Raw genomic sequence first — 55,888 nt, 5'->3', positions numbered from 1 at the left:
CGCGCAGTATCGCAATGCGCCTGTGGCGAGCGGGTGCATGGGCGTGCGCGATAGCGCCGCTTTCTTGTCCTGGCGCGTGAGATCGTCGTCGCCGGTATCGGCGATGGGCAACTCGAAGCAACGCGCGCGGCACTTCGGCCAGACGCTGCGCCACGCGCCGCGCAGCGCGGCGAGGTGCGTGGCGTGACCGATACCGGCTATTCCTGCTCGTCGCGCGCCGGATCCTCGTCCGCCTCGGCATCGGCGATGGGCAACTCGAGATCGAGCAGCGGGGTGAACTGCGCATCGGCCAGCGTCTCCACCCCGCGCAGGCGGCGCTCGATGGTGCGGGTCTTGCGGCTGGCATCGCCCAGGCTCTTGCCGACGGTGCTGATCTGCTTCTCGGCCTTTTCCAGGATGCCGGCGAACTTGCCGAACTCGCTCTTGACCGCGGCCAGCACGCCCCACACTTCGCTGGAGCGCTTCTCGATGGCCAGCGTGCGGAAGCCCATCTGCAGGCTGTTGAGCAGCGCGGTGACGGTGGTGGGGCCGGCGATGACGATGCGGTGCTCGCGCTGCAGCAGGTCGGCCAGGCCGGGCCGGCGCAGGGTTTCGGCGTACAGGCCCTCGGTGGGCAGGAACATCACCGCGAAATCGGTGGTGTGCGGCGGCGCGATGTACTTGTCGCTGATCGACTTGGCCTGCACCCGGATCGCGCGCTCCAATTGCGCGCCCATCGCCAGCACCTGGTCCGCATCGCCCTGCTCCTGCGCGTCGAGCAGCCGCTCGTAGTCCTCGCGCGGGAACTTGGCATCGATCGGCAGCCACACCGGCGTGTCCTCGTGGCCGCGGCCGGGCAGGCGCACCGCGAAATCGACCGCCTCGTTGCGCTCTGGACGCACCCGCACGCCGCGCGCGTACTGTTCCTGGGTCAGGGTCTGCTCGAGGATGTTCTCCAGCTGCACTTCGCCCCAGCCGCCGCGGTTCTTGACGTTGCTCAGCACACGCTTGAGATCGCCGACGCCGGTGGCCAGCTGCTGCATCTCGCCCAGCCCGCGCTGGACTTGCTCGAGCCGTTCGGAGACCAGCTTGAACGAGGCGTCCAGGCGCGTGTTGAGGGTGGTCTGCAGCTTCTCGTCGACGGTGCCGCGCATCTGCTCGAGCTTGGCCGCGTTGTCGGCCTGCAGTTCCTTCAAACGCTCTTCCAGGGTGCTGCGCATCTCGCCGATGCGCTGCTCGTTGCGCTGGATCAGTTCGTTGAGCCGCTGGCCGAGCGTGTCGGCGAAGCGCTGCTGCGACTCGGCGCCTTCCAGGCGGCCCTTGCGCGCGTCCTCGACCAGGGTCTCGCGCAGCGCGGTCAGGTGCGCGTCGATGCGCGCGATCAGCTCGCTCTGCTGCTGGCCGAAGTGCAGCATGCGCGCGTCCTGCTGCTGGCCGAAGGCGTCGAGCTGGCTGCGCATTTCGACCAGGCGCTGGTTGAGCAGTTCGGCCACGCGTTGCTGCGCCTCGCCGGCCTCGACCCGGCCGCGCCGCGCGTCTTCGGTCAGCGCCTCGCGCAGCAGGTCCAGGCGCTGGTCGGTGCGGGTGGACAGGTCGGTGAGATGGCGGGCGAAGCCTTCGCTGCGCGCGTCCTGCTGCCGCGCCAGGCTGTCGAGCTGCTCGCGCAGTTCGCCGCGGCCGCCGCGCTGTTCCTCGCGCAGGGCCTGCTCCAGCGCCGTGTGGTTGGTCCGGCGCAGCAACAACGCCAGCAGCAGCACGAGCACGGCGCACAGCAGGCCGGCCAGGATCAGGAAATGGGGATCGGTTTGCATGCCGCCAGTGTAGCCGGCCGCGTCTCAGGCGCTGCGCCATGCGGCGACCTTCGCACTGCCGTGCCTGCGCGGAGGGCCTGCCGATGGTGCAAGCCAGGCGCGCCACGGTCCGCGCCATCTCGGCGACCGCGCTGCGGCTGCATTGCACAGGGCGACGTACTGATGCAGGCTCGATCGCTCCAACCTGGCCCGGATTTCCATGCTCACCCTCTACGGCAAATCGTCCTCGATCAACGTGCGCAAGGTGCTGTGGCTGTGCGCGGAACTGGATCTGCAGATCGAGCAGCTGCCCTACGGTACCGGCTTCGCCGCGGTGGACACGCCGGCGTTCCGCGCATTGAACCCGAACGCGCTGGTGCCGGTGCTGCGCGACGGCGACTTCGTGCTGTGGGAGTCCAACAGCATCTGCCGCTACCTGGCGGCGCGCCAGCAGCGTGCGGACCTGCTGCCGACCGCGCCGCAGGCGCGGGCAACGGTCGAGCAGTGGATGGACTGGCAGGCCACCGAACTCAACAACGCCTGGCGCTACGCGTTCATGGCGCTGGTCCGCGACAGCCCCGCGCATCGCGATGCGCAGGCGCTGGCGCAGGGCGTGGCTGGCTGGCACCGGCACATGGGCATTCTCGACGCGCAGCTGCAGCGCACCGGCGCCTATGCGGCGGGCGCGGACTTCACTCTGGCCGACATCGTGCTCGGCCTGTCCACCCAGCGCTGGATGGCCACGCCGATGCAGCGGCCGCCGCTGCCGGCGGTGGCGGCGTACTACGAACGCCTGTCGGCACGCCCGGGCTTTCTGGCGCACGGCCGCAACGGCATGCCGTAACCGTTCCTGCGCAGCGCGTGCCGCCGCGGCGCTGCCTTTGCCCATGGCGATACGTTGGTATAGGCGGGCGATGCGCATGGCCATGAAAAAGCGCCGCATGCGCGGTGGCCGTCGCCAGGCCACGTATGCCAAGCTTTGCCGCGTCGCGAAGCTGCAGCCCGGCCAGCGCGGCAAGACCTCGTGCGTCCCCACTTTCGCCCGCGTTGGCGGCGTGCGGACGCCGTGTCTTGTCGCAGCGCCAATGCCGCCGCCGCGTCCACGCCCGCAACGCCTGCGTCCGCCGCCGACGCCGCAACCGCGCACGTTCCGCCCTCATCAGGAGACCGCCATGGACCCCGACCCGCATCCGCGTGGCGCCATCGCCACGCTCCCGCCTGCGCTGTCCTTTTCCCGCTTGCCCGGTCCCGCCCCGGAGACGTCCGCCCATCCGCAAGGGTGAGGCGCCCCTTCCGGCAGCGCGCCGGAAGGAGGTTCTCATGGTGCTGTACACGTCCCGTTTCCAACGCACCCTGCAACGCGCGCTGCGCGCGGCGGTGGCCATGCACCGCGCCGATATCCTGTGCCAGCTGCTCGCCGCCCATGGCGTGCGCGCGTTTGCCAAGGCCCTGTCCGGCTTCCCCGGGCGCGTGCTCGCCGATGCGCTGTCGCTGCTGCCGGGCGAGGACCGCATCCGCGTGCTGGTGCGTCTGTCGCGGCCAGCGCGGCGGCGCCTGTGCCAGCCCGGTCCCGCCGTGGCGATGCTGCCGGGCTGGCGGCAGAGGATGCTGGGGTGGTGGTCGGATTCGGTGGCGGCGCTGCGACGCGCGATTGCCACGCATCTGCCGCATCATGCCCGGTCCCTGTCGTCCGACATCTCCGCAGGCATTGCGATGACCCCTCCGCTCCGCCACCGGTCGCCGCGCTGATGGAAGCGCTGCGCCTGTTCAATCTCGCCTCGCTGCTCGACACCCTGGTGAGCCTGTCCACCGCTTTCGCGCTGGGCGCGCTCATCGGCTTCGAGCGGCAGGTGCGGCAGCGCACCGCCGGCCTGCGCACCAACACCCTGGTCGCGGTCGGCGCGGCCATCTTCGTCTCGCTCGGCGACCGCCTGTTCGAAATCCATGGCGGTACCCAGGGCGCGGTGCAGGTGGTGGCCTACGTGGTCTCCGGCATCGGCTTCCTCGGTGCCGGCGCGATCATGAAGGAAGGCGCCAACGTCACCGGCCTGAACACCGCGGCCACGCTGTGGGGGTCCGGCGCGGTCGGCGCCTGCGCCGGCGCCGGGCTGGTCGCCGAGGCGGTGCTGGCGGCGCTGTTCGTGCTGCTCAGCAACACCCTGCTGCGCCCGGTGGTGAACCGGATCAACCGCCGGCCGCTGGAGGAATCCTCGATCGAGGCGACCTACGTGTTCTACGTGATCTGCGCCCGCGGCGTGCACGGCGAGGTGCGCGAGCGGCTGATCGAGCTGCTGGAGACCGCCCACTACCCGGCGCGCGAGGTGGACCAGCATCCGTTCGGCCAGCACGACGTGGAGATCGCCGCGACGCTGTATGCGACCGCGGTGCGCGCCGAAGAGCTGGATACGGTGATCCAGCACCTGGAAGGCGAACCCGGTGTACAACAGGCGTTCTGGAACGCCGGGGCCGAAGGCTGATCGCCCGGCCCCGCACCCGCATTCGCCCACCGCCATGACGCCGATGACCCGCTGCTTCACCTCGCCCTCGCCGCATCGCCGCCTGCTCGCGCTGGCGGCGCTGCTGCTGGCGCTGGGCGCGATCTTCGCCGCCGATACGCTGACCGACTACGGGGTGGCCGCCGCGTTGTTCTACACGGTGGTGATCCTGTTCGCGGTGCGGTTGCTCACCCGCATGGGCATGCTGCTGCTCGCCGGCGCGTGCATCGTGCTGATCGTGCTCAGCTTCCAGCTCAGCTCCGCCGGCGCGTACCGGGTGGGGGTGATCAACTCGGCCATCAGCATCGTGGTGGTGGCGGTGACCACGTCCATCGCGGTGCAGATGGAGCGCGCCAAGGCGGCCGCGCACGCCGCGCAGGCGCAGCTGCTGCGTCTGGCCCGCGCGCGCAGCCTGGGCAGCCTGACCGCCTCGATCGCGCACGAGGTCAACCAGCCGCTGGCCGCGATCGTCACCAGCGGCAATGCCTGCCAGCGCTGGCTCGGCCAGCAGCCGCCGAACCTGGAGCGGGCGCAGGCGGCGTTGCAGCGGATCCTCGACGACGCCAACCGCGCCAGCGAGGTGATCGCGCGGATCCGCAGCCTCAGCAAGGGCGAGGCGCCGCGCAAGAGCGCGTTCGACCTCAACGCCGCGGTGCTGGACGTGCTGGCGCTGTCGCGCGGCGAACTGGAGCGCAACGCCATCGCGGTGCGGGTGGAACTGGCGCCGGCGCTGCCGCCGGTACTGGCCGACCGGGTGCAGAGCCAGCAGGTGGTGGTGAATCTGTTGTTGAACGCGATGGAGGCGATGGCGGACACGCCGGCCGAGGCGCGGTCGATCCTGATCGGCACCGCGCAGGAGGATGCGGGTTCGGTGCGGCTGACCGTGGCCGATGCCGGCGTCGGCCTGTCGGCCGAGGCGCAGGCGCGCCTGTTCGACGCGTTCTGGACCACCAAGCCCGACGGCATCGGGATCGGTCTGAGCATCAGCCGCAGCATCGTCGAAGCCAGCGGCGGGCGCATCTGGGCCGCGCCGCGCAGCCCCTGCGGCGCGGTGTTCGGCGTGTGCCTGCCGATCGCAAAACCAGGAGCTCGCCCATGAACCTGCCGCTGTCAGAACAGCGCCCGGTGGTCTATCTGATCGACGACGACGCCTCGATCCGCGCCGCGCTGGAAGACCTGTTCGCCTCGGTGGACCTGCAGGTGCACGCGTTCGGCTCCAGCCGCGAATTCCTGCAGCACCCGCTGGCCGACGCGCCCAGCTGCATGGTGCTGGACATCCGCATGCCTGGGCAGAGCGGCATGGAATTCCACCGGCAACTGCTCGAGACCGGACTGAACCTGCCGACCATTTTCATCACCGGCCACGGCGACATCGCGATGAGCGTGGAAGCGATGAAGAACGGTGCGATCGAATTCCTGACCAAGCCGTTCCGCGACCAGGACCTGCTCGACGCGATCCAGCACGGCATCGCCCGCGACCGCGAGCGCCGCCAGCGCGAGGCCGCGCTGGCCGAACTGCGCGGCCGCTGGGCGACGCTGACCCCGGGCGAGCAGGAGGTGACCCGGCTGGTGGTGCAGGGGCTGCTGAACAAGCAGGTCGCCGCACGGCTGCAGCTCAGCGAGATCACGGTGAAGGTGCGGCGCGGCCAGGCGATGCGCAAGATGAAGGCCGGCTCGCTCGCCGAACTGGTGCGGCTGGCCGAGCGGATCGGGTTGTAGCGAGCGCGACGGCGACGGTGGCCGCGCATCGCGATGCCAGCGGCGTTCGCCACCATCCCGCCGGCGGGCAAGGCGGCCGGGCATAGCATTGCTGCACCGCATTCGGCGACACTCGCGGGCTTGTCCTGTCGCTCCCCGAGGCCCGCATGTCGTTCCTGTTCCGGCGCAAGTCGCTCGATCTGGTCACCGTCCACGAAGCCGGGCGCCGGCTGGTGCCCACGCTGAGCTGGCCGCACCTGGTGGCGCTGGGCATCGGCGCGATCGTCGGCACCGGCATCTACACCCTGATCGGGGTCGGCGCGCATCTGGCCGGGCCGGCGGTGCTGCTGTCGTTCGCCGTGGCCGGGGCGATCTGCGCCTGCGCCGCGCTGGCCTACGCGGAAATGGCGACGCTGATGCCGGCCGCCGGCAGCGCCTACACCTACAGCTACATCGCGCTGGGCGAGAGCATCGCCTGGGTGGTCGGCTGGAGCCTGATCCTGGAGTACTCGCTGGTGGTCAGCACGGTGGCGGTGGGCTGGTCGGGCTATGCGGTCGGCTTCCTCAAGGGCGTAGGCGTGGACCTGCCGCTGTGGCTGACCGCCGGGCCGCACGCCGGCGGCGTGGTCAACCTGCCAGCGGTGCTGATCACCTTCGTGGTCGCCGGCATGCTGATGCTCGGCACCCAGGCCAGCGCCACGGTCAACGCGGTGCTGGTGGCGGTGAAGATCGTCGCCCTGACCGTGTTCGTGGTGATCGCGCTGCCGCATTTCGACAGCGCGCGGATGGAGCCGTTCATGCCGTTCGGCTTCGCCAAATCGATGGGCGCCGACGGCGTCGAGCGCGGGGTGATGGCGGCCGCGGCGATCATCTTCTTCGCCTTCTACGGCTTCGACGCGATCTCCACCGCGGCCGAGGAAACCAAGAAGCCCGAGCGCGACCTGGCGATCGGCATCCTCGGCTCGATGGTCGGCTGCACCCTGATCTACGTGCTGGTGGCGCTGTCCGCGGTCGGCGCGATGAGCTACACGGTGTTCGGCCAGAGCGCCGAACCGCTGGCGCTGATCCTGCGCGAACTCGGCCAGGGCAAGGCGGCGACGCTGATCGCCGCGGCCGCGGTGATCGCATTGCCGACGGTGCTGCTGGCGTTCCTGTACGGGCAGAGCCGGATCTTCTTCGTGATGTCGCGCGACGGGCTGCTGCCGCGCGGCCTGTCCAAGGTCAGCGCGCGCACCGGCACGCCGGTGGCGACCACGCTGTTCACCGCGATCCTGGTGGCGGCGCTGGCCGGCGTGGCGCGGCTGGACGAGATCGCCGCGCTGGCCAACGCCGGCACCCTGGCCGCGTTCATCGCGGTGGCCGCGTGCCTGCTGGTGCTGCGCGTGCGCGAGCCCGACCGGGTGCGCAAGTTCCGCACGCCGCTGGCGTGGGTGGTGGCACCGCTGGCGATCGGCGGCTGCCTGTACCTGTTCTGGAGCCTGCCGCACACCACGCAGAAGTGGTTCGCGTTGTGGAACGGGATCGGCGTGGTCGCCTACCTGCTCTACGGGCGCCGTCACAGCCTGTTGCAGCGCGGGGAACCGCGACCGTGACGCCGGCCTTCCAGGCCCTGCTGGCGCGCCATATCGGCAGCGCCTTCGCCCGGCAGATGGCGCTGGCCGACCTGCTCGGCGAACGCGGCTGGCGCCTGGATCTGGCCGAGGGCATTGCGCACTTCGGCGACGACCTGCACTTCCCGGTGCAACTGCTGGGCAGCGCCGCCGAGGACAGCGCCAGTTGGCTGTGGGCCTGGGCCAACACCGCCAGCAACCTGCCGGAGAACCTGCTGGTCGCGGCGAACGCGCTGCGCGAGCGTGGCGAGCGCGACGGTCCGGCCGAACTGGCCACGGCGTCGCTGCCGCTGGACGACGAAGGCCATACGATTGCCCTGCTCGCCGCCGCGCTGAGCGCGCGCTGCTACTACCGTGGCCCGTACCGCGGCGGTGCGCTGTTCTTCCTGCTCGACGACGTCCCCGCCGCGGTGTTCGCGCCGTGCGACGATCCGCGCGTACTCAGCCTGCTCGGACAATTGGTCGCGCAGTTCCCGCTCGACCACCGCGCGATGACCGAAGGCTTCCTCGACGACCAGGGCTATGCGCTGCAGCGCGAACCCGGGCAGACCGTCGCCACGCGCGGCGGCAGCCGGATCACGCTTGGCTTCGATGCGCTGGATCGCCTGACCCAATTGCAAGGCAGCCTCGCCCCGCCATCAACCCCCACGGCGGCGAGCAAGCCGGCGCCGAAATGGCAGTTCTGGAAAAAATAACGACCGCCACGCATCGCCCCTCTCCCCTCGGGAGAGGGGTTGGGGTGAGGGTCCGGCGCGAAAGCGTCTCGCCGAGTGTGGATGCACGAGGCTGCGCCCGTACCCTCGTCCGCCCCTGCGGGGCCTGCTTCCAACGGGAGAAGGGACAAATCGTGCGGCGCCGGGTCCTGCCGGTTGCCATGAATGCATGCCTTGGAACGGATGCGAGCGTCACCCGATCCAGGCAGAAGCGCACTCAACGCGCCGGCACCACCGCGCGCCTGAATTCGCTGAAGTAGAACAGCAGCGCGGCCGTGCCGAAGCCGGCGCCGAGCAACGACAGCCCCGGCCAGCCGGCATAGGCGAAGACCGCCGCGGCCAGCAACGACCCGGCGGCGCCGCACACGAACACCGAAGTCATGAACAGGCCGTTGAGGCGGCCGCGCTGCTCCGGGGCCAGCATGTAGATGCTGCGCAGGCTCAGCACCTGGCACACCTGTACCGCCGCATCCAGCACCAGCGCGGCGATCACCAGCCACAACAGCGCGTGCGCGTGCGCGGCCCAGGCGCCGATGCCGAACGACAGCGCCGCGGCAGCCAGCGCCCAGCCGGTGGCCGGGCGGGTCCAGCCGCGGTCCGCCATGCGCCCGGCCAGCGGCGCGACCAGGGCGCCGGCGGCGCCGGCCAGGGCGAACAGCGCGATGTGCCGCTGGTCCATGCCGAAGGACTGCGCCAGCAACAGCGGCGAGCCGGTCCAGAACACGTTGAACGCAGCGAACATCATTCCCTGGTAGAACGCGCGCCGGCGCAGCAGCGGGGTGGCGGCATACAGGCGCGGCAGCGAGGCCAGCACCGCGGCGTAGGACGCGCGCTGCGCGGGCCGGCGCTGCGGCAGGCGCCAGCGCAGCACCGCCATCAACAGCAGCATCATGCCGGCGGACAGGAAGAACACCGCGCGCCAGCCCAGACTGGCGGCGACGAAGCTGGAAAACGGTCGCGCCAGCATGATTCCGGCCAGCAACCCACCCATCACCGTGCCGACCACGCGGCCGCGGCTGGCCTCCGGCGCCAGGTGCGAGGCGAACGGCACCAGGATCTGCGTGGCCACCGCGCACACGCCGACCACGAACGAGCCGATCAGGAACCCGGTCGCCGACTGCGACAGGCCGATGCCGAGCAGGCCCAGCACCACCCCGCCCAGCAGCAGGATCGCCAGGCGCCGGTTCTCGGCCACGTCGGCCAGCGGCACCAGCAACAGCAGGCCGGCGCCATAGCCGAGCTGGGTCAGCGCCACGATCAGCCCGGCCAGGCCCGCGTGCAGGCGCAGTTCCGGCGCGATGATGCCAATCAGCGGTTGCGAGAAATAGATGTTGGCCACCGCCAGGCCGCAGGCGGCGGCGAACAGCGCGATCAGGCCGGAGGACAGGCCGGCGGGTGCCGCATCGGCCTGGGAAGCGTGTGGGGACATGGGGGAGCCTGGCAGCGAAGGCGCCACGGTAGGCGCCGACGCCCGCAGACTCAAGCCGTCCCGCCACGACACAGCGTTGCGTCGTGGCCAGGGCGTGTGCCCAGCCCCCGCGAGATGTGCGCGGGGAAGCGGCGGCATGCCCTGGGCGCGCGCCGCGCGGACTCAGCCGGCGCGGCGCGAGCGGATTACCACCAGCGCATGCCTTCGAAGGGGTTCCAGCTGGTGCTGCCCTTCTTCACTTCCAGGTAGTAGGCGTAGTTGGCGATCATGCCGACCAGCACCGAATAGGCCACGCCCAGGCCGTTGACGACCATCTTCGGCAGGAAGAACGACAGCACGCCGATCAGCAGCGAGATGCCGATCAGCACGATCGCCTTGCGCCACAGGCCGAGGATGAAGAAGTAGATCCAGCCGAAGAAGAACGCGAAGAAGTTCATGTTGATCTTCAGGCGGTCGCCGAACGACGGCAGCGCCTTGAACGCCGGCTTGAAGCCGGGCGAGGCCGGCCCGCCGTGGCGGTCGAAGAAGTCGAAGCGGAACTGCCACTTGGGGCTGAGCGGCGCGCGTTCGGGGAGGTTCTGGGTACTCATGGAGAGGCAATTCCTTTTCTTGTAATCGTTTACATTGTAGCTGAATAGGCCCGGTGCGCACCAGATGCGGCCTGGATTGGCACCATTGTGGTGCGTATGGTTGCGTCGATGCAGTGGGCCATACGGGAGTCGGACCCCCATGGGTATCGGGCCGGTACGCGTCAGGAACCCGGGCCTGCGGACGCGGCAGACGTCGCATGCGTGCGACGCCACACTCTGGTCAGCGTCCCAGGCCGCGCCCGATCCTGATCGCCTCGGCCACGTTCCTGGCCGCCAGGCGCAGGTTCGCCGCGGCCTCGGCCAGCGCCTGCTCCAGCGTGCAGGCGCGCTGCACCGCGCCGAACATCGCGTCGATGCCGTGCGCGTGCAGAAGCTCGGCGCCGACGCCCAACCCGCCGGCGATCGCGACCACCGGCTTGCCGTGGCGTCTGGCGATGCGGGCCACGCCGAGCGGCGTCTTGCCGTGGACGCTCTGGCTGTCCAGGCGGCCTTCGCCGGTGATCACCAGGTCGGCGTCGGCCACCAGCGCGTCCAGCCCCAGCGCCTCGGCGACGATGTCCGCGCCCGGGCGCAGCTGCGCGCCCAGAAAGGCCACCAGCGCCGCGCCCAGGCCACCGCCGGCGCCGCCGCCGGGCAACCCGGCGAGCGCGATGCCGAGGTCGGCTTCGATCACCGTGGCGTAGTGCTGCAGGTTGGCGTCGAGCTGGGCGACCAGCGCCGGCGTGGCGCCCTTCTGCGGCCCGAACACCGCCGAGGCGCCCGCCGGCCCGGTCAGCGGATTGTCGACATCGCAGGCGACCTCGATCACGCACTGTCGCAAGCGCGGATCAAGGCCGCTGGCATCGATCCGCGCCAGCCTCGCCAGTGCACCACCGCCCACGCCGGGATCCAGCGCATGGCCTTGGGCGTCGAGCAGGCGCACGCCCAGCGCCTGCGCCATGCCGGCGCCGCCGTCGTTGCTGGCGCTACCGCCGACCCCGACGATGAGCTTGCGCGCGCCGGCATCCAGCGCCGCCAGGAGCAGCTCGCCGACGCCATAGCTGGTGGCGGCCAGCGGGTCGCGCCGCGCCGGCGGCAGCAGCGCCAGCCCGCTCGCCGCGGCCATTTCGACGACGGCGGTGCGGCCATCGCCGGCGATGCCGAAGAAGGCCTCGACCGGCTCCCCCAGCGGTCCGGTCACCGTGCGGCCGACGATGCGGCCGCCGCTGGCCGCGACCAGCGCCGCGACCGTGCCCTCGCCGCCGTCGGCGACCGGCACCTTGAGGTAGGTCCACGCCGGGAACACGGCGCGAAAGCCCGCCTCGATCTGCGTGGCCGCCTCCAGCGCCGACAGGCTTTCCTTGAACGAATCCGGGGCGATGACGATATTCATGGTTGCCCCGATGCTAGCCGATGCGACGGCGCCGGTTCGGCGCGTGCGGCGCTGCGCACTCCGGCGACCGGGCTACGCCCGCCTTCGGCCCTCGGCGGGCGCCAGGCCAAGCGCCACGGCCAGGCGCAATCGCGCGAGACGGCCGCGCCGGCACAGGTCTCAGGAAGACCCGGCGCGCGCCTGCGCCGCCGCCCACTCCTGCGCCTGCTGCATCACCCGCAGCACGTTGCCGCCCCAGATGGCGGCGATCTGCTGCTCGCTGTAGCCCTTGCGCAACAGCCAGGCGGTGATCTTGGGCAGGTCGGACACGTCCTCCATGCCGACCACCCCGCCGCCGCCGTCCCAGTCCATGCCGATGCCCACGTGCTCGGGGCCGATCAGCGCCAGCACGTGGTCCAGGTGCGCGAAGAAGTCGTCCAGCGTCGCCTGCCGCACCGGATATTTGGCATCCAGCGCCTTCATCTCTTCGCCGAGCTTGGGTCCGTCTGCCAGTTGCAGATGCTCCCAGCCGCCGTATTTGGCGATCAGTGCCTGCTCGGCCGCCTTGCGCTCGGGGCTGGCGCCGTTGTCGATCAGGTAACCGCCGTAGGAATTCATCTGGATCACCCCGCCGTGCGCGGCCAGCACCTTCAGCCGCGCATCGTCGATGTTGCGCGGATGCGCATGCACCGCGCGCGCGCCGCTGTGCGAGAGCAGGATCGGCACCGGCGACAGCGCGATCAGCTGGTCGAACACCGCATCGGAGGCATGCGACTGGTCGATGACGATGCCCAGCTTCTGCGCCTGCTGCACCAGCGCCCGCCCGGCAGGACTCAAGCCATGCCATTCCGGTCCCTTCGGATCGGTGGCCGAATCGGCGAACTCGTTGTTGAGGAAATGCGCCGTGCTCATCAGCCGCAGGCCTTGCGCGTAGTAGAAGCGCAGCAGCGTGGGATCGGCGACCAGCGGGCTGGCGTTCTCCATGCTCAGGTACACCACGCGCTTGCCGGCGGCCTTGATCCGCGCCGCATCGGCCGGCGTGGTGGCCATGCCGAACTGCCGCGGGTGCGCCGCGAGCAGCGCGTGGATCGCCATCAGGCGCTGCAGCCCGGCGTCGCGATCGTCCAGGTGCGCCTGCGCGCTGCGGTCGCCCTGGCCGGTGTAGATCGCCCAGAAGCCGCCGTCCAGCGCGCCGGCCACCATGCGCGGATAGTCCACCTGCGCCAGGCGATTGCCGGCGTGCGCGGCCATCATGTCGAAATCGCCGCGCTCGAAATTGGCCGGCGTATCCAGATGCGAATCCAGCGTCAGCAGGCGCTGCTGCAGCGCGGTGGCGCGCGCCAGTTCCGCCTTGGTGAAGTCGACGGCATGCGCCGGCAGCGCCGCGGCCAGCGCCAACGACACGGAAAGACACAGGGCGTGCAGGTTCATGCGCAGGAACTCTCGAACGGGGCGACGATTCGATGATAGCCATGCCATGCCTGCCGGGTTGCCCCGCGACGGGTAGGTGAGTGCATCCGGGTGGCACGCAAGGTCGCCCTGCACGATCGAACCCGCCGCGCGGCGCGGCGGCGCCGGCTCAGCCAGGCGTAGGCGACGCGCAGGCTTCGGCCCAGGCCGCGCCCGCCGCCAACAACGCATCGACCACCTCGCCCAGGGTCCACGTCGCCGTGCCTTCCCAGAAGGACGCCGGCAGTGCGACCCCGAGCTGCGTCTGGATCTCACCGATCGCATCCTCCACGTCGGCGCCGGTGTCGAGCATCTCGAAGCGCGGTCCGCCGCAGACGACGGCGAACACGTCGTCGGGCAGGAAACACGGACCGGGCCAGCGTAGCCGCCGCGCCAGGATCGCCCCGATTGCGCTTGCCGCCCGCTGCCGCGTGCCGCCACCCCACAGTTCCATGAGATCGACGCTGCGCGCCTTCTGCTGCGCCGACAATCGACCGAAGAACGACAGATCCGGGCCGAGCCATCTGACGCCGATGAAGAATCGTTCGCGCCTGCCGGTCGGCGGATAGCCGGGCGGGTAGCGCAGCGGCGACGCCGGGTCCGGGCAAGCGGTTGCTGCTGGTCTGTGCACGACGACCTCCCCTCGATCCGCGGCGAGGCCGCGCCGCACTATGCCACCGACCGGTCGTCCGCTGGCACGGCAAGCGGCACGCCGCGAGCGGCGGCACGCATCATCATGCCGACACCGGCGCCGCGGTTGCAGCGCGTCCCGCCCACACCTCCGGCCCGGCCTGGCAATAGCGCGCGATGAAGTCCTGCTGCGACGGCATCTGCGCCACCGCGCGGTCGATGGGCTGGCGGATCGTGTCGAGGAACTGCTGCAGCTGCTGGTCCGGCAACGCGCGCGCCAGCAGGTGGTGCTGCGCCGGCACGATGCCCTGGCCGAGCAGCACGTGGATCCACGAATCCACCCGAAACAGTTCGTCGCTGCCCTGCCAGGCGTGCGCGCGCTCGCGCCAGGCGCGCAGCCGCTGCTGCAGCGAGTCGGGCAATGTCATCTCGCGGCAGGCCCGCCACATCGGTTCGTCGCGCTGGTTGGCGTGGTAGTGCAGGATGATGAAATCACGCACGTGTTCCATCTCGGCGCGACTGACGTCGTTGTAGATGTCCGCCATCGACGGGGCGATGCCGTCGGTGGGGAACAGCGTGATCAGCCGCATCACCGCGGCGATGGTCAGGTGGATGCTGGTGGATTCCAGCGGTTCGATGAAGCCGCTGGCCAGGCCCAAGGAAACCACGTTCTTGTTCCAGGCCTTGAGCCGGCGGCCGGTGCGGAACGGCACCAGCCACGGTTCCTTGATCGGCGGCGCGGCGGCGTCGTGCAGCAGCTTGGCGCGCGCTTCGTCGTCGGACAGGTGCGCGCTGGAAAACACCAGCCCGCAACCGACGCGGTGCTGCAGCGGAATATGCCAGCGCCAGCCGGCGGCGTGGGCGATGGCGCGGGTGTACGGCACCGGCGCCGTCACCGCCTCGGTCTGCACCGCCACCGCGCGATCGCACGGCAGCCACTGCTTCCAGTCCTCGTAGCCGGTGTGCAGGGTTTGCTCGATCAGCAGGCCGCGGAAGCCGGTGCAGTCGATGAACAGGTCGCCTTCGATCAGCGTGCCGTCTTCCAGCAGCAGCGCCTCGACGAAGCCGCTCTCGGCGTGCTGCCGCACCTGCTGGATCTTGCCCTCCACGCGCTTGAGGCCGTGGCGCTCGGCGTGGCGACGCAGCAGGCGCGCGTACAGCCCGGCATCGAGGTGGTAGGCGTAGTTGACCGGCGGCGACTGTTGCAGCGCGAAGCGGTCCACGCGCGAGGCCACGGTTTCCAGGCAGTAGTCGCCCAGGTCGGAGACCATCCCGCGCCGCTGCGCCTCCAGCCAGAAATGGTGGAACGCGCAGACCAGGGTGCTTTGCCCGGTGAGGCCGAACGGGTGGATGTAGCGCTCGCCGTGCCGTGGCCAGTTCTCGAAGGAAATGGAGAGCTTGAAGGTGCCCGCCACGCTGCGCAGGAACTCCTGCTCGTCGATCTGCAGGAAACGGTGGAAGCTGCGGATCGGCGGCACCGTGGATTCGCCGACGCCGACCGTGCCGATCTGTTCGGACTCGATCAGGGTGATGTCCAGCAGCTCGCGGAACTGGTGCGCCAGCGCGCAGGCGGCGATCCAGCCCGCCGTGCCGCCGCCCGCGATCACCACCTTGCGTATCTGGGCCATTGCGTCGTCTCTCCTGCAGTGATGAATGGTGGCGCGCGCGGCGGCGCGCGGCCCTGGATGGGGTCCGTGGTCAGCGGTTGAGCTTGGCCAGCAGCATCGCGCGCAGCTGCCGCGCCTGGGTGTCGTCGATCGGGCCGAGCAGCTGCCGCGCCGGCGCCGGCAGGTGCGCGCCGGCGCGCTCGGCCGGGCCGAACACGTAGTAGTCGAAGATCTCCCGCCACGCCGCCTTCTCCGCCTCGGGCCGGTCGCGGATCGCCCACAGCGCGTGATACAGCGCCTGCATCGGCGCCGGCAGATGGGCCGGCGCGCTGCTCCACCAGTAGTTGACCAGCACGTTGAACGGCTCCAGCCCTTCCACGTGATGCCACCACAGGCTGGGCAGGAACAGCGCATCGCCCGGTTCCAGCACCGCGCTGCGGCCGTGCGCCAGCGCGTCGCGAAAGCGCGGGTAGCGCGCGACATCGGGCGCGGCGAAATCCACCACGCTGATCGCCTGCCCGCCCGGGGTCGGCTCCAGCGGGCCGGGATAGAGATTGCCGATCTGCTCCGGCGGGAACACGGTGAAGCGGCGCCGGCCGACCGCGCAGCAGGCCAGGTTGTTCGGCGCGTCGTAGTGGCAGGACGCGGTGATGCGGTTGCCGATCCAGATGCTCGGCCGCACCTGCATGCCATGCGCGGCGAAGTCCACATCGTTGCCAGCGCGGAATCCAGGCAGGCTGTCGTCCACCGGCAGCGAGGCCAGGTAGTAGGCCGGTGGCCGCGGATCGTCCAGGTGCGCGGCGATCGCCTCCAGCAGGCCGTGCAGGTCGCTGCGCCGCACTTCGAAGTTCAACGCGGTAAAGTCGTCGTTGTAGAACGGCCGGCCGGCGATCTCCGGCGCGCCGTAGGAGTACTGCAGCGCGCGGCCGTTGCTGTGCCCGCGCAACAGGTCCATGGCCTCGCGCGTGCCGCGCAGGCCGGCCTGGACCAGCGCCCAGTCGCGCGCCACGCCACGCAACACCACCGGTTCGCCGGCGGCGAGCAGGTCGGCCAGCGGCACTGCGCCGGCCCGGCAATCGCTGCGCTCGGCAATCGCCGCCAACGCGTCCACGCCGCTCAGGCGGCCTGCCCGGAGGCGACCGCGTCCACGCCGACGTACTGCAGGCGGCGCTGCTTCTCGGCCATCAGCCGGCGCATGTTGTGCAGCGACGCCAGCAGCAGATAGACCCCTTCCAGATACCCGGCGCGGTGCAGCCCATGCAGCGACGCCGCATCCAGCGCCGCCAGCCGTTCGCGGTCGATGCCGTACAGCCCGGCCAGATGCACGTTGTGTTCCTGCCCGAGCTGCACGTCGATGCGCAGCGGCTGGATCAGGCCCAGCGCATCGAAGGCGGCGAACATGGCGTCGCCGCCTTCCACGCCGTCGCGGATGCCGCGCAGCACGGTGATGATGTGCTCCAGATACGGGCTGTTGCCGCCTTGCGGCAGGAACACCCGTTCGCCTTCGTCGAAACTCACCCGGGGGTGGTCCAGATCGACATGGATCACCGGTTCGCGGCGCAGCACGCCGTCCTCGTGCTGTTCCTGGAATCCGATCAGGAACGGTCCCTTGGCGACGATGCCCGGCAGGTACGCCGCATTCCAGCGCGCGTCCTGCAGGAACAGGTTTTCCTGCTGCTCGAAGCCCAGCAGCGCCACCGACTGGAAACCGCCGCCGTCCGGGTCCTTGCGCAGCAGGATCGGATACTCGCGCTGCAACTCGGCGTATTCGGTCGGGAACGCCTGGACCACGCCGGTGGCGTCGCCGAACTCCGGGCCGAAGCGCAGGATCACGCGCAGGTCCTGGTGGGCCACGTTGTTGAGCAATTCGTATCGGGCCATCTGGACTCCGGCGGATCGGTGGCGGAACTGGGTGGGGCGCCACGCGACCATTGCAGCAAAGCGCCGCGCCCGCAAGACGCGCTGCGGCGTGGGCGCCGTTGCCGCACGCGGCCATCGCCGCGCGCGGCCTGCCGGGCTCAGAAGTTGTAGCGCACGCCCAGGGTATAGCGCGGGCTCTGGTCCAGCACCTTGATCACCTGCTTCTCCGAGCGGCCGTGCCAGCGCACGTCCTCGCTGGTGATGTTGATCGCCTCGAAGCCGATCGACAGGTTGTCGGTGATCGCGTAGCTGACGCTCAGGTCCAACTGCTGGTAAGGCTCGACGTAGTACGGGTTGCGGTTGGAGCCGTTCTGGTTGGCCGCGATCAGGTACTCGTCGCGCCAGTTCCAGGCCAGGCGCGCGCTCCAGCCGTACTTCTCGTACATCAGCATGACGTTGGCGGTGTCGCTGAGGCCGAGCAGCGCGAACTGGTCGCGGTCCAGCACCGTGTTGTCGAAGCCGACGTCGCCCTTGACCAGGGTGTAGTTGGCGTAGACGCCGAAGCCGGTGTCGCCGAGGAAGTACTGCCCGCCCAGTTCCCAGCCGTGGATCTTGGCCTTGTTCTGGTTGACCGGGCGCGACACGTCGAATTCGTACAGCGGATCGTCCGCCTCGCCGACCAGGTCGTAGGCGTTCTCCAGCGCCAGGGTCTGCGCCGAGCTGCCGTTGTAGGCGCCCAGTCCGCCAGTGGCCGCGGCGTTGCGCAGCAGCGCCATCGCCGAGAACAGCGAGGTGTCGTTGGCCGAGCAGGCCGCCGCCACGTCGTTGCCGGCGGCGCCGACCTGCGCGGCGCAGGCACCGCTCTGCAGGAAGGCCAGCGCCGCCTGCGCATCCGGCCCGGAGGTGGGGTCGCGCAGGCCGTACATGGTTTCGCGGGTGACGCTGGTGCCGATGAAGTTGGACACGCGCTTGTCCCAGAACGTCAGCGACACGTAGCTGGCGTCGGCGAAGTACCACTCCAGCGCCAGGTCCAGGTTGTTGGATTCCAGCGGGTCCAGGCTGGGGTTCTCGGTGCTGCCGGACGCGCGCGTGGAGGGGTTGATCAGGATCGAGCCGCCCGGCGTGCCCGGGGTCGAGCCGACCACCAGGTTGTTGTACGGCGCACGCGCGATGCTCTGCCCGAACGAAGCGCGGGCTTTCAGCGTGTCGGTGAGGTTGATGCTGAAGTCCAGGTTCGGCAGCACGTAGCTGTAGCTGTGCTTCTCGCTGAACAGCTGCACCTCGTCGGAGCGCAGCAGCTGGAAGTCGTTGTTGGCCTGCCATTCCAGCGCGACCGGGGTGGCCACCTCCGAGGAGGAGATCACGTCGGTCTTCTCGTAGCGCACGCCGATGCGGGTATTGGTGGTCATGCCACCGAGCTCGCCGTCGAACTCCAGCTGCATGTAGGCGGCGCGGGTCTTCTCCTCGACCTGGTTGTCGGAACTGAACTGCGGGTTGTAGCGCGTGGTCGCGCCATAGGCATTGCCCGCCCACAACGCCAGCTGGTCGGCGTTGCCGCGCCAGGCGCCCGGCGCGGCGCCGTTGGCGTTGAAGTCCTCGAACAGGCCGGTGATGCCGACCGGCTGCAGCAGCGCCAGCATGCCCGGCTCGTTGCCGGCATTGGCCACGCCCCAGTCGCCCAGCGTTGAATAGGTGTCGCTGATGCGCCGGTTCATCGTGGTCTTGGCGCTGTTGACGCCGAACTGGAAGCGGCCGTTGTCGAAGTCGAACTGGCCGTCGACGCGCCCTTCCTTCACCTCCGTCACCTGGCTCTGGTAGTAGATGCGCAGCACCTGCGAACCGAGTTCGGCCGGGGAGAAATCCTGGTTGACCAGGCCGTTGGTGCCGGCGATGGAATCGGCCGCGGTCGGGTACCAGGTGCGCGCGCCGATCGGCAGGCCGTTGTTGAACCACAGCTCCTGCGCCCACTGTCCGCCGCACTGGGTGCCGGCGGTGCAGTTATTGGTGCCGGCCAGGCTGAAATAGGTGGCGCTGCCGCCGGTGACCGGATCGTTGGGCAGGCTCTGGGTCTTGGAGTTGTGCGCATCGAAGGTCAGGCGCAGGCGGTCGGTGGCCTGCCAGTCGGCATTGAAGCCCAGCGAGCCGAGCTTGTACTTCTGCATGCTGCGCTGCTGCTCCATACCGAAGTCCTTGGCGCCGTTGGGCACGTCGCGCAGGTACACCGGCGTGGCCACCGCCTGCCCGGTGTCGAACACCAGGTCGGTGAAGCTGTTGGCGCGCTGCAGCCAGATGCCCTGCTCGCCACGATTCTCGGTGATCTCGTTGCTCGAGTAGGTGTAGTCCAGGGTCAGGGTCAGGCTGTCGGTCGGCGCGAACTGCACCACCGCCTGCCCATTGAGCCGCTCGCGCTCGAAGTCGGAGAAGGCGTAGCGCAGGTCGTTGGGCATGCCGTAGAGCTGGCCGATCGCCGGCGCGTTCTGCACGTTGGCGTCCGGGCGCAGCGCCGGATCGGTGCCGGTCCAGGGCTGGATGTTCCAGGCGTTCTCGGTCGCCTGCACCGATCCGCCGCGGCGCTTCTGGTAGCTGCCGCTCAGGCCGATGCCCCAGGTCTTGTCCGGGTTGGTGTAGCTGAAGATGCCGGACACTTCCGGCGTGACCTTGTTGTCGAACGGCTGCGAGTCGTCGTACGCGGCCTTGGCGCCGGCGCTGGCCACCAGGCCTTTGTGGTTGAACGGGCGGTCGGTGAGGATGTTGATGGTGGCGCCGATGCCGCCGCTGGGCGCATTGGCGCGGCTGGTCTTGTACACCTCGATGCCGGTGATCGCCTCGGAGGCGAGCTGGGCGAAGTTGAAGGCGCGGGTGCCGCCGTCCACGCCGCCGCTGGGCACCGCGCCCGGCGCGCCGAACGCGTCGGCACCGGGGATCACCCGGCCGTTGAGGGTGACCGCATTGAACTGCGGACCGAAGCCGCGCGCGGTGACCTGCGCGCCTTCGCCGTCGCGGCGCTCGATCGAGATGCCGGTGATGCGCTGCAGCGACTCGGCCAGGTTGGTGTCGGGAAACTTGCCGATGTCCTCGGCGCTGATCGCATCGACCACGCCGGCGTTGTCGCGCTTGATCCCCATCGACTGGTTGAGGCTGTTGCGGATGCCGGTGACGCTGACCGTGTCCAGCGTGGTCGCGTCAGGAGAGGACTGCTGCTGGCTGGTCTGGGTCTGCGCCTGGGTCTGCGGCGCCTGCTGGGCGAACGCCGGATTGATCACCAGCACCCCGCCGACGAAGGTGAACATGGCCTTGGAGCGGAACTTCTTCAACTGCTGACGCATCAGAATGTCCTCGGTGCTGGAGTCGGACGGGCAACGCCGTCTGCGGCGTACGACGCGGCGCATGCCTACGTCGAAGCGGTCCCTGGTACGTGACACGCATCGCTGCATGCCTGCATGTGATCCCCTACGTCTCGATCGATGGATGGATCGCGCCTTCCCCCGAAGGGCGCCGGGCGCCATCGCTGCCCGTTGCAACCCGGACGCTGACCAAGCCGCCCGCTACAGCGAATGCCGATATGCAAACCCGAATCGAAATCCGTGCGGCGCTGCCGCCGCGGCGAGTGAGGCGACGGCACCAGATCCCGGCACCTGGCCGAGAGTGATAGCGCTATCACCCGACGGCGCAAACCTAATCCCGCGTGCCGGCGTTTGTCACCGTGCGGCGCAACAAAGCTACGTTATGCGTACATCCGCTGGGATGCAGACCACGATGTAAGCGTTATCAGTGCCGACGTTGCGCAATTGGCGCGGTATGCGATGGACGAACGTCGTTGCCGTTGCGCACGTCGCCGCGCGCCGCAGGCGCGTTGCCGAGTGGGCAATGGCGTGATGCGTGCGATGCAGCGCGGTACGCGCTGTGGCGTGAAGGCGTGGCCGACTCGGCACACGTGGCCGTGCGGGCGCTGATCAGCCCGCAGCAGTGCCAGCGGTGTGTCGGCAACCCGCCCGGCGTGTCCGTGGTAACGCGATCTCGCGGCGCGCGGCGAACGCCGGCGCGCCGCGGCGGCTCAGTTCAGCACGCGGCAGAACACCGCTTTCAGATAGCGCGATTCCTGCACGTGGGCCATGAACGGGTGGTCGGCGCCGGCGCCGGCCACCTTCAGGATCTGGATGGTGCGGCCGGAGAAATACGCGGCGCGGCGCAGCATGTCCAGGAACTCGTGCTCGGCGACCAGGCCGGTGCAGGAGAACGTGGCGAACAGGCCGCCGGGCGCGACCACCCCCAACGCCAACTTGTTCATGTCCAGGTATTTCTTCAGCGCCGGGATCACCTGGTCGCGGTCGCGGGTCATCTTGGCCGGGTCCAGGATCACCACGTCGTAGCGGTCGCCGCGCACTGCGGCATCGCGCAGGTACGGGAAGATGTCGGCCTGCACGAACTTGAGCCGCACGTCGTTGAGCTTGGCGTTGCCCTTGGCGATCTCGATCACGTCCTCGTCGATGTCCACGCCGACCACTTCCTCGGCGCCGCGCACCTTGGCGTAGACGGCGAAGCCGCCGGTGTTGCAGCACAGGTCGAGCACGCGCTTGCCGGCCACCTGCTGGCTCAGCCACTGCCGGTTCTCGCGCTGGTCGGCGAAGAAGCCGGTCTTGTGCGCACCGGCCGGATCGGCGCGGAAACGCACGCCGTATTCGCTGATGATCGCCGGCTCCGGGCGCTCGCCGCTGCTGGACACCGGGCGGTAGTCGAAGCTCTCCTGCTTCTGCACGTGCTCCTCGGCGAAGCTGTAGAAACGCGCGCCGGGGAACTGGGTGCGCAGCGCGGCGTAGATCCAGTCGCGGTAGCGGAACATGCCGGCGCTGAAGAACTCGACCACCAGCAGATCGCCATAGCGGTCCACCACCAGCCCGGACAGGCCGTCGCCTTCGGCATGCACCACGCGCCAGGCGTCGGACACCGCGTCCAGCTTGAGCACGTCGCGGCGCAGCGACACCGCCTCGGCGATCTTGCCGGCGAACCAGGCTTCGTCCACCGGCACCTCGCGATCGATCTCGAGGATGCGCACGGCGATGCGCGAATGGCCATTGTAGAAACCGCGGCCGATCCACTCCCCGTCCACCCCGACCACGTCGACGAGGCTGCCCGGCTTGGGCTTGGCGGCGGGTTTTTCGACCAGTTTCTGGAAGATCCACGGATGGCTGGAACGCCAGGCGTTCTTGAGGCGGACTACGGGCAGGGGAGTATTCATGAACGCCATTGTATCCGCCCCGATTGACGCCACCGCCGCCAGCCGCAAGAATGGGCGCAGAAGGGGAGTAGCTCCCAACGTTGTCGCCGTCAATTCGAGCCAGCAGGCTCCGGTGCAACGGCAGCCAGACCATCGGCTGCGAGCGAGACCTTCGCCGCAGTGGCGAAGGCATTCCCTGGAACGAACCCCATCGTTTCCGTCCAGGATGCCTCGCCGCCGCGGCCCGAGGTTCAACCTTCACTGACGGGAATTCCCCATGCAAACGATAGGCAACGTGTGGTTGTGGAGCGGTTTCGCGATCGTGGTGATCGCGGCGCTGCTGGCGGATCTGGTGCTGATGCGCCACGGCGGTCCGCACAAGGTCACCTTCAAGGAAGCGCTGTGGTGGAGCCTGGGCTGGATCGGGCTGGCGCTGGCGTTCAATGCCGGCCTGTGGTGGTACCTGCGCGAGACCATCGACGTGGCCACCGGCAACCAGTACGGGCTGGAGTTCCTGACCGGCTACCTGGTGGAGAAGTCGCTGGCGGTCGACAACATCTTCGTGTTCCTGATGATCATGAGCTACTTCGCGGTGCCGGAGGAGCAGCGCCAGCGCGTGCTGGTGATCGGCGTGCTCGGCGCGATCGTGCTGCGCGCGATCATGATCTTCGCCGGCTCGGTGCTGCTGACCAAGTTCCACTGGCTGCTGTACGTGTTCGGCGCGTTCCTGCTGCTGACCGGCATCAAGATGTGGTTCTCGGCGGGCAAGGAGCCGGATCTGGAAGCCAATCCGGTGCTGCGCTTCATGCGCAAGCACCTGCGCCTGACCCCGCAGTACCACGGCAACGCGCTGAGCGTGACCCAGGAAGGCAAGCGCTGGTACACGCCGCTGTTCGCGGTGCTGATGCTGATCGCCATCACCGACGTGATCTTCGCGGTGGACAGCATCCCGGCGATCTTCGCGATCACCACCGACCCGTTCCTGGTGCTGACCTCCAACGTGTTCGCGGTGCTGGGCCTGCGCGCGATGTTCTTCCTGCTGGCGGGCATGGCCGACCGCTTCCACCTGCTGCCGTACGGGCTGGCGATCGTGCTGGTGTTCATCGGCACCAAGATGCTGATCATCGACCTGTACAAGATCCCGGTGCTGGTCTCGCTGCTGGCGGTGGCGCTGATCATCGGCGCGACGGTGGCGCTGAGCCTGCTGCGCCCGGCCAAGCCGGCGCACTGAGGCGCGCCGCGGCCGCGGGATTGTCCCGCGGCCGCGGCCAGTCCCTCCCACCGGCGGCGCCTTGCCTTGGGCGATGGGCGCCGCCATCCAGGGACCATGGACACTTCTCCGCTCTCCCCGTCCCCGCCTGCCGACGATGCGCAGGCGCAGGACCGCTTCGACCGGGCCCGGATCCTGCGCGCCTTCAACGCCAGCCTGGCGCTGATCGCGGTGCTGGTGGCGGTGTTCGCCAGCCAGGGCCTGTTCGACTGGCGGCCGTGGTCGGTGGGACCGCAGCAGGCCAGCGGCCTGCTCGGGCTGCTGACCGCGCCCTTGCTGCACGGGTCGCTGGAACACCTGGCCGCCAATGCCGGCGCACTGCTGATCCTGGGCACCCTGGCCGGCAGCGTGTACCCACGCGCCACCCTGGCCGCGCTGCCATTGCTGTGGCTGGGCTCGGGCCTGGGCGCGTGGCTGTTGGGCGAACCCGGCAGCCACCATCTGGGCGCCAGCGGCGTCACCCACGGCCTGCTGTTCCTGGTGTTCGTGCTCGGACTGCTGCGCCGCGACCGCGCCGCGATCGCCGCCAGCATGATCGCGTTCCTGTTCTACGGCGGCATGCTGGTGACGGTGCTGCCGCACGAGGCCGGCGTGTCCTGGCAGTCGCACCTGGGCGGCGCACTGGGCGGCGCGGTCGCGGCCCTGCTGCTGCGCCACCGCGACCCGCTGCCGCCGCGCAAGCGCTACAGCTGGGAAGACGAGGACGAGGAAACCCTGGCGCCCTTGAACGACGAGTTGGAGCCGCCTCCGCCGGCGCAGGTGCCGGTGCTGTGGCAACCGCCCTCGGTCCCGCGCGGGGTGGTGTTGCGCTTCCCGCCGCGGCAGGAGCGCGACGAGGGCTGAGGCCTCCGCCGCGGGCGTGGCGACCCCGCTGCGTAGCACGACAGCCGCTGTGCGCCTGCTGCTGCACTTCGCCCTGGGAGGCCCAGCGCTGGAGCATGCGACCCAGGTGTTACGGTTGGCGCGGGCTTTTTTGTGGGAGCGACTTCAGTCGCGACGCATTACCGGTAAGGCTCGTCGCGACTGAAGTCGCTCCCACAGGTTGCGCCGCCCGCTCGGCATGATGCTGCCATCCCGGTCCGACCCACCTCGCGCGCACGCTGGACGCATCGACCTGACTGCTGCAGGCAGCCACCCTCCGACCGGCGCCATGGCGGCCTGCCGCGCGATGGCACCGGCCGTACACTGGCCGATCCCTCGCCGCCCGCCCCAGATCGCATGCCCGCGTCCCCTGCCTTCCGTTTCCGTTCTGCCGCCCTCGCCCTGCTGGCGCTCGCGCTCGCCGCGTGCAGCACGTCGCCCGCCCGTGCGCCGGTACCGGCACAGGCGATGGGCGCGGCCGAGCCGGACAAGGCGGTCGGCTACCTCGCGCCTGCCGCGGTCCCGGCCAGCCTGCAATTGGTGCCGGCACCGCCGGCCGAGGGTTCGCCCGGGCAGGCGCTGGACCAGGCGGTGAACCGCGAGGCGCTGGCGCTGCGCGGCAGCGCGCGCTGGCAACAGGCCGCACGCGACGCCGATCTGAGCTTCCCGGCCGGCGCCGGCCAGTTCGCCTGCGCGCTGGGCGTGCCCATCGATGCGCAGCGCACCCCGCACCTGTACACCTTGCTGGAACGCAGCCGCATCGACGCCAGCGCTGCGACCAAGGTGGCCAAGAACCACTACCGGCGGCCGCGCCCGTTCATGCTCAACCAGCAGCCGGTCTGCACCCCGGACGACGAGGACGGGCTGCGCCACAGCGGCGCCTATCCCTCCGGGCACAGCGCCATCGGCTGGGCCTGGGCGCTGATCCTCGGCGAGCTCGCGCCCGACCGCATCGACGCCTTGATCGCCCGCGGCCGCAACTACGGCGAAAGCCGGCTGGTGTGCAACGTGCACTGGCAGAGCGACGTGCTGGCCGGCCGCTTCATGGGCGCGGCGACGGTGGCGCGGCTGCATGCCGACCCGGCGTTCCGCGCCGATCTGGAGGGCGCGCGCAAGGAGATCGCCGCCGCACGCGCGCAGGGCCTGATGCCGGCCCAGGACTGCGCCGCGGAAGCCGCGACCCTGCAGGTGCGGCCGGAGAGCGCGCTGTAGGGCGCTGCGGTGATCGATCGATTGGTCGCGGCTGAAGCCGCTCCTACAAACGCGTGCGTGCCGCTTGTACCGGTCCAAGCCCGCTCTTCTGTAGGAGCGGCTTCAGCCGCGACGCTTTCGATCCCAGGGATCGCGCCGCTCCGGTGCATCGCGACCGAAGCTGCTCCTGCAGAAACATTTTTTGCCCATGCCTTTGGGCAGATGCGAACCGACCGGGACGGCGGGCTAGACTCGCCGCAGATTTCCGCCAAGGACCTGCAGCCATGACCCAGTGGTATTTCCTGACCGGCAGCGAGCAGACCCGCTCCGGCCCGTTCGACGACGCCGACGCCATCGCCTTCGCCCGCACCAACCCCACCGCCATGGCCTGGCGCCAGGGCCAGAGCGGCTGGAAACCGGCCGACCAGATCGACGAACTGCGCGGCGCGAGCGCAGCCAGCCTGCCACCGGATCTGCCACCCCCGCCCGGCGGCAGCGGTCGCGCCGACGACATCGACTTCCGCATCGTCGGCCACGAGATGCAGTTCGTGGAGATCGAGCTGGATCCGGGCGAGAGCGCGGTCGCCGAGGCCGGCGCGTTGATGTTCAAGGACGCCGTGGTGCAGATGGACACCGTGTTCGGCGATGGCTCCAACAGCCAGGGCGGCGGGCTGATGGGCAAGCTGTTCTCGGCCGGCAAGCGCCTGGTCACCGGCGAGAGCCTGTTCACCACCGTGTTCACCCACCAGGGCCAAGGCAAGGCCAAGGTCGCCTTCGCCGCGCCGTATCCCGGCACGGTGCTGGCGATGAAGCTGGACCAGCACGGCGGCCGCCTGATCTGCCAGAAGGACAGCTTCCTGGCCGGCGCGCGCGGCGTGTCGCTGGGCATCCACTTCCAGCGCAAGATCATGACCGGCCTGTTCGGCGGCGAGGGCTTCATCATGCAGAAGCTGGAAGGCGACGGCTGGGTGTTCGTGCATGCCGGCGGCTGCGTGGTCGAGCGCGAGCTGGCCGCCGGCGAACGCCTGGATGTGGACACCGGCTGCGTGGTCGCGTTCCATTCCACGGTGGACATGGACGTGCGCCCGGTCAGCGGCATCAAGAGCATGTTCTTCGGCGGCGAAGGCATGTTCCTGGCCACGCTGACCGGCCCGGGCAAGGTGTGGCTGCAATCGCTGCCGTTCTCGCGCCTGGCCGGACGCATGTTCGCCGCCGCGCCGCAGGGCGGCGGGCAGAACCGCGGCGAAGGCTCGGTGCTCGGCGGCCTGGGCCGGATGCTGGACGGCGACAACAACTTCTGAGGCGGCGCCGGCGCGACGGTAGCGGCGCATGCGTGCGCCGCTCACCCTGGCACGACCGCCTCCAGCACTTCGTCGCGCAACCACTGTTCCAGTACCCGCCCGACCAGCGCCGGATCGTCGTCAGGCGCATGCCGGCACAACGCACCGAAGCGCAATCCGGCCAGGCCATCGCGCAGCATGCGCGCCTCCAGCGGCGACATGCTCTGGAAATAGGGCGACAAGCCCTTGCGCCAGACCCGGATCGTCACCGCCTCGGGCAGGCGTACCGCCGCGGGCGGCGCACGCCCCTCCGACAGTGCCAGCCAGATCGCAGCGGCGTTGCTGCGCATGCGGCGGCGGCGCAGGGTCGGCACGAAGCGCAGGCGCGCCTGCTCCCAATCAACGCCGACCAGTGCCGCCAGCGTCACCGGCGCAGCGTCGACCCCATCGAAGGCGCGGCGCAGGGCCAGGTCGAGCCAGGCCAGGTCGGCGAGCTCCGGACGCTCGGGATGGCATACGCGCAGGTAAGCACCGAAGCGGTCGCCGTAGGCGCCAAGGTTCCAGGCAGAAGGAGGATGCCGCGCCACGTAGCCGGCGGCGGCCGCGTCGAACGCGGCGTCGCCCAGCCAGGCCAGGGTGGTGGCGTAGGTGTCGCGCAACGCGTCGCCGAGCTGCGCGCGGTAGGCATGCCGATACACCCGCAGGCCCGGGCGCTGATGCGCATCCAGGCAGGCCTCCGCATCGGCCGCGGGGTCGCGCAGCCAACCCGAGAAACGGCGCTGCAGGTCGAGCAGGCTCATGCGGCCGCGCGTGCCGCACGTGCCGCGTTGGCGGCGATGCGCCGGGCGATCTGCAGCTCGTCCAGCAACTCGGGCAGCGGCGGGATCCGGTCGTCGCGCTCGATCATGGTCGCCATCGTGCCGATACGCCGGCACACCGTCGCGTACAGCGCCCACACCGGGTCGCAGACGGGTTGGTCGTGGGTATCGATCAACAGCTCGCGGCCCTGGCTATGCCCGGCCAGGTGCACCTGGCGTATCCGGTCCCACGGCAGCGCGTCCAGATAGGCCTGCGGATCGGCACCATGGTTGACGGCGCTGACATAGACGTTGTTGACGTCGAGCAGCAGATAGCAGCCGGTGCGTGCGCATACCTCGCGCAGGAACGCCGCTTCGCTCATGGCGCCTGCGAAGGCCAGATAGGTGGACGGGTTCTCAAGCAGCAGTGGCCGCTCCAGCACGTCCTGGGCGTGGGCGATGTTGGCGCAGACCACGTCCAGCGCTTCGCCGTCGTAGGGCAGCGGCAGCAGATCGTGCGAATTGAATCCTGCGACCGCGCTCCAGCTCAGATGGTCGGAGACCCACAGCGGGCGCACGCGCCGCGTGAGATGTTTGAGCCGCAGCAGATAGTCGCGATCGAGCCCGTCGGCCGAGCCCAGCGACATCGACACGCCGTGCAGCGCCACCGGGTAGCGCTCGCGCACCCGATCCAGCACATGCAGCGGCCGGCCGCCGGCAACCATGAAGTTTTCCGAGATCGCCTCGACGAAATCCAGCGCGGGCGGCTCCTCGAGATACAGCGGATAGTGCGGCGGGCGCAGGCCCAACCCGAAGCCATGGAAAGGCGCGATCGTGTCCATCTGGCGCAAGGTCTCGTTGGTCGTCCCGGCCGGACGCGTGGCGCCGGCCGGAACAGAGGTGTCGCCTCAGGCGGCGGGCGCGGTCAGCGAGCCGCCGGCCGACTTGCACTGCTTCACCGTCACATCCTTGAAGCCCTGGCCCTTGCACGCGTTCTGGCCCTTGCACTCGTGGCTGCCGGATTTGCAATCGGACTGGCCCTTGCAGCTGTTGATGCCATAGCAGGCGACGAGCTTGGCATCGCCCTTGGTAGCGGCGCTGGCGGTGACCGGGACGCTGGCGGCGGCGACGGCGAGCAGCGCGGCGGTGGCGGCGAAACCGGTGACGGTACGGGTAGCGATCATGGACGTTCCTCGGTGATGGACGGATGCCGAATTGGCGGCAGGTACTTCGGCGCAAGCGTCGCCGCGGTTACAGCGCGATGCGACGATCATGCGATGCGCAGCAGCCGGTCCAGCGATACGCGGCCGGCACCGCGGGCGATCAGGTACGCCAGCAGCGCGGCCCAGCTCAGGTGCGTGGGCCAGGCATCGGGATAGACGAAGATCTCGATCACCGCGGTCATGCCCAGCAACGCCAGCGCCGACAGCCGCGTGCACAGGCCCAATACCAGCAGCAACGGGAACAGGTGCTCCGAGTAGGCGGCCAGGTGCGCGGCCAGTTCCGGCGCAAGCAGCGGCACGCGGTAGTCCTCGCGAAACAGCGCGTAGGTGCTGTCGGTGATGGTCAGCACGCCGCTGACCTTGGTACGTCCGGACAGGAAGAAGATCGCGGCGATCGACAGCCGGAACAGCAGTGCCAGCGCGGAGTGGCCGACCCGCTGCGACAGCGCGGCGGCGAGACGATTCCACGCTGCGCGCGGGTCCGAAGAAGCGAGAGGGGGCGTCATGGAATTCCTTGCGTGGAAGAAAGGTCGAGGGAAGAAAACGCGCCGGCGCGCAGCAGCGTCGCGAACGTGTCCGCCAAGGCCAGCGCCGGCTCGGCCTGCTGCGCCTGCGCTGCGGCGGCCTGCAGCGTGGCGCCGCCGCGGCAGGCCTCCAGCAGCGCGCAACCGCCCAGGCCCAGCGCCTGCCGATGCACCTGGCCGCCGTGCCGCAGCAGCAGCGCGCCTTCGCCGCGCAACGCAAGTTCGGGCACGGGCGCCGCATCGCGCTGCGCGCACCAGATCGCGTACACCGGCAGCGCCTCGAACCAATGCCAGCGCGCGCTCGGATGCACGGCCATGCGCGCGCCGGCCAGTTGTTCGCGCGGCAAGGCGGCCACGGCCTGCGGATCGAGTACCGCGGCATCGGCCGCGACATGCGCCTCGCGCCAGCTGCGATCCAGTTGCGCCACGCCCGGCAGGTAGGGCAGTTGCCGGGCCTCGGGAAGCGCGGCGAGAAACGCATCGAAGTCGTCGCCGTAGTTCAAAAGGCGCACATCGTCGGGTGGGCAGCGCCGGGCATAGGCACGCGCCGCCTCCTCGAACCATGCCGCGCCCACCAGCCGCTGCACGCTCGGAAAATTCGCCTGCAGCGCGTCGATGCAGGCACGCAGCACGGTGTTGCGATAGATGCGGAATCCCGGTTGCGCCGCCAGGCCGCCGGCGTCGCCATCGCCGTACAGCGCGCGCGCGAACCCGTCCTGGAACTGCGCCAACGCATTCATGCCGCCCACCGCCGACGCGTCGCGGCCCGCTCCAGCAGCCGTTGCGCGCGATCGCGCTCCAGCAGCAGCGCCTCGAACGCGGGCACGTCGCCATCGCGCTCGATCAACGTCGGCCGCGGCCCGGCGAGGTCCAGGAAATGCGCGTACAGGTCCCAGACCGCGTCGTCCACCGGCGCATCGTGCGAATCGATCAGCAGGGTCCGCTCGTCCGCCGCATCCTCGGCATGGCCGGCCACATGCACTTCCACCACCGCATCGGCAGGGAAGGCGTGCAGATAGGCGTAGGCGTCGAAACCGAGGTTGTGCGCGCTGACATGGACATTGTTGATGTCCAGCAATAGCCGGCAGCCGCTGCGGCGCACCAGTTCGGCCAGGAACTCCGGTTCGCTCCACGCGTGCCCGGGCAGCGCCAGGTAATGGCTCGGGTTCTCGATCGCCAGGGGGCGGCCGAGCGCCTCCTGTGCCTGCTGGACATTGCTCACCACGCGCGCCAGCGCCGCGGCGCTGCGCGGTACCGGCAACAGGTCCGGATGGTAGCGGCCGCGCCAGACCGACCAGGCCAGGTGCTCGGACACCTGCCACGGCCGGACCCGCTCGGCGAGCGCGGCCAGACGGCGCAGGTGCCGCGCGTCCGGATCGGCATCGGCCGCCAGCGACAGCGATACGCCGTGCAGCGACAGCGGGTGGCGCGCGGCGATCGCCTCGAGCCAGGCCAGCCGCGGCCCGCCCTGGACCAGATAGTTCTCCGGGTGCACCTCGAACCACAGCCCTGGCGCAGTGCAATCCAGCGCCTGCGCGTAGTGCTGCGGCTTCAGGCCGATGCCGGCGCCGAGCTGCATGGCCGCGGCGCCGCGCTCAGGCGCCGACCGGGGTCAGCGTGCCATGGCCCTTCGGCGTCTTGATGCCGACGCAGGTGCCGGCCGGCACGTTCTTCCAGGCGTTGCCTTGGTAGTCGCGCTTCGACGTGCCCGCGCAACTGGTCCCCGCGCCGGCCTTGCAATCGTTCTGGCCGGCCTTGGCGATGCCGTAGCACTTCTCCATCGGCTTGGGCTGGGAAGCGGGATCGGCGCCCTGAGCCATCGCGGCTCCGGCGACGAGAGCGGCCAGGGTCAGGGCCGCCGTTGCAGCGTTGCGTACGTTCATGGGAATGCTCCTGCGGAAAAGGGAAGGGACGGACCGGGCCGAGAGTGCACGCGGTGGCCGGAACCCTTCTGCATTCGCGGCGAACGCCGCCGCGGTTACAGCCGGTCGCCGATGCGGGTGAAAAAGAAAGCGGCGGCGGCTGTAACCGCCGCCGCGGATGCGGCGAACTACCGCTGACATGACCACAGACGGGGAAGCAACCGTGAACAGCCAGATGCCGGTGGCGGCCGTGGACGGACGGGCTGCGCCTGCAGCGCGATCCGTCGCGGCGGCGGGCGCGTGCGTTGCCCGCCTTGCACGACCGGCTGCGGCGCCTGGCGCTGCCTGGTGGCGGCAGCGATGACGGGCGGGCACGGGGGGACGGTCCTGCGGCCAGGACAGCGCCGTCGTATCCTGCCTGTCCGGCGTCCGCCAGGCCGCCCTGGAGAACGCCGCATGTCCGTCCTCCGCCGTTCCCGCCGCGTCCCTCGCCCGGCCGCCGGCCGCGTGGCGCAATGAGCCGCCTGGACGGGCTGCAGGCGGTGGAGGTGCGTCTGCGCCTGTTGTTCGTGGCCGGCCTGGATGGCGACGCGCGCGACTACCGCGCCTTCCTCGACGAGCTCAGCGCCCACTTGCGCGGCTTCCTGCGCCGACGCCTGACCCACGCGCCCGATGACGTGGAGGACATCTTGCAAGAGACCCTGCTGGCCATCCACAACAGCCGCCACACCTACCGCCGCGGCGAACCGTTGACCGCGTGGGTATATGCGGTCGCCCGGTACAAGCTGCTGGACTTCTACCGGGCGCACGCGCGCAAGCGTCCGCTGCAGCTGCCGCTGGATGCCGCCGACGACCTGTTCGCGCATGCGGACGACGCTCCGGCGCACGCCCGCCATGAGATCGGCCGGCTGCTGGAGCAATTGCCGGACCGGCACCGCCTGCCGATCGTGCACGTGAAGCTGCAAGGCCTGTCGGTCAGCGAGACCGCCAGGCTGACCGGCATGTCCGAATCGGCGGTCAAGATCGGCGTGCATCGCGGACTCAAGGCGCTGGCGCTGAAGATCAGGAGTACGACATGAAGACCGATGAGCTGATCGCGCTGCTGGCGCAGGAACCGCTGCGCGTGGACCGGCATGTCTCCGCCCGGCGGTTCGCGCTGGCACTGCCGTGCGGGATGCTGGGGGCGCTGCTGCTGGCGGCGGCGGTGTTCGGTGTCCGCCCGGACCTGGCCGCGGCGGCCGTCGATCCGGAGTTCTGGGCGAAGCTGGGCTTCGCCGCCTGCATGGCCGCCGGCGCCGGCCTGGCGACCTGGCGCCTGGCCACGCCGGGGCGGCGGGTCGGCGCAGCCGCCGTCGCGATCGGCGTCCCGGTCGCAACGGTGTGGATCGCCGCCATCGCCGCGCTGTGGACGGCACCGGCGGACCTGCGCCTGCCGTTGCTGCAGGGCCAGAGTTGGCACAGTTGTCCGTTCAACATCGCGCTGCTGTCGATTCCGACCTTCGCCAGCGTGTTCTGGGCCTTGCGCGGACTGGCGCCGACCCGCCTGCGCGCGGCCGGCGCCGCTGGCGGGCTGCTCGGCGGCGCGCTGGCGACCATGGCCTATTGCCTCCATTGCCCGGAGATGGCGGTCCCGTTCTGGGCACTCTGGTACGCGCTGGGGATGGCGCTGCCGACCGCGCTCGGCGCCGCGCTCGGCCCGCGCCTGCTGCGCTGGTAGCCGGCGCCGCGTTCGCGCGGCGGCGCCGCCGCGTGCGCCAGCGTGCATGACCTCCGGTCGTGGGCGGTGCAGGCCGATCCCGGTATGCTCGCGCCGGCTCCGCCCTCTCCTTCCACGACGCCGCATCCATGACCGCCTTCCGTTCTCCGCGCCTGCTCCTGTCCCTGTCCCTGTTCGGCCTGCTCGCGGCGTGCGGCGGCGAGCCCAAGCCGGCGACGCCGGCACCGGTGGTGGTGGGGCCGGCACCGACCGCCGCGGCCAAGCCGCTGCGCATCGGCATCGCCCTGGGCGGCGGCGCGGCCAAGGGCTTCGCCCATATCGGCGTGATCAAGATGCTGCAGGCCAACGGACTGGAGCCGGTGGTGGTGTCAGGCACCAGCGCCGGCAGCGTGGTCGGCGCGCTGTACGCCAGCGGCATGGACGCGTTCCAGATGCAGCAGGCCGCGGTGGCGCTGGACGAGACCAGCATCCGCGACATGCGCCTGTTCTCCGGCGGCCTGGTGCAGGGCCAGGCCCTGCAGGACTACGTCAACGCCCAACTCAAGAACCGCCCGATCGAAAAGCTCGGCAAGCCCTTCGCCGCGGTGTCCACACGCCTGGAAGACGGCGAGCGCACCGTGTTCGTGCGCGGCAACGCCGGCCAGGCGGTGCGCGCCTCCAGCAGCATTCCCGGGGTGTTCGAGCCGGTGACCATCGGCAAGTTCCATTACGTGGACGGCGGCGTGGTCAGCCCGGTGCCGGTGGACGCCGCGCGCCAGCTCGGCGCCGACTTCGTGGTCGCGGTGGACATCTCCAGCAAGGCCAGCGGCAAGAACCCGGCCGGCATGCTCGGCATCGTCAACCAGTCGATCGCGATCATGGGCCAGCGCCTGGGCCAGCAGGAACTGGCGCGCGCGGACATCGTGATCCGGCCCAAGGTCAACGACATCGGCGCCGCCGATTTCGCCCAGCGCAACGCCGCCATCCTGGAAGGCGAGAAGGCCGCGCTGGCGGCGATGCCGCAGATCAAGGCCAAGCTGGCGCAGCTGCAGCAACAGCGCGCGGCGGCCGCCGCGGCCGCGGCCAAGGCCGCGCAACCGGCGCCGCCGCCGTGCGAACCGCGCTCGCGCCTGGGCCGCCTGATCGGCCGCGACGATCCGTGCAAGGAACAGAAGTGAGCTAACCCCTCCCCCACCGGGAGAGGGGTTGGGGTGAGGGTACGGCGCGAAGCGTCTCGCGGAGTTGGGTACACGAGGCTGCGCCCGTACCCTCATCCGCCCCTTCGGGGCACCTTCCCCCGAAAAGGGGGCCATGGTCCCGAGGGGAGAAGGAAACAAGCGGCTAGCCCCTCTCCCACCGGGAGAGGGGTTGGGGTGAGGGTTCGGCGCGAAGCGGCTCGCGGAGTTGGGTACACGAGGCTGCGCCCGTACCCTCATCCGGCCCTACGGGCCACCTTCTCCCGATGGGAGAAGGAACAGCCACCGCCTTGCCGATCCTCAGTAGCGCCAGCGCAGGGTGAAGCTGACGAAGCGCGGCTCACCGTAGTTCTGGTAGTCCAGGTTGGCCCAGTACTTCTTGTCCAGCGCATTGCGCACCGCCAGCGTCGCGGTCCACTGCGCGCCGAGCTGGTAGTTCGCGTTGAGGTGCACCAGCGTGTACGCGTCCTGCACCACGGTGACCGCGGTCTCGGCGCCGCTGCCGTCGCCGACCGGGCGCGGGATGTTGTAGCCGCGCACCGCGCTCTGCCAGCTGAGCCCGCCGCCGATGCTCAGGCGCTGCCAGGCGCCGGGCAGGCGCAACTGCGTGGACAGCTGCAGGTAGTCCTCGGGCAGGTTGGCGTAGATCGCGTCGGTGGGCGCACGCGTGACCTTGGCGCGGGTGTAGCCGGCGTTGAGGGTCCAGCCCGGGCGCAGCTCGCCGTTGAAGTCCAGTTCCCAGCCGCGGCTCTTGGTGCCGTCGATGCCGATGTAGGCCGAACTGCCGTCCGGCAGCGAAGCCTCGGGCTGGCTCATGTCGCGCACCGCGTAGTTGTCCTGGCGCGCCTCGAACAGTGCGGCGCCGAGCAGCGCGCGGCCGCCGAACAGCGTGGCCTTGAGGCCCGCTTCGCGGTTGGATCCTTGCACCGGCGCCAGCAGGTTGTTGTCCTTGTCCTTGTAGTTTTGCGGATTGAAGATCTCGGTGTAGCTGGCGTAGGCCGAGATGTCCGGAGTGAGCGCGTAGACCAGGCCGACGTATGGCGTGACTTCGTCGCTGACCCGGTAACGCCCGCTGCTGCCGGTGTAGACGCCGCTGGCGTTGAAGTTGTGCGTGCGCGTCGTCCACGAACTGAGCCGCGCACCGGCGATCAGCGACAGCGGCTCGGCCAGGCGCAGGCGCGTGGACGCGTACACGCCGCGCTGGGTGGTGCGGGCCACGCGCGAGGCGCCGGTGCGCGCGTAAGTGATCTCGGAAATGTCGCCGTCCCAGTCGTAGACGTTGGGAATGTAGTAGCAGCGCTCGCGCCCGCACGTTGCCCAGTCGCCGGGATAGCGCAGCGCCAGGGTGGAGGCGGTCGACTGCAGGTCCTGCCAGCTGCCGCCGACGACCAGGTCGTGGTCGCGGCCGAACAGTGGGAACGAACCGGACAGGTATACATCCGCGCCGTCGCGCCTGTCCGTGGTCTCGCCGGCGGCGGCGCGCAGGTAGATGCCGCTGCCGTCGCGCGTGTCCGGATAGCCGCTGCCGTACACGCGCAGGTTGCGCACGTCGCCTTCGGTGCGGGCCAGGTTGACCTTCAGCAGCCAGTCCTCGCCGAAGCGCTGCTCCAGATTGGCGAAGGCGGTATGCGTGTTGCGCTTCCAGTACGCCCATTTCGGCGCCAGGTTGGTCGAGCTAGGCAGGTCGGCGAAGGAACCGTCGGCGGCGAAGTACGGCACCGTGCCCCAGGTCGAGCCGACCGGATCGTTGTCCTGGCGCTGGTAGCCGACGGTCACCGTGGTGGACTCGGTCAGGTCGCCTTCCAGCACCGCCATGCCCGACATCTTCTGCTCGTGGTAATGGTCGTAGTAATAGTCGCGGTCCTGCCAGGCGGCGACGAAGCGGCTGCGGAAGCGGCCATCGTCGGTAAGCGGCGCGGTCACATCGGCCTGGGTGCGGCGGAAGTCCCAGCTGCCGGCGCTGGCCGCGAACGACGCATCGAAGGTCTTGCCGGGGCGCTTGCGCAGCATGTTGACCGTGGCCGAGGGAATCCCCGCGCCGCTGAGCAGGCCGTTGGCGCCGCGGATCACCTCGACCCGGTCGTAGAAGACCATGTCGTATTCCTGGTTGGTGGAGCCGCTGTAGGTGGGCAGGCCGTCGACCTGGAAGTCGGTGATCTGGAAGCCGCGCGCGAAGTACAGCGGGCGCTGCGTGTCGTAGAAGGACACGTTGACGCCGGTGACGTTGCGCAACACGTCGTTGATGCTGAACAGCGATTCCTCTTCCAGCCGCTGCAGCCCGAGCACGCTGACCGACTGCGGCGTCTCCTGCAGCGTCAGCGGCAGGCGCGTGGTGGTCGATGGCTGCGCGCGGGTGGGGCTGCCGTTGACCTCGACCTTGTCCAGCGTGGTGGGCTGGCTGGCGTCGGCCTCGGCGGCGCGCAACGGCACGGCGGCGGCGGACAGGATGGACAGCAGGGCGAGGTGCAGCAGGTGGCGCGGAGCGGAGCGGGTCATGGAATCGGCGTCGTCGTTGGGCGGCGGCACCAGCGCTGGCGCACCACCGGGAAAGGGAGAGGAAACGGACGGGCGCAGACGGGCTCCACGGCACGGATATCCGGCATGGCTGGCCCAAGGACGGGGCTGGCGGGATCGAGCGGGAGGCGCTGGCCGGTTGCGGCCGTCGTAGACGCAAATGTAAATCGTTAGCAACAACTTAACAAGCGCTGTCACACTTCGGCACGCATCCGCCGTTGCCCGGGCGGCCCGGACACAGGCTCAGCCGCGCGGCAGCGGCAGGCCGGCGAAGTCCTTGACCGTGCGCAGCACGAAGCTGGAGTTGACGTCGGCCACGCCGGCGGCGTTGAGCAGCTTGTCCAGCAGGAATGCGGAGAAATGCGTCAGGTCGCGCACGTACACGTGCAGCAGGTAGTCCATGTCGCCGGTCAGCGCGTGGCAGGCGACGACCTCGTCCCAGCCCTGCACGCTGTCGGCGAAATGGGCGATGCCGGTTTGCCCGTGCTTTTCCAGCTGCACACGCACGAACGCCTGCAGACCCAGACCGATCGCGCCGGGCACCAGCCGTGCGGCATAGCCGGCAACCACACCGTCTGCCTCCAGCCGCTGCACCCGGCGCAGGCAGGCCGACGGCGACAGGTTCACCTGCGCGGCCAGGTCGGCGTTGCTGGCCCGGCCCTGCCGTTGCAGGAGCGCCAGCAAGCGCAGGTCGGTGCGGTCGAACAGGGCCGATTCGGTCATTTATTGCTCTGCAGCATGGGTTCGCTGCAACAATCTTGCGCGCAACCGCTGGAATCGCGCAACTTCGCAAGCTCATTGCGTGGCCTGGCGCCTACCATCGTCGGTATCCCCTTCCGGAGCCGCCGCCCATGGACACCGCACCGCGCCGCGTCGAACACCAGCAGACCGACAAGGGCTACGTGCCGGTCTACACCACCGCCGTGGTCGCGCAGCCGTGGGACAGCTACAGCGCCGACGACCACGCCACCTGGGGCACGCTGTACCAGCGCCAGCGCGAATTGCTGGTCGGCCGCGCCTGCGACGAATTCCTGCAGGCGCAGGACGCGATGGGCATGAGTCCGCAGGCGATCCCGCGCTTCGAACAGCTCAACGAAGTGCTGGGCGCCGCCACCGGCTGGACCCTGGTTGGGGTCGAAGGCCTGCTGCCGGAACTGGATTTCTTCGACCACCTGGCCAACCGCCGCTTCCCGGTGACCTGGTGGATCCGCCGCCCCGAGCAGATCGACTACATCGCCGAGCCGGACCTGTTCCACGACCTGTTCGGCCACGTGCCGCTGTTGATGAATCCGCTGTTCGCCGACTACATGCAGGCCTACGGCCGCGGCGGGGTGAAGGCGCACGGCATCGGTCCGGACGCGCTGCAGAACCTCACCCGCCTGTACTGGTACACGGTGGAATTCGGACTGATCGCCAGCGCCGACGGCCTGCGCATCTTCGGTGCCGGCATCGTCTCGTCCAAGGGCGAATCACTGTACGCGCTGGAATCGGCCGCGCCCAACCGCATCGGCTTCGACCTGGCGCGGATCATGCGCACCCGCTACCGCATCGACACCTTCCAGAAGACCTACTTCGTCATCGACAGCTTCGAACAGCTGATGCAGGCGACCGCGCCGGACTTCACTCCGCTCTATGCGCAGCTGAGCCGGCAGGAGCACATCGCCGCTGGCGACGTGCAGGCCGAGGACCGCGTTTACCAGCGCGGTACCGGCGAGGGCTGGAGCCGCGACGGCGACGTGTAGCGTGGTGGCAAGGCCGTCGTTGCTAGCGGATTACGGACCTGACGGCGCACAGCGCACATGGGAGCATGCGATGAAGATGAAGCAGTGGATGCTGTTGCTGGCATTGGCGTTGGCGATACCGGCTTGGGCCACCTCGATCGTGCCGATGTCGCTGGATGCGTTACTCGGCAAGACCGACCACGTCCTGGTCGCCACAATCACCGCCGTGGACATGGTCGACGGACAAGGCAAGCCGGTGACCGATCCGCAGGCGCGCACCGGCCCCGGTAGCCCAAACCAGATCCGCTACCGCCTGCGCATCGATCGGATCGTCGCGTCCGAGGCCACCAACGTGCCGGCGACGCTGGTGGTCCCCGAGTGGCAGATGTGGCACTACAGCCTTGGCGTGATACAGCGGAGCGCTACCGGCACGCAGCGCGTCTTTTTCCTGCGCGGGCCGGACTTCCAGCCGGCCGACGAGGCCCAGTTCAGCTATCCAGCCGACGCGGACGTGCTGCAAGACCTGTTGAACGACACCCTCTAGCGAGCACGGCACGCCCGCGCTGGCGCCTGCAGCGCATCGATGACGCCACACTCGCACTCAACGCGGCGTGGCCGTCGGATAGGCCAGCAGCACCACAAGGTCCTCCTCCCCCACCTGCTGCAGCGCATGCGTGCTGCCCGGCCGCGTCAGCAGCGCGTGGCCGGGACCGACGGCATACTGCTTGCCGTCCAGCGCGTACAGGCCGCGGCCGCTGACGATGTAGTAGATCTCGTCCTTGTCGTGCAGGTGCAGGCCGATGCCGGCGCCCTTGTGCAGCACGCGCTTGCGCAGCACGAAGGCCAGGCCGGGGGCGTCGGCGAAGAACGGATAGGCAGTGGTTTCGCCTGGCCCGCCGTGCGGGCCGGGTTGCGTGCGGGCGAGCTCGCGTTCCTGCAGCACCTGCGATGTCGACGACGTCGATTGCGCGACCGGCGAATGCGGCGGCGGCGCCGCCGCGCTGCCGGCCGGCATCCCGCAGTCGATGTCGCGGCGCAGCTGCGCCTTCAACGTCGGCTGCAACGCCGCCCAGTCGCGCACCACCAGGCAGGCCACCGCGGCCGCGCCGGCGTGGCTGAAATGGGTGCCGTCGGCCTTGCCCTGTTCCGGCACGAACAGGAAATACGGCCTGGCCGCCTGCTCGCCCAGCGCGCGGATCCAGGCGCTGCTGCTGGCGTTGAGATCGATCAGCGCCACCTGCTGCTCGGCGGCCAGGCGCTGCATCGCCTGGGTGTACAGCCCGTGGGTGTCGAGCAGGGAACCGAAGTCGTACAGCAGGCGCGCGGCGGGGGTGAGCAGGATCGGCGTGGCGCCCTTGTCGCGGGCCAGCGCCACGTAGCGCGCCAGGAACTGCGGATAGGCCTGCTGCGGATCGTCGTAGCGACTGGGGTCTTCGACCTTGGCGTCGTTGTGCCCGAACTGGATCAGCAGCACGTCGCCGCGACGCAGGTCCTTGGCGATCGCGTCGAGGCGGCCCTCGGCGATGAAGCTGCGCGCGCTGCGCCCGCCCTTGGCGTGGTTGCGCACCTGCCAGGCGGCCGGATCCAGATAGCTCTGCAGCGCCTGGCCCCAGCCGGCCTGCGGCGCGCGCTCGGGGCCGTAGTCGGCCGCGGTGGAATCGCCGGCGATGAACACGCGCTGCGGCGCTGCGCAGGCGCTATCTGCGCAGAGCAACAGCAAGACGGACAAGAGCAGGCGCATGGTGGGCTCCGGTGCGCGGTGTCCGCGCTTGCGCCGCCGCCGCTGTCACGGCGAGCGGGGCGAGGCAGTAGGGAAGCACGGTGCGGGTCGCTCGAACCGCCGGCCCTCACCCCCCAGCCCCTCTCCCGCGGGAGAGGGGCTTGATGCGGTCAGGCCGCGGCGGCTTCCGGCTTGCCCAGCACGCCGGCGACGAAGGCGCGGATCTCCGCGTCCTGCGCGTTGTCGAAGAAGCACTGCTGGAAACGCGCGCCGCCGACCGCCTGCTTGACCAGTTCCGGATCCAGCGCGCGCAGGCCGTCCAGGTAGGACTTGGCGGTGGCCTGCTTGACCTGCGCCAGGATGCCGGCGTTGGCCTGCTGCGATTCGCGGCGCTCGGCCGGATAGCCCATGCCGCGTTCGCCGCTGAAGGCCTTCTCGAAGATGTAGCGCACGTTGATCTCCGCGCCCCAGCCGTAGCCCTTGGCGAAGGCCAGCGCCAGCGCGTTGCCGTTGTTGACCTGGGCGAACAGGTAGGCGTCGGTCGGCTCGATGCAGTAGCCGCAGAACACGCCCGGGTAGGCGTTGAGCGACATCATCGCGCCCTGGCCGGTGCCGCAGCCGGCGACGACGAAATCGACCGCCTTCGAATTCAGCAGCAGGCTGGCGACGATGCCCAGGTGGATGTAGGTCAGGCGGTGATCGTTGTCGCCGTCCATGCCGACGTTGAACACGCTGTGGCCCTGTTCGCCGGCCACGTCGGTGAGCTGCTGCAGGATCACCGGGTTCTTGCCGGCCTGACTGAACTCGTTCATTAGTGCGATTTTCATGGGTGTCTCCGATTGCGGGGGAAGAGTGTTGCGTGTGATCGATGCGGTGCCTGCGGTGCCGACCTTCATTTGCATCTGGTTGGTATGCGTGCGGGCCGACCCTCATCCGCCCTGCGGGCACCTTCTCCCAAAAAGGGGGCCATGGTCCCGCAGGGAGAAGGGAGGAGCGTCGGCTGCGGCGGTATGTGCTTGGCTCAGCGCGCCAGCCAGCCGCCGTCGACCGGGATGACGGTGCCGTTGACGTAGTCCGAGGCACTGCTGGCCAGGAACACCGCGGTGCCGCCCAGGTCTTCCGGCACGCCCCAGCGCCCGGCCGGGATGCGTTCCAGGATCGACTGGTTGCGCGCGGCGTCGGCGCGCAGCTGCGCGGTGTTGTCGGTGGCCATGTAGCCGGGCGCGATGGCGTTGATGTTCAGGCCCTTGGCGCCCCATTCGTTCGCCAGCAGGCGGGTGATGCCGGCGATGCCGGACTTGCTGGCGGTGTACGAGGGCACGCGGATGCCGCCCTGGAACGACAGCATCGAGGCGATGTTGATGATCTTGCCGCTGCCCTGGGCGATGAAGTGGCGGCCGGCGGCCTGCGACATGAAGAACGCGGACTTGATGTTCACGTTCATCACGTCGTCCCAGTCCTGCTCGCTGAAATCCACCGCGTCGGCGCGGCGGATCAGGCCGGCGTTGTTGACCAGGATGTCGAGGCGGCCGAGGCCGGCCAGGGTCTCGTCGAGCACGCGCTGCACCGGCTCGATGCTGATCAGGTTGGCCTCGATCGCGACGAAGCGGCGACCCAGCGCCTTGACCTTTTCCTCGGTCTCGGTGGGCGCCTGGATGCCGGCGGCGGCGATGTCGGCGCCGGCCTGCGCCAGCGCCAGCGCGATGCCCTGGCCGAGGCCGGTGTTGGCGCCGGTGACCAGTGCGACCTTGCCTTCGAGACTGAACGGATTCGTCATTGCGGGTGCTCCTAGAGTGATGCGGATACGGTGGCGGGCGGCGGCGCAGGTGGCGCGCGCGGCGGCTTACTTGAGCTGGCAGATGTCCAGCACGTGCATGTCGGTGTAGTCCAGGTTCTCGCCGCCCATCGCCCAGATGAAGGCGTAGTTGCTGGTGCCGGCGCCCATGTGGATCGACCACGGCGGCGACACCACCGCCTCGTCGTTCTGGATCACGATGTGGCGCTGCGCGTCGGGCTCGCCCATGAAGTGGTAGACGCGGTCGTTGGCGCCCAGGTCGAAGTAGAAATAGACCTCGCTGCGGCGGTCGTGCAGGTGCGGCGGCATGGTGTTCCAGACGCTGCCCGGCTTGAGCACGGTCAGGCCCAGCAGCAGCTGCGAGGACTGGCAGGTGGCCGGCACGATGTACTGGTAGATGGTGCGCTCGTTGCTGGTCTCCAGCGCGCCGCGGTCCAGCGCCACCGCGTCCTTGATCGACAGTTGCTTGGTCTCGAAGCGCGCATGCGCCGGGGTCGAGGCCAGATAGAACCGGGCCGGGTTGGCCGCGTCGTCGGAGGCGAAGCTGACCTCGCTGCTGCCCATCGCCACGTACAGGCCGTCCTTCGGTCCCAGCGCATAGGCGGTGCCGTCCACGGTGACCGTGCCGCTGCCGGCGCCGACGTTGATCACGCCCAGCTCGCGGCGCTCCAGGAACGGGTGGCCGGCGGCCGAGGCCGGTTCGGTCTGCTGCGGCAGCGCCACCGGCTCGCTCACCGGTGCGGCACCGCCGAGCACGAAGCGCTCGTAGTGGGTGTACTTCAGCGTGACCGCGTCGGCGACGAACAGGCCATCGAGCAGGTACAGCTCGCGCAACTGGTCGTTGCTGGCGCCCTTGATGGCGTCGGGATGGGTGGCGTAGTGGGTCTTGCAGTACAGGGACATGGGGATCTCCGGGGCAAGCAGGGACACGCGGCAGCCCGCATGAGGGCATTCTAGCGGCTCTGGTAAACCGGTGTCATTGCGCAGTGCACGAAAGGCTGGGATTCGGGATTGGGGATTCGGGGCCAGCGGCGGAGAGTTTGGAAGCGCAATCGGCGCCGAGCGCCGCTGGCACTGCAGGACACGGCGACATATCGGGCAGGCCGATCTTCTTGGCGACGGTGGCCGCATCCCGTCTGGAGCAAAGCCCCCTTTGGTAAAGGGGGCGCGCCGAAGGCGCGGGGATTGGGCAGGCTCGGCGCCGGGGCCCAAGGTTCTGCAACGCAGAACCTTGGGGGCACCTGCCCGCGCAGCGGACAGTTGCCGCGCTCAGTCTTCCGGCGGCTGGCAGGAGTCGCGCACGATCAGGTGCGGACGCACGCTGGCGATCGCCAGCGCCGGGGTGCCTTCGGGCTGGATCAGCATCGCCGCGGCGGTGCGGCCGGTGTCGCGGGTGTGGCGGCGCACCGAGGTCAGCGACGGCCACAGGCGCGAGGCCAGCGGGCTGTCGTCGTAGCCGATGATCGACAGCTGGCGCGGGATGTTGATGCCGGCGCGCAACGCGACCTTGTACACGCCGGCCGCCATCTCGTCGTTGCCGGTGAAGATCGCGCTCGGGCGCTGCTTGCCGAGCAGCAGTTTCTCGGCCGCGGCCACGCCGGATTCGAAGGTGTAGCCGGCCTCGACGATGCGCTCCGGCGGCAACTCGATGCCGCGCCGGGTCAGCGCGTCGATGAAGCCGGCGGTGCGCTCGTGCGCGGAGCGGTAGGCGCTGGGACCGGTGATCAGCGCGATCTCGCGGTGGCCCAGCGACAGCAGGTAGTCGGCGGCTTCGGCGGCGCCGTCGCGGTCGTGGGTGACCACCATCTGCGAGGTCTCGTCCAGCGGCAGCGAGGCGATGCGGGTGTAGCGCACGCCGATGCCGGCGAGCATGTCGGCCAGCGCCTGGTCTTCCGAGGCGCGCGGCACCAGGATCACGCCATGCAGTTTCTGCTGCTGCACGAAGCGGCGCACGCCCTCGATGTAGCCTGGGCTGCGGCTGTCGCAGGGATGCACCACCAGTTCGAAGCTGGAGCCGCGCAGCGCGTCCAGCGCGCCGTACTGCATGTCCACGATGTACTGCGCGGTCGGGTTGTCGTAGACCATGCCGATCAGGAACGAGCGCCGGAACGCCAGCCCGCGCGCCAGCGGATCCGGCGCGTAGCCGACTTCGCGCATCAGCGCCTCGACCTTCTCGCGCGTGTCCTTGCGCACCAGCGGCGAGTTGTTGATGATCCGCGACACCGTTTTCTTCGAGACCCCGGACAGGCGCGCGATGTCGTTGATCGTCGCGGCCTTGCCGTGGACGGAGGCGTGGACATCGGCGGAAGGGGGTTTGCTCGGCGCCATGGACGGAAAACCGGACGGAAGAGGACGGATTCTACCGGTAGTCATGTTCACTCCAGCGCACGGTAGCGGAATTGGTGGAAATGCACCTTTCCATTTCCGGCCGCATACAGCGCCGGCTTCAGCGCCAGGAACTTGCCGGCGACGTTGTGGTGATAGCCGGACACTTCCATCTGCACCGGGTACTTGGTCCAGGTGGTGCCGTCGCGGCTGCTGTGAATGGTGACGATGTGGCGGTCGTTGCGCACCCGCAGCCACAGGCGGCCGCCCTTGGCGCTGGGCGCCAGCTGCGCCGGGCGTTCCTCGCCGTAGCGGTGCATGACGAACGCCTCGCCGTTGCTGCCCACCCCGGCGTACAGGCGCTCGCTGTAGAACAGCAGCGCGCCGCCCTGCGCGCCGGGTTCGATCTCCATCTCCACCTCGAACTGGTAGGCGGGATCGGGCGCGATCACGGTCAGCGGCGAGCTGTCGCGCGGGGCGCGGCCCTTGCCCTGCACGCTCAGCGTGCCGTCGCCGAAGGACAGCCGCTGGTATTCGTCGCGGCCCGGGTTGAAGAACGACCACTGCGGGCCGAGCCGGCCGCCGCGGAAATCGTCCGACAACGCCAGCCCGTGCGGCAGCGCCTGCCCGCTGGGCTTTTTCAGCGGCATGCCGAGATCGCCGCCCTTGGCCACGAACCAGCCGTCGGCGGTCCACTCGATCGGGTCCAGCAGCGCCTGCCGGCCCAGCGTCCAGTAGCCGTTCTCGTAGCCGTGGTAGAGCATCCACCAGCGCCCGTCGGTGCCTTCGACCAGGGTCGCATGGCCGCGCGACCACCACGGCTCGGCCGCGCTCGTGGTGCGGGTGATCGGGTTGTTCGGCGCGTTGCGCCACGGCCCGTGGATCGAGCGAGCGCGCGCGGTGATCACCATGTGCCCGGTCGGCGGACCGGCGGTGCCGCCGACCGCGGTGGTCATGTAGTACCAGCCGTTGTGGCGGGTGATCTTCGGCCCTTCCTGCGCATAGGCTTCCACGTCCCAGCTTTCCGGGTACTTCCAGCCGTCGTAGACATGCCTGGGCGTGCCGACGACCTTCAACCCGTCGTCGGACAGCTGCACGTAGTCGCCGCCGCTCAGGAACAGGTAGCGCTTGCCGTCCTCGCCGACCGCATGGCCGGGGTCGATGTACTTGCCCAGGCCGATGTCGATCGGCGCGCTCCACGGACCCCTGATGTCGTCGGCCCAGACCACGAAGTTGCTGCGCTGGCCCTGCTCGCCGCGCCGCGCCGGGAAATAGATGTAGTAGCGGTTGCCGTGCTTGACCAGGTCCGGCGCCCAGATCGCGCCGACGTTCTCGCTGATGGCGTGGCCCAGCGGCTGCCAGTTGACCAGGTCGCGCGAGTGCCAGATCGGCAGGCCGGGGTAGGCATCGAACGAGGACAGGGTGAGGTAGTAGTCGTCGCCGTCCTTGAGCACCGACGGATCGGGATGGTCGCCGGCCAGCACCGGATTGAGAAAGGTCCCGTTGCCCTGGTCGGCGATGCGCTGGTGTTCGATGCCGCGCTTCCAGTCGGCCGCCGCGGCCAGCGCGCTGGCGGCGAGCAGGCCGGCCAGCAGCAGCCAGCGCAGAGGCGGGGTTGTAGGCGAAGCCATGTCGTGCACTCCTTGGTTCGCGCCGCAGCGGCTGCGTGCGGCGCGGCGCATCAGGCGCGCAGCGCGCGCGGCAACCACAGCGACAGTTCCGGGAAGAACGCCACGATCAGCAGCACGCACAGCGCCGCCAGCCAGAACGGCCAGATCGTGCGCATGCTCTGGGCCACGGTGATCTGGCCGATCGAGGTGCCGATGAACAGCACCGAGCCAATCGGCGGGGTGATCAGGCCGATGCCGCCGGCCAGCACCATCACCAGCCCGAAATGGATCGGGTCGATGCCGTAGGCCTTCACCACCGGCAGGAAGATCGGCGTGCAGATCAGGATCTTCGGCGCCAGGTCCATGAACATGCCCAGCAGCAGCAGCATCACCACGATCATCAGCAGCACGGTGTTCTTGCCGTCGGCGATCGACTGCAGGAACTTCACCGCCGCCGCCGGCACCTGCAGGTAGGCCAGCAGCCAGCCGAACACCGCCGCGGTGGCGATCACGAACAGGATCACGCCGGTGGTGCGCGCCGCATGCGTGACCGCGGCGAAGAACTCGGCCCAGCGCAATTGCCGATACAGCAGTGCGGTGACCAGCAAGGCGTACACCACCGCGATCGCCGCGCTCTCCACCGCGGTGAAGATACCGGCGCGGATGCCGACGAAGATCAGCGCGACCAGGCCCAGCCCGGGCAGCGCGCCGACCAGGCGCAGCGCCACCGCGCGCCAGCCCGGGAACGGTTCGGTGCCGTAGCCGCGATGGCGCGCCACCGCGTAGCCGGTGATCATCATCGCCGCGGTCATCAGCAGCGCCGGGAAGATGCCGGCCGCGAACAGATCGGCGATCGACAGCCCGCCGCCGGCCGCGGCCGAGAACAGGATCAGGTTGTGCGAGGGCGGCACCAGCAGCGCGACCAGCGCCGCGGTCATGCTCACGTTGACCGCGTAGTCGCGGTCGTAGCCGCGGTTGATCATCTGCGGAATCATGGTGCCGCCGACCGCCGACACGTCGGCGATGGCCGAGCCGGACACGCCGCCGAAGAACAGCGAGGACAGCACGCTGACCTGGCCCAGGCCGCCGCGCATGCGCCCCACCAGCGACGAGGCCAGCGCGATCAGGCGATCGGAGATGCCGCCGCGCAGCATCAACTCGCCGGCGAAGATGAACAACGGAATCGCGATCAGCGATGCCGAGCCGCTACCGGCGGAGATCTGCTGCACCAGCACCACCGCCGGCAGATCCAGATACAACAGCGTCGCCAGCGCCGCGGCGCCCAGCGCATAGGCGACCGGCACGCCGATCAACAGCAACAGCACGAACAGCCCGAGCAGGATTGCGATGGCCATGGCTCAGTTCACTCCTTCAGCGGTGGCCGGACGCAGCACCTGCCACGCCTGGTACAACGCGAACACGCTCATCAGCGCGCCGCCGATCGACAGCGGCAGGTAGTTGATGCTCTGCGGCAGCGTGGCGCCGGCCATCTTGATGTCCAGTCCGTCCAACAACAGCACCCCGCCCCACCAGGCGATCACCGCGCCGATGGCGGCGATCATCAGCGGCCGGATCAGGTCGATCGCCCGGCGCACGTGGGCGTGCATCTTCTCGGCCAGCAGGAAGAAGCCGAAATGGCGCCGGGTGTGCACGCCGGCGGCGGCGGCCAGGCTCATCGCGGTGCTCAGCAGCAGCAGCGTCACCGGCTCGGTCCAGCTCGGCGAATCGTTGAGCACGTAGCGGGTGAACACCTGCCAGCCCTGCACCACCACCAGCCCGAGCAGGGCGGCGGCGGCGATGCCGATGGCGAGGTTGGAAATCCGGTCCAGCAGCCGCTGCAGCGGCGCCACCGGGACGGCAATGGCGTGGTCGGTCATCGGCATGGCCTCAGGCGAAATCACGGATGCGGCGGTACAGGGCTTCGATCTCCGGCTGCCGCCGGTATTCGGCCAGCAGCGGCGCGGCGGCCTTGCGGAAGGCGGGCATGTCCACCTCGTTGACCGCCACGCCGTAGTCGAGCACTTCCTGGCGCGCCTGCGCCTCGGACGCATCCCACAGCTTGCGCATCACCGCCACCGATTGCCGCGCGGTCTCCACCACCAGCGCACGGTCGCCCGGCGACAGCGCCTGGAAGCTGCGCTGCGACATCACCAGCACGTCCGGTGCATAGGAATGCTCGCTCTGCGACCAGTAGCGCGCGGCCTCGAAATGGCGGCTGGACTGGAAGCTGCGCATGTTGTTCTCGGCGCCGTCGATCATGTGCGTCTCCATCGCCGAGAAGGTCTCGCCCAGCGACATCGGCGTCGGATTGGCGCCGAGCATGCGCATCAGCTTGAGGAAGATGTCCGACGAGGCCACGCGCAGCTTGAGGCCGTGCAGGTCTTCGGGACGGTGCAGCGGGTGCTTGGTGTTGTAGAAGCAGCGCGCGCCGGAATCGTAGATGGCCAGGCCGACCAGGTCGCGCTGCTCGAAGCTGGCCAGGATGCTGTCGCCGACATGGCCGTCGATCGCGCGGCGCAGGTGCGGCACCGAGTCGAACACGTATGGCAGGCACAGCGCCTGGGTCAGCGGGAAGGTGTTGTTGAGCGCGCCGGAGTAGACGCGGGTGATGTCGATGGCGCCGAAGCGGGCCATGTCGATCGCTTCCGCTTCGCGGCCGAGCTGGCCGGAGTGGTACTGGCGCAGCTTCAGCCGCCCGCCGGTCTGCCGTTCCAGGGTCTGCCCGAACCAGCGCACCGCCTCCACGGTGGGGTAGTCGGCCACGTGCACGTCGGTGGCGGTGAGCAGCTGGCTGCCGCCGCCGGCCTGGGCCAGCGTGCCCAGCGGGGCCGCCGCCGCCGCGGCCAACCCTGCGCCCAGGAAACCTCTACGAGTGATCATGCTGCGCCCTCCCGCGCGTCGTCGGCATGCCGCGGCTCAGGCCGCGACCGCCCTGCAATGAAGTTCGCCATAGCCGTCGAAACGGATCGTCGCGTGCTGGCCGATGGCGATGTCGTGGATGCCGGTGGCATTGCCGGTGGCGATCAGCTCGCCGCGCTTGAGCGGCCGGCCGCGCCGCGCCGAACGCGCCAGCGCGAACGCAAACGCAGTGCGCAGCCCGCCCGGCAACAGGGTGGCACCGCCGCTGCCGACGCGCTGGCCCTCGATCAAGGTTTCCGCCAGCAGCGCGGCCTCGTCCAGCGTGGTCCAGTCGGCGACCTGCGGCCCCAGGATCAGGCCGTTGTTGTTGCCGAAGTCGGAAATCACCACGCGCGGCCCCAGCTGGTTGATCGTGGCCAGCGGGCTGCTGGCCACTTCCACACCGATGAACAGCGTGGACGGCACCTGCGCGGCCTGCTCCGGCGTCCAGTGCAACTGGTCGGCCGGCACGTCCGCGTCCAGCCGCATCACGTACTCGGCCTCGACCGCGCCGAAGCCGCCGTCGAACACCGGAATGTCCGTTGTTCCACCGGTAGCATTCCAGAGGTTGCGGGCGAAGATCGGGCCGAGCAGGCGCTCGTCGCCGGAGTGGTCGCGGCGCTCGGCGGCGATGTAGCCGACCTTCCAGCCGACCACGCGGTCCGGCCATTGCGCGATCGCCAGGTCCTGCACGCGGTAGGCGGTTTCCAGGTCGTCGGGGATGATCCCGGGGAAATCGGGCAGCGAACGGCCCTGCTGGCGGGCCTGGACGAAGCGGGCCGCGATGTCGGCCAACGCGGGCGGTGGCGTGTCCGAAGGACCGGAATGAGTGCTCAAGGGCATCTCCGCAAGAATGTGGGGGATCGAAAGAATTGCTGCGCCGCTCATCGACAGCGCGTTGCGCAGTTGTATATGGTAAACCGGTGTCATTGGCAATGTGCGGTGCGGCAAAAAGCCGGGATTGGGGATTCGGGAGTGGGAATTCGCTGAAGCGCTGCGACCCGATCCCTTCTGCAAGAACCCGTCGCTTGCGCGGCGCCGTGCGAGCGGATTAGCTGCACATCCTTGACCTGGGAGGGCGACGGATGCGGAACACGACGACAACGGGAGGCGCTGGCATGGCGCTGGCGGATGCTGCCGACGACACCGGCCGGCAGCGCCGGGCCTCGCGGCCGATCCTGAGGCAGGCGGCCGGCGCGCTGGCGCTGGCGTGGCGCCAGCGCCGGCAGGGCGCACTGGGCGTTTTGCTGGCACTGGCGCTCGCCGGCCCCGCGCTCGCCGCCGAGCACCCGAGCAGCGAAACCGCGGCCGAGCAAGCGGCGCGCATCCCGCTGTGGCCGGATCCGGCGCCAGGCTCCGTGCCCGGCCCCGACCAGGCGCGCATCGTCGACCGCAGCGACGACCCGGCGCTGCCCGACCGCGCCATCAGCGGCCGCTACCAGCCCTACCTGGTGGTGTACCGGCCGAAGACGCCGAACGGCAGCGCGCTGCTGGTGGCGCCCGGCGGCGGCTACGCGCGCATCGTGCTGGACAAGGAAGGCAGCGCCTTGCTGCCGATCTTCGCCGAACAGGCAGGCATCACCCTGTTCGTGCTGCGCTATCGGCTGCCTGATGCGGAAGCGGCGGGCGCCGACGCCGCGGCGCAACGCGACCTGCCGCTGGCCGACGCGCAGCGCGCGCTGCGCCTGGTCCGCGCGCGCGCCGCCGACTACGGCGTGGACCCGCACCGGGTCGGCGCGATCGGCTTCTCCGCCGGCGGGCATGTCGCTGCCAGCCTCGGCACCCGCTACGACGAACGCGTCTCTCCGGCGCGCGATGCGATCGACCGGCTCAGCGCGCGGCCGGACTTCCTGCTGCTGCTGTACCCGGTCATCGACATGGGCAGCGGCACCGCGGCGCATACCGGGTCGCGCCTGCGGCTGCTCGGCCGCCATCCCGATGCCGCCACGATGGCAGCCTATTCGCTGCAGAACCGCGTGACACCGGCGATGCCGCCGACGTTCCTGGTGCACGCGCAGGACGACCGGGTGGTGCCGGTGGAGAACAGCCTGCTGTTCTACCAGGCGCTGCGCCAGGCCGGCGTGCCGGCGGAACTGCACCTGTTCGCGCACGGCGGCCATGGCTTCGGCACCCGCGGCATCGCCGGCCTGCCGCTGGCCGCATGGCCGACCCAGGCGCTGGAGTGGATGCGCAGCGTGCAGGGCGATCCGGCCGCGCTGGCACCGATCCCGCCTGCCGCGCCGAAGCAGTAGCCGGCGCTGCCGCATCGCCATGCACCACGCCGCCATGACCCCGCGCCCGAACGCCGCCCGCATCGGGCCGTCTTGCGCGGCGCTCGACATAGGCGTGCCGCGCCGCATCCACCCGACCATTTCCGCTGCCAGCCCGAACCCATGGCCGGCGGCGTTTGCCCACGGACTCCGCCACGCATGACCCCACCCGCCGCCATCCCGCCTGCCGACCTTGCCGCCACCGCGTCCACCGCACCCGACGACCACGGCCGGCGCCGCTTCCTGCACGGCAGCGCGCTCGGCGCACTGGCGTTGAGCGGCGCCTTGCCTGGCGGCAGCGCCGGCGCCGCGCCCATGCCCAACGATCCGGACGCGCCGCTGGCGCGCACCCGCAGCGGCCGCATCCGCGGCTACCGCGAGCAGGGCGTACAGGTGTTCAAGGGCATTCCCTATGGCGCCGACACCGCGTCGCGCCGCTTCCAGCCGGCGCTGCAGGAACAGCCCTGGCGCGGCGTGCGCGATTGCAGCGGCTACGCCGCCTCCGCACCGCAGCTCAAGCTCGACCCGGTCAGCGAGGACTGCCTGTTCCTCAACGTGTGGACGCCCGCCCTGCGCGACGGCGCCAAGCGTCCGATCCTGTTCTACATCCACGGCGGCGCCTACAACAACGGCTCCGGCAGCGATCCGCAGTACGACGGCGCGCGACTGTGCCGGCGCGGCGACGCAGTGGTGATCAGCGTCAACCATCGCCTCAACGCCTTCGGCTACCTGTACCTGGCGCAGCTGGGCGGCGCCGCGTTCGCCGCGTCAGGCAATGTCGGCCAGCTCGACCTGGTGCAGGCGCTGCACTGGGTGCGCGCGCATGCGGCCGAGTTCGGCGGCGACGCCGGCAACGTCACCGTGTTCGGCCAATCCGGCGGCGGCGCCAAGATCGCCACGCTGATGGCGATGCCGGCCGCGCAGGGGCTGTTCCACCGCGCGTGGACCATGAGCGGCCAGCAGGTCACCGCCGCCGGGCCGCGCGCGGCCACGCAGCGCGCGCAGTTGCTGCTGCAGGCCTTGCAGCTCGATGCCACGCAACTGGCGGCGCTGCGCACGCTGCCGATGCAACGCCTGCTCGAGGCCACGCGCACGCGCGATCCGTCGCGGGTGGAGAACACGTCTCTGTACCTGGGCCCGGTGCTGGATGCACAGGTGCTGCACCGGCACCCCTTCTGGCCGGATGCGCCGCCGCAGTCGGCGCGGATCCCGATGGTGATCGGCAACACCCACGACGAGACCCGCGCCTTCCTCGGCAACGATCCGGCCAACTTCGCGCTGACTTGGGACACGCTGCCGGCCAGACTGGAGCAGGAGCAATTCGTGGATCTGCTGCCGCAGGTGGTGATCGCCGAATACCGGCGGCTGTATCCGCACTACACGCCGAGCGAGGTGTTCTTCGCCGCGACCACCGCCGGGCGCTCGTGGCGCGGCGCGATCGAGGAAGCCGAAGCGCGCGCGCGGCAGGGCGCGCCGACCTGGGCCTACCAACTCGATTGGGGCTCGCCGCTGGACGGCGGCAAGTTCGGCGCGTTCCACACCCTCGACATCCCGCTGGTGTTCGACAACATTCGCCAGCCCGGTTCGCGCACCGGCGACGGCGCCGACGCGCAGCGCGTGGCCGATGCGATGAGCGAAGCGCTGCTCGCCTTCGCCCGCCACGGCGATCCCAACCACGCCGGACTGCCGCGCTGGGAACCGTATTCGCTGGCCCGGCGCGAGACCATGCTGTTCGATGCGGACAGCCGCCTGGCGCACGACCCGCGCGGCGGCGAACGGCGCCTCTACCAGCAGGTGCCGTTCGTGCAGCGCGGGACGTTCTGAGGTGGTGCAGGACGCCCGCCGACGCGCGCATGCCATCCGAGCTTGGTGACGGCTAGCTGCTTCCGATCGCATTCGCCAGCGCGTCTTCGCTCGAGATCGCGCCACGCCCTGTAGGCGCGGCTTCAGCCGCGACGGGCGTTACCGGAAAAGCCTGTCGCGGCTGAAGCCGCTCCTACAACGTGCAGGACATTCCGTGGAAGCCGCACACCATCGCACTCACAAGCTGGCAGAAAGGTAGTAGAGCTTGGAGGTCCGGGTGTCGTAGGCCAGCATGCTGACCTCGTCGACTTCCTGCCAGGAAGGATCCTCGGTCCCTCCGTCGCTCGACGCGATGCGCAGGAACGCCAGCATGAAGCGCGACGAATCCATGTCCGCCTGCGTGGGAAGCCACGGGCAGTCCGGCGAATCGTTGAACCCGATCGCCGTGCGCAATGCGTCCTTCTGCACGGCGCCATGCGCCGGTCCGCGCTGCCAGTGGCGCTGCGCCGCCTTGCCGGCCCAGAACGCATCGGGAATCTTCGCGACCTCGGCCACATAGAAATACGCGTAATCGCGCTGCATCAGTTCATCGGGTGGCTTGCAGGCGTGCTCCATCCGACGCACGCGCGTCACCGCATCGTCGAGTCCGGGCTGCCGCATCGTCTCGCGCAGGCGGCCGGCATCGTCGCTGCGTTCGATGGCCTTGGAAACGGGGTTGGGCGGGAGCAGATCCAGCGCGACGCATCCCTGCACCGCTGCCGCCGCCACGATCACAAGGACCAGCACGATGTCGCGCAGATGCATGCAAAGCCTCCATTCCGCAAAAGACCACAAGCGTTCGCGGCCAGCATCGCACTGCGCATCCGACCCGCGCCGGCGCCGGCGCTGTCACCAACCCGTGTCCTCGGCCAGCACCACCTGGTTGCCGCCGCCGATGCGCGCGCGCTGCAGCAGCGCTTCGGCGCGTTGCATCAGCATGGCGGCGGTGTCGTCAGGCGCGGCAAGCAGCGCGCCGACGCTGACGCCGAGCTGTTCGTTGGCCATGTCGGCATGCGCGATCGCCAGCAGCTCGACCATGTCGCGCAGCGCCGGCGCCACCTGGCGCAGGTGCGCGCCGCTGGCGTCGTACAGCACCAGCGCGAAGCGGCCATCGTCGATGCGCATGGTCACGTCCATCGGCCGCAGCAGGCATTGCAGTACCTCGGCCACGTCCACCACGGCGCGGTCGGCCTCGCGCGGGCCGTAGCGCTGCACGAAGGCGGCATATCCATCCAGTTCGACCAGGATCAACGCCAGTCCGCGCTGCAGGCGCCGGGTCTCGGCCAGCGCCACCGCCAGGTGTTCGTCGAAGCGGCGGCGGTCGCCCAGGCCGGTGAGCGCATCGCGCAAGGCTTCGTCGTCGCGCACCCGCCGCTGCAGAAAGCCCTCGCGACGCGAATGCTCGCGCAGATAGCCGCCGACCGCGCCGATCGGCACCGCCGCCCACAGCAACCATTGCAGCCGCAGGTAGCCGGCCTGCGCGGCGCCGTCCAGCAGCAGATGCGCGGCCGCGGCGCTGATCGCGCACAGGGTCAGCGCCACCGCCACGCTCTGCCACAGCGCCAGGCCCAGCGGAAAGAAACCGGCGACGATCACCAGGGTCATCACCGCGGCGGCATAGCGCAGTTCCTGCGGCGGATAGCCGATGCTCGACAGCACCAGCCCGGTGCCGCCGACCAGCAGCAACAGCGCCGCCCGGCCCGGCCCGTGCGCATGCGCGCGATGGATCGCCACCGCCACCCACAGCAACGCCAGCAAGGTGGCCGCGCGCACCGCCACCGCGTAGCCGACCAGCCCGGTGCTGCCGGTCCAGCCGAAATGCAACGCGTCCCAGGCCAGCAACGCCAGCGCGATCAGCACCCCGAGCGAGGCCGCCACGCGCTGCGCGAAACCCATCGTCGATGCGGTATAGCGGCGATACGCCAGCTCCAGCGGCGGATCGAAGCGCAATGCGGCGAAGCCGCTACGCAACTGCCTGGCGTAGGCCTCGCCGGACGGAGCGTCGGGCGGTCCTTCGTAGCGTTGGTGCATGCAATCCCCTGTACGCGGCAGCGCGGAACAGAACGTGGTGGCGGTCACAAAAATTGCCGTGCGACGCCCAGCGCCAACGCTGCAGACTTCGACTTCCACGTACATGAGAAATCACTGGCGCGCGATTGTCCACTTTTCGCGGTGGGGCATGCGTGCGATGCGCAACGCATGCGGGGGGACAGGATGCAGCGTGGAGGCACCGCGGCTGGCATGCCACAGCGCGCGCGGCGTTGCCGCAGCAGCCCGAACGACGGCCGAAGTACAGCGCCAGCGCTCAGGTCTTCGCCGGCAGCGCCCACACGCTGTTGGGATCGCCGTTGCGGCCACGGCGATGGGTGGCGCGCGCCATCTGCCAGTACGCCCAGGCCAGGGCCACGGCGCAGCCGTCCACCGCCAGCAGCAGCGGACTGCTCCACGGCGCCACCCAGCCGCCGGCGCCGCGCAGCGCGGCCAACGGCACCAGCGCGGTCAGCACCGCGCAGGCCAACAGCAGCTCGTAGGCGCCGCGCGCGGTGGGACGCAGCAACGCCCAGGCCACGCCCAGCCCGAACACGGCGTAGTACACGCCACGCTCCTGCCCCGGCGGCAACAGCCGCGCGGCGACGAACAACGCCGACACGCCGGCCACGCAGCCCAGGCAGACGCCGGTCGTTAGCCGCGCCAGCGCATGCGTGCGCCACGGCTGCGCCGGCTGGCGCCGCTTGCGCCGCGCCTCCACCCACAGCAGGTTGCCGCTGTAGAACAGGAACGCACCGGCCAGGCCGAGCAGGAAATACAGCCATTGCAGCGGCGCCCCGCCGAAGTTGGCGAAATGCAGCGCCTGCAGTCCGCGCAGCGAGGCCACGC

51 protein-coding genes (1 of these 51 only partly in view) are annotated in these 55,888 nt (G+C 70.0%); 18 read left to right on the top strand and 33 right to left on the bottom strand.

Annotated elements, in window-relative coordinates; translation table 11 throughout:
* Positions 1-197: 197 nt before the first annotated feature.
* Positions 198-1,790, bottom strand: a complete 1,593-nt coding sequence (gene rmuC, locus HDC36_RS19245) for a DNA recombination protein RmuC (RefSeq protein WP_179570470.1) — start codon at positions 1,788-1,790, stop codon at positions 198-200.
* A 199-nt stretch (positions 1,791-1,989) separates the two neighbouring features.
* Between rmuC and HDC36_RS19240 the strand changes: the two genes are divergently transcribed.
* The 7 genes from HDC36_RS19240 to HDC36_RS19210 all read left to right on the top strand — a co-directional run bounded on the left by HDC36_RS19240 (position 1,990) and on the right by HDC36_RS19210 (position 8,267).
* Entirely contained in the window at positions 1,990-2,613 is a 624-nt protein-coding gene (locus HDC36_RS19240; RefSeq protein WP_179570468.1) for a glutathione S-transferase, read from the top strand.
* Positions 2,614-3,089: 476 nt separating this feature from the next.
* A complete protein-coding gene (locus tag HDC36_RS19235; RefSeq protein ID WP_179570466.1) occupies positions 3,090-3,518 on the top strand; it encodes a hypothetical protein in 429 nt (142 codons plus the stop codon).
* A complete protein-coding gene (locus tag HDC36_RS19230) occupies positions 3,518-4,246 on the top strand; it encodes an MgtC/SapB family protein (protein WP_179570464.1) in 729 nt (242 codons plus the stop codon). Before HDC36_RS19235 ends, HDC36_RS19230 begins: the two co-directional genes overlap by 1 nt.
* 34 nt (positions 4,247-4,280) lie before the next feature.
* Entirely contained in the window at positions 4,281-5,363 is a 1,083-nt protein-coding gene (locus HDC36_RS19225; protein WP_179570462.1) for an ATP-binding protein, read from the top strand.
* An 8-nt stretch (positions 5,364-5,371) separates the two neighbouring features.
* Entirely contained in the window at positions 5,372-5,983 is a 612-nt protein-coding gene (locus tag HDC36_RS19220; protein ID WP_179570563.1) for a response regulator transcription factor, read from the top strand.
* Between the two features lie 146 nt (positions 5,984-6,129).
* The gene (locus tag HDC36_RS19215; RefSeq protein ID WP_179570460.1) at positions 6,130-7,554 is read left to right on the top strand and encodes an amino acid permease; all 1,425 of its coding nucleotides are present in this window, start codon (positions 6,130-6,132) and stop codon (positions 7,552-7,554) included.
* Positions 7,551-8,267 (top strand): DUF6882 domain-containing protein, encoded by a 717-nt coding sequence (locus HDC36_RS19210; RefSeq protein WP_179570458.1) that lies wholly within the window; start codon positions 7,551-7,553, stop codon positions 8,265-8,267. The genes HDC36_RS19215 and HDC36_RS19210 overlap by 4 nt, the downstream gene beginning before the upstream one ends.
* A 235-nt stretch (positions 8,268-8,502) precedes the next feature.
* Here the strand turns inward: HDC36_RS19210 and HDC36_RS19205 are convergent, their stop codons facing one another.
* From HDC36_RS19205 to HDC36_RS19160, 10 genes are all read right to left on the bottom strand, one after another.
* The gene (locus HDC36_RS19205) at positions 8,503-9,714 is read right to left on the bottom strand and encodes an MFS transporter (protein WP_179570457.1); all 1,212 of its coding nucleotides are present in this window, start codon (positions 9,712-9,714) and stop codon (positions 8,503-8,505) included.
* Between the two features lie 185 nt (positions 9,715-9,899).
* Positions 9,900-10,304 carry a DUF2628 domain-containing protein gene (locus HDC36_RS19200; protein ID WP_179570456.1) on the bottom strand — a complete coding sequence of 135 codons (405 nt, stop codon included), beginning with the start codon at positions 10,302-10,304 and terminating at the stop codon, positions 9,900-9,902.
* 220 nt (positions 10,305-10,524) lie between these two features.
* On the bottom strand, positions 10,525-11,676 hold the full coding sequence (locus HDC36_RS19195; protein ID WP_179570455.1) for a glycerate kinase: 1,152 nt from the start codon (positions 11,674-11,676) through the stop codon (positions 10,525-10,527).
* A gap of 159 nt (positions 11,677-11,835) precedes the next feature.
* Positions 11,836-13,086, bottom strand: coding sequence for a dipeptidase (locus tag HDC36_RS19190; RefSeq protein WP_179570454.1), 1,251 nt, complete (start codon positions 13,084-13,086; stop codon positions 11,836-11,838).
* A gap of 148 nt (positions 13,087-13,234) precedes the next feature.
* A complete protein-coding gene (locus tag HDC36_RS19185; protein ID WP_179570453.1) occupies positions 13,235-13,774 on the bottom strand; it encodes a hypothetical protein in 540 nt (179 codons plus the stop codon).
* A gap of 64 nt (positions 13,775-13,838) precedes the next feature.
* The gene (locus tag HDC36_RS19180; protein ID WP_179570452.1) at positions 13,839-15,362 is read right to left on the bottom strand and encodes a tryptophan halogenase family protein; all 1,524 of its coding nucleotides are present in this window, start codon (positions 15,360-15,362) and stop codon (positions 13,839-13,841) included.
* 70 nt (positions 15,363-15,432) lie between these two features.
* The gene (locus tag HDC36_RS19175) at positions 15,433-16,452 is read right to left on the bottom strand and encodes a cupin-like domain-containing protein (protein ID WP_179570450.1); all 1,020 of its coding nucleotides are present in this window, start codon (positions 16,450-16,452) and stop codon (positions 15,433-15,435) included.
* 5 nt (positions 16,453-16,457) lie between these two features.
* On the bottom strand, positions 16,458-17,222 hold the full coding sequence (locus HDC36_RS19170; RefSeq protein WP_179570448.1) for a SapC family protein: 765 nt from the start codon (positions 17,220-17,222) through the stop codon (positions 16,458-16,460).
* A 137-nt stretch (positions 17,223-17,359) separates the two neighbouring features.
* Positions 17,360-20,527: a TonB-dependent receptor gene (locus HDC36_RS19165; protein ID WP_179570446.1), complete on the bottom strand. Its 3,168-nt coding sequence runs from the start codon at positions 20,525-20,527 to the stop codon at positions 17,360-17,362.
* 728 nt (positions 20,528-21,255) lie between these two features.
* Positions 21,256-22,437 (bottom strand): class I SAM-dependent rRNA methyltransferase, encoded by a 1,182-nt coding sequence (locus HDC36_RS19160; RefSeq protein ID WP_179570444.1) that lies wholly within the window; start codon positions 22,435-22,437, stop codon positions 21,256-21,258.
* Positions 22,438-22,693: 256 nt separating this feature from the next.
* Here HDC36_RS19160 and HDC36_RS19155 point away from each other — a divergent pair, with 256 nt between their 5' ends.
* From HDC36_RS19155 to HDC36_RS19140, 4 genes are all read left to right on the top strand, one after another.
* Positions 22,694-23,647: a TerC family protein gene (locus HDC36_RS19155; protein ID WP_179570442.1), complete on the top strand. Its 954-nt coding sequence runs from the start codon at positions 22,694-22,696 to the stop codon at positions 23,645-23,647.
* Positions 23,648-23,743: 96 nt separating this feature from the next.
* A complete protein-coding gene (locus HDC36_RS19150; protein ID WP_179570440.1) occupies positions 23,744-24,529 on the top strand; it encodes a rhomboid family intramembrane serine protease in 786 nt (261 codons plus the stop codon).
* Positions 24,530-24,904: 375 nt separating this feature from the next.
* The gene (locus HDC36_RS19145) at positions 24,905-25,759 is read left to right on the top strand and encodes a phosphatase PAP2 family protein (protein ID WP_179570438.1); all 855 of its coding nucleotides are present in this window, start codon (positions 24,905-24,907) and stop codon (positions 25,757-25,759) included.
* A 263-nt stretch (positions 25,760-26,022) separates the two neighbouring features.
* Positions 26,023-27,039: a TIGR00266 family protein gene (locus tag HDC36_RS19140; RefSeq protein WP_179570436.1), complete on the top strand. Its 1,017-nt coding sequence runs from the start codon at positions 26,023-26,025 to the stop codon at positions 27,037-27,039.
* A gap of 41 nt (positions 27,040-27,080) precedes the next feature.
* Here the strand turns inward: HDC36_RS19140 and HDC36_RS19135 are convergent, their stop codons facing one another.
* From HDC36_RS19135 to HDC36_RS19105, 7 genes are all read right to left on the bottom strand, one after another.
* Positions 27,081-27,818: a DNA-binding domain-containing protein gene (locus HDC36_RS19135; protein ID WP_179570434.1), complete on the bottom strand. Its 738-nt coding sequence runs from the start codon at positions 27,816-27,818 to the stop codon at positions 27,081-27,083.
* Positions 27,815-28,657 carry a DUF692 domain-containing protein gene (locus HDC36_RS19130; protein ID WP_179570432.1) on the bottom strand — a complete coding sequence of 281 codons (843 nt, stop codon included), beginning with the start codon at positions 28,655-28,657 and terminating at the stop codon, positions 27,815-27,817. The genes HDC36_RS19135 and HDC36_RS19130 overlap by 4 nt, the downstream gene beginning before the upstream one ends.
* Positions 28,658-28,723: 66 nt before the next feature.
* Entirely contained in the window at positions 28,724-28,999 is a 276-nt protein-coding gene (locus tag HDC36_RS19125; RefSeq protein ID WP_179570430.1) for a hypothetical protein, read from the bottom strand.
* A gap of 86 nt (positions 29,000-29,085) precedes the next feature.
* The gene (locus tag HDC36_RS19120) at positions 29,086-29,544 is read right to left on the bottom strand and encodes a DoxX family protein (protein ID WP_179570428.1); all 459 of its coding nucleotides are present in this window, start codon (positions 29,542-29,544) and stop codon (positions 29,086-29,088) included.
* A complete protein-coding gene (locus HDC36_RS19115; RefSeq protein WP_179570426.1) occupies positions 29,541-30,302 on the bottom strand; it encodes a DNA-binding domain-containing protein in 762 nt (253 codons plus the stop codon). Before HDC36_RS19115 ends, HDC36_RS19120 begins: the two co-directional genes overlap by 4 nt.
* Positions 30,299-31,141, bottom strand: coding sequence for a DUF692 domain-containing protein (locus tag HDC36_RS19110; RefSeq protein ID WP_179570424.1), 843 nt, complete (start codon positions 31,139-31,141; stop codon positions 30,299-30,301). Before HDC36_RS19110 ends, HDC36_RS19115 begins: the two co-directional genes overlap by 4 nt.
* Positions 31,142-31,157: 16 nt before the next feature.
* Positions 31,158-31,445: a DUF2282 domain-containing protein gene (locus HDC36_RS19105; protein WP_179570422.1), complete on the bottom strand. Its 288-nt coding sequence runs from the start codon at positions 31,443-31,445 to the stop codon at positions 31,158-31,160.
* Between the two features lie 494 nt (positions 31,446-31,939).
* Here HDC36_RS19105 and HDC36_RS19100 point away from each other — a divergent pair, with 494 nt between their 5' ends.
* From HDC36_RS19100 to HDC36_RS19090, 3 genes are all read left to right on the top strand, one after another.
* Positions 31,940-32,503, top strand: coding sequence for a sigma-70 family RNA polymerase sigma factor (locus HDC36_RS19100; RefSeq protein ID WP_179570420.1), 564 nt, complete (start codon positions 31,940-31,942; stop codon positions 32,501-32,503).
* Positions 32,500-33,141, top strand: coding sequence for a DUF1109 domain-containing protein (locus HDC36_RS19095; RefSeq protein ID WP_179570418.1), 642 nt, complete (start codon positions 32,500-32,502; stop codon positions 33,139-33,141). Before HDC36_RS19100 ends, HDC36_RS19095 begins: the two co-directional genes overlap by 4 nt.
* Before the next feature lie 128 nt (positions 33,142-33,269).
* Positions 33,270-34,298, top strand: coding sequence for a patatin-like phospholipase family protein (locus HDC36_RS19090; protein WP_179570416.1), 1,029 nt, complete (start codon positions 33,270-33,272; stop codon positions 34,296-34,298).
* A gap of 318 nt (positions 34,299-34,616) precedes the next feature.
* On the opposite strand, the gene HDC36_RS19085 is transcribed toward HDC36_RS19090, so the two are convergent.
* On the bottom strand, positions 34,617-36,812 hold the full coding sequence (locus tag HDC36_RS19085) for a TonB-dependent siderophore receptor (protein WP_179570414.1): 2,196 nt from the start codon (positions 36,810-36,812) through the stop codon (positions 34,617-34,619).
* Positions 36,813-37,073: 261 nt separating this feature from the next.
* Complete coding sequence (locus HDC36_RS19080; protein ID WP_179570412.1) at positions 37,074-37,553, bottom strand: Lrp/AsnC family transcriptional regulator; 480 nt, start codon at positions 37,551-37,553, stop codon at positions 37,074-37,076.
* 128 nt (positions 37,554-37,681) lie between these two features.
* Here HDC36_RS19080 and phhA point away from each other — a divergent pair, with 128 nt between their 5' ends.
* Positions 37,682-38,572 (top strand): phenylalanine 4-monooxygenase, encoded by an 891-nt coding sequence (gene phhA, locus HDC36_RS19075; protein ID WP_179570410.1) that lies wholly within the window; start codon positions 37,682-37,684, stop codon positions 38,570-38,572.
* Between the two features lie 70 nt (positions 38,573-38,642).
* Positions 38,643-39,095, top strand: a complete 453-nt coding sequence (locus HDC36_RS19070; RefSeq protein WP_179570408.1) for a hypothetical protein — start codon at positions 38,643-38,645, stop codon at positions 39,093-39,095.
* A 57-nt stretch (positions 39,096-39,152) separates the two neighbouring features.
* Here HDC36_RS19070 and HDC36_RS19065 read toward each other — a convergent pair whose 3' ends face one another.
* The 10 genes from HDC36_RS19065 to HDC36_RS19020 form a co-directional block, all read right to left on the bottom strand.
* On the bottom strand, positions 39,153-40,292 hold the full coding sequence (locus HDC36_RS19065) for a GDSL-type esterase/lipase family protein (protein ID WP_179570406.1): 1,140 nt from the start codon (positions 40,290-40,292) through the stop codon (positions 39,153-39,155).
* 149 nt (positions 40,293-40,441) lie between these two features.
* A complete protein-coding gene (locus HDC36_RS19060; protein ID WP_179570404.1) occupies positions 40,442-41,098 on the bottom strand; it encodes an RpiB/LacA/LacB family sugar-phosphate isomerase in 657 nt (218 codons plus the stop codon).
* Between the two features lie 194 nt (positions 41,099-41,292).
* Entirely contained in the window at positions 41,293-42,048 is a 756-nt protein-coding gene (kduD, locus tag HDC36_RS19055; protein WP_179570402.1) for a 2-dehydro-3-deoxy-D-gluconate 5-dehydrogenase KduD, read from the bottom strand.
* A 66-nt stretch (positions 42,049-42,114) separates the two neighbouring features.
* Positions 42,115-42,969 carry a 5-dehydro-4-deoxy-D-glucuronate isomerase gene (kduI, locus tag HDC36_RS19050; RefSeq protein WP_179570400.1) on the bottom strand — a complete coding sequence of 285 codons (855 nt, stop codon included), beginning with the start codon at positions 42,967-42,969 and terminating at the stop codon, positions 42,115-42,117.
* A 366-nt stretch (positions 42,970-43,335) separates the two neighbouring features.
* Positions 43,336-44,394, bottom strand: coding sequence for a LacI family DNA-binding transcriptional regulator (locus HDC36_RS19045; RefSeq protein WP_179570398.1), 1,059 nt, complete (start codon positions 44,392-44,394; stop codon positions 43,336-43,338).
* Positions 44,395-44,441: 47 nt separating this feature from the next.
* Positions 44,442-46,022 carry a family 43 glycosylhydrolase gene (locus HDC36_RS19040; RefSeq protein ID WP_179570396.1) on the bottom strand — a complete coding sequence of 527 codons (1,581 nt, stop codon included), beginning with the start codon at positions 46,020-46,022 and terminating at the stop codon, positions 44,442-44,444.
* Positions 46,023-46,072: 50 nt separating this feature from the next.
* The gene (locus HDC36_RS19035; protein ID WP_179570394.1) at positions 46,073-47,356 is read right to left on the bottom strand and encodes a TRAP transporter large permease; all 1,284 of its coding nucleotides are present in this window, start codon (positions 47,354-47,356) and stop codon (positions 46,073-46,075) included.
* A gap of 3 nt (positions 47,357-47,359) precedes the next feature.
* Entirely contained in the window at positions 47,360-47,878 is a 519-nt protein-coding gene (locus HDC36_RS19030) for a TRAP transporter small permease (RefSeq protein ID WP_179570392.1), read from the bottom strand.
* 10 nt (positions 47,879-47,888) lie between these two features.
* Entirely contained in the window at positions 47,889-48,881 is a 993-nt protein-coding gene (locus HDC36_RS19025) for a TRAP transporter substrate-binding protein (protein WP_179570390.1), read from the bottom strand.
* A gap of 36 nt (positions 48,882-48,917) precedes the next feature.
* Positions 48,918-49,742 (bottom strand): 2-keto-4-pentenoate hydratase, encoded by an 825-nt coding sequence (locus HDC36_RS19020; RefSeq protein WP_179570388.1) that lies wholly within the window; start codon positions 49,740-49,742, stop codon positions 48,918-48,920.
* A gap of 275 nt (positions 49,743-50,017) precedes the next feature.
* Here HDC36_RS19020 and HDC36_RS19015 point away from each other — a divergent pair, with 275 nt between their 5' ends.
* Both HDC36_RS19015 and HDC36_RS19010 read left to right on the top strand, forming a co-directional pair.
* Positions 50,018-51,151, top strand: coding sequence for an alpha/beta hydrolase (locus HDC36_RS19015; protein ID WP_255432816.1), 1,134 nt, complete (start codon positions 50,018-50,020; stop codon positions 51,149-51,151).
* Positions 51,152-51,484: 333 nt separating this feature from the next.
* Positions 51,485-52,993, top strand: a complete 1,509-nt coding sequence (locus HDC36_RS19010; protein WP_255432830.1) for a carboxylesterase/lipase family protein — start codon at positions 51,485-51,487, stop codon at positions 52,991-52,993.
* Positions 52,994-53,209: 216 nt separating this feature from the next.
* On the opposite strand, the gene HDC36_RS19005 is transcribed toward HDC36_RS19010, so the two are convergent.
* From HDC36_RS19005 to HDC36_RS18995, 3 genes are all read right to left on the bottom strand, one after another.
* Complete coding sequence (locus tag HDC36_RS19005; RefSeq protein WP_179570384.1) at positions 53,210-53,776, bottom strand: hypothetical protein; 567 nt, start codon at positions 53,774-53,776, stop codon at positions 53,210-53,212.
* An 84-nt stretch (positions 53,777-53,860) separates the two neighbouring features.
* Positions 53,861-55,042, bottom strand: coding sequence for a GGDEF domain-containing protein (locus tag HDC36_RS19000; protein ID WP_179570382.1), 1,182 nt, complete (start codon positions 55,040-55,042; stop codon positions 53,861-53,863).
* Positions 55,043-55,316: 274 nt separating this feature from the next.
* Positions 55,317-55,888, bottom strand: partial view of a PepSY-associated TM helix domain-containing protein gene (locus tag HDC36_RS18995; RefSeq protein WP_179570380.1) — the final stretch only. The gene runs 976 nt beyond the window's last position; only the last 572 of its 1,548 coding nucleotides appear in the window; its start codon lies off the right edge, out of view; its stop codon occupies positions 55,317-55,319.

The organism is Xanthomonas sp. JAI131 (genome assembly GCF_013410075.1).
In the GTDB taxonomy this organism is placed as follows: Bacteria; Pseudomonadota; Gammaproteobacteria; order Xanthomonadales; family Xanthomonadaceae; genus Xanthomonas_A; species Xanthomonas_A bonasiae.
The sequence above is the reverse complement of the archived record's forward strand: the minus strand, read 5'-3'. Positions and strand labels throughout refer to the sequence as shown.

Excerpts from the sequence above, each read along its gene's own strand:
- HDC36_RS19010 (WP_255432830.1), top strand. The coding sequence starts at position 51,485 with ATGCCCAACGATCCGGACGCGCCGCTGGCGCGCACCCGCAGCGGCCGC.
- HDC36_RS19000 (WP_179570382.1), bottom strand. The coding sequence starts at position 55,042 with ATGCACCAACGCTACGAAGGACCGCCCGACGCTCCGTCCGGCGAGGCC.
- HDC36_RS19120 (WP_179570428.1), bottom strand. The coding sequence starts at position 29,544 with ATGACGCCCCCTCTCGCTTCTTCGGACCCGCGCGCAGCGTGGAATCGT.
- HDC36_RS19040 (WP_179570396.1), bottom strand. The coding sequence starts at position 46,022 with ATGGCTTCGCCTACAACCCCGCCTCTGCGCTGGCTGCTGCTGGCCGGC.
- HDC36_RS19130 (WP_179570432.1), bottom strand. The coding sequence starts at position 28,657 with ATGGACACGATCGCGCCTTTCCATGGCTTCGGGTTGGGCCTGCGCCCG.
- HDC36_RS19090 (WP_179570416.1), top strand. The coding sequence starts at position 33,270 with ATGACCGCCTTCCGTTCTCCGCGCCTGCTCCTGTCCCTGTCCCTGTTC.
- HDC36_RS19080 (WP_179570412.1), bottom strand. The coding sequence starts at position 37,553 with ATGACCGAATCGGCCCTGTTCGACCGCACCGACCTGCGCTTGCTGGCG.
- HDC36_RS19125 (WP_179570430.1), bottom strand. The coding sequence starts at position 28,999 with ATGATCGCTACCCGTACCGTCACCGGTTTCGCCGCCACCGCCGCGCTG.
- HDC36_RS19110 (WP_179570424.1), bottom strand. The coding sequence starts at position 31,141 with ATGCAGCTCGGCGCCGGCATCGGCCTGAAGCCGCAGCACTACGCGCAG.
- HDC36_RS19160 (WP_179570444.1), bottom strand. The coding sequence starts at position 22,437 with ATGAATACTCCCCTGCCCGTAGTCCGCCTCAAGAACGCCTGGCGTTCC.
- kduI (WP_179570400.1), bottom strand. The coding sequence starts at position 42,969 with ATGTCCCTGTACTGCAAGACCCACTACGCCACCCATCCCGACGCCATC.
- HDC36_RS19070 (WP_179570408.1), top strand. The coding sequence starts at position 38,643 with ATGAAGATGAAGCAGTGGATGCTGTTGCTGGCATTGGCGTTGGCGATA.
- HDC36_RS19200 (WP_179570456.1), bottom strand. The coding sequence starts at position 10,304 with ATGAGTACCCAGAACCTCCCCGAACGCGCGCCGCTCAGCCCCAAGTGG.
- HDC36_RS19230 (WP_179570464.1), top strand. The coding sequence starts at position 3,518 with ATGGAAGCGCTGCGCCTGTTCAATCTCGCCTCGCTGCTCGACACCCTG.
- HDC36_RS19215 (WP_179570460.1), top strand. The coding sequence starts at position 6,130 with ATGTCGTTCCTGTTCCGGCGCAAGTCGCTCGATCTGGTCACCGTCCAC.
- HDC36_RS19030 (WP_179570392.1), bottom strand. The coding sequence starts at position 47,878 with ATGACCGACCACGCCATTGCCGTCCCGGTGGCGCCGCTGCAGCGGCTG.
- HDC36_RS19165 (WP_179570446.1), bottom strand. The coding sequence starts at position 20,527 with ATGCGTCAGCAGTTGAAGAAGTTCCGCTCCAAGGCCATGTTCACCTTC.
- HDC36_RS19170 (WP_179570448.1), bottom strand. The coding sequence starts at position 17,222 with ATGGCCCGATACGAATTGCTCAACAACGTGGCCCACCAGGACCTGCGC.
- HDC36_RS19240 (WP_179570468.1), top strand. The coding sequence starts at position 1,990 with ATGCTCACCCTCTACGGCAAATCGTCCTCGATCAACGTGCGCAAGGTG.
- HDC36_RS19025 (WP_179570390.1), bottom strand. The coding sequence starts at position 48,881 with ATGATCACTCGTAGAGGTTTCCTGGGCGCAGGGTTGGCCGCGGCGGCG.
- HDC36_RS19005 (WP_179570384.1), bottom strand. The coding sequence starts at position 53,776 with ATGCATCTGCGCGACATCGTGCTGGTCCTTGTGATCGTGGCGGCGGCA.
- HDC36_RS19060 (WP_179570404.1), bottom strand. The coding sequence starts at position 41,098 with ATGAAAATCGCACTAATGAACGAGTTCAGTCAGGCCGGCAAGAACCCG.
- HDC36_RS19225 (WP_179570462.1), top strand. The coding sequence starts at position 4,281 with ATGACGCCGATGACCCGCTGCTTCACCTCGCCCTCGCCGCATCGCCGC.
- HDC36_RS19195 (WP_179570455.1), bottom strand. The coding sequence starts at position 11,676 with ATGAATATCGTCATCGCCCCGGATTCGTTCAAGGAAAGCCTGTCGGCG.
- HDC36_RS19145 (WP_179570438.1), top strand. The coding sequence starts at position 24,905 with ATGCCCGCGTCCCCTGCCTTCCGTTTCCGTTCTGCCGCCCTCGCCCTG.
- HDC36_RS19020 (WP_179570388.1), bottom strand. The coding sequence starts at position 49,742 with ATGCCCTTGAGCACTCATTCCGGTCCTTCGGACACGCCACCGCCCGCG.
- HDC36_RS19035 (WP_179570394.1), bottom strand. The coding sequence starts at position 47,356 with ATGGCCATCGCAATCCTGCTCGGGCTGTTCGTGCTGTTGCTGTTGATC.
- HDC36_RS19150 (WP_179570440.1), top strand. The coding sequence starts at position 23,744 with ATGGACACTTCTCCGCTCTCCCCGTCCCCGCCTGCCGACGATGCGCAG.
- phhA (WP_179570410.1), top strand. The coding sequence starts at position 37,682 with ATGGACACCGCACCGCGCCGCGTCGAACACCAGCAGACCGACAAGGGC.
- HDC36_RS19205 (WP_179570457.1), bottom strand. The coding sequence starts at position 9,714 with ATGTCCCCACACGCTTCCCAGGCCGATGCGGCACCCGCCGGCCTGTCC.
- HDC36_RS19135 (WP_179570434.1), bottom strand. The coding sequence starts at position 27,818 with ATGAGCCTGCTCGACCTGCAGCGCCGTTTCTCGGGTTGGCTGCGCGAC.
- HDC36_RS19085 (WP_179570414.1), bottom strand. The coding sequence starts at position 36,812 with ATGACCCGCTCCGCTCCGCGCCACCTGCTGCACCTCGCCCTGCTGTCC.
- HDC36_RS19095 (WP_179570418.1), top strand. The coding sequence starts at position 32,500 with ATGAAGACCGATGAGCTGATCGCGCTGCTGGCGCAGGAACCGCTGCGC.
- HDC36_RS19115 (WP_179570426.1), bottom strand. The coding sequence starts at position 30,302 with ATGAATGCGTTGGCGCAGTTCCAGGACGGGTTCGCGCGCGCGCTGTAC.
- HDC36_RS19100 (WP_179570420.1), top strand. The coding sequence starts at position 31,940 with ATGAGCCGCCTGGACGGGCTGCAGGCGGTGGAGGTGCGTCTGCGCCTG.
- kduD (WP_179570402.1), bottom strand. The coding sequence starts at position 42,048 with ATGACGAATCCGTTCAGTCTCGAAGGCAAGGTCGCACTGGTCACCGGC.
- HDC36_RS19015 (WP_255432816.1), top strand. The coding sequence starts at position 50,018 with ATGGCGCTGGCGGATGCTGCCGACGACACCGGCCGGCAGCGCCGGGCC.
- HDC36_RS19065 (WP_179570406.1), bottom strand. The coding sequence starts at position 40,292 with ATGCGCCTGCTCTTGTCCGTCTTGCTGTTGCTCTGCGCAGATAGCGCC.
- HDC36_RS19140 (WP_179570436.1), top strand. The coding sequence starts at position 26,023 with ATGACCCAGTGGTATTTCCTGACCGGCAGCGAGCAGACCCGCTCCGGC.
- HDC36_RS19235 (WP_179570466.1), top strand. The coding sequence starts at position 3,090 with ATGGTGCTGTACACGTCCCGTTTCCAACGCACCCTGCAACGCGCGCTG.
- HDC36_RS19045 (WP_179570398.1), bottom strand. The coding sequence starts at position 44,394 with ATGGCGCCGAGCAAACCCCCTTCCGCCGATGTCCACGCCTCCGTCCAC.
- HDC36_RS19190 (WP_179570454.1), bottom strand. The coding sequence starts at position 13,086 with ATGAACCTGCACGCCCTGTGTCTTTCCGTGTCGTTGGCGCTGGCCGCG.
- HDC36_RS19105 (WP_179570422.1), bottom strand. The coding sequence starts at position 31,445 with ATGAACGTACGCAACGCTGCAACGGCGGCCCTGACCCTGGCCGCTCTC.
- HDC36_RS19180 (WP_179570452.1), bottom strand. The coding sequence starts at position 15,362 with ATGGCCCAGATACGCAAGGTGGTGATCGCGGGCGGCGGCACGGCGGGC.
- rmuC (WP_179570470.1), bottom strand. The coding sequence starts at position 1,790 with ATGCAAACCGATCCCCATTTCCTGATCCTGGCCGGCCTGCTGTGCGCC.
- HDC36_RS19155 (WP_179570442.1), top strand. The coding sequence starts at position 22,694 with ATGCAAACGATAGGCAACGTGTGGTTGTGGAGCGGTTTCGCGATCGTG.